The following is a 57,671-nucleotide window of genomic DNA, read 5'->3' as shown; positions in this document are numbered from 1 at the left end:
CCTGGTAGGCTTTCTGCTCATCGTGGAAATACGGCCCGAGGCGATCCAGCGCGCCGCTGCGGATCAAGCCGTCGAGGGTGCGCTTGTTGATGCGCTTGAGGTCAACCCGGGCGCAGAAATCGAACAGGTCCTTGAACGGACCGGCCAGACGCGCTTCGGTGATCGCCTCGACCGGGCCCTCACCCACGCCTTTGATGGCACCGAGGCCGTAAATGATCCGGCCTTCGTCGTTCACCGTGAACTTGAACTCGGACGTGTTCACGTCCGGCGCGTCGAGACGCAGCTTCATGGTCCGCACTTCTTCGATCAAGGTCACGACCTTGTCGGTGTTGTGCATATCCGCAGAGAGTACCGCAGCCATGAACGGTGCCGGGTAATGGGCTTTCAGCCACGCGGTCTGATACGACACCAGGCCATAAGCAGCGGAGTGGGATTTGTTGAAGCCGTAACCGGCGAATTTTTCTACCAGGTCGAAAATGTTACCGGCGAGGTCCGCATCGATGTTGTTGGTGGCACAACCTTCAATGAAGCCACCGCGCTGCTTGGCCATTTCCTCGGGTTTTTTCTTACCCATGGCTCGACGCAGCATGTCCGCACCACCGAGGGTGTAACCGGCCATGACCTGGGCAATCTGCATCACCTGTTCCTGATACAGGATGATGCCGTAAGTCGGCGCCAGTACTGGCTTGAGGCCTTCGTACTGGTAGTCCGAGTGCGGATACGCCAGCTCGGCGCGACCATGCTTACGGTTGATGAAGTCATCCACCATGCCTGACTGCAGCGGGCCTGGACGGAACAGCGCCACCAGTGCGATCAAGTCTTCCAGGCAGTCGGGCTTGAGCTTTTTGATCAGCTCCTTCATGCCCCGGGATTCAAGCTGGAACACCGCCGTGGTTTCGGCTTTTTGCAGCAAGGTGTAAGTCGGCTTGTCATCCAGCGGGATGAACGCGATATCCAGCGGCGGTTCGTTGACCTTGGCGCGGTCACGATTGATGGTTTTTAGCGCCCAGTCGATGATCGTCAGGGTCCGCAGACCGAGGAAGTCGAACTTCACCAGGCCGGCCGCCTCGACGTCATCCTTGTCGAACTGGGTTACCAGACCGTCACCGGCCTCGTCGCAATAGATCGGCGAGAAGTCAGTCAGCTTGGTTGGCGCGATAACTACACCACCGGCGTGCTTGCCGACGTTACGCACAACGCCTTCGAGCTTGCGGGCCATCTCCCAGATTTCCGCGGCTTCTTCATCGACCTTGATGAAGTCGCGCAGGATCTCTTCCTGCTCGTAGGCCTTTTCCAGGGTCATGCCGACTTCGAACGGAATCATCTTCGACAGGCGATCCGCCAGGCCGTAGGACTTGCCCTGCACCCGCGCCACGTCGCGGACCACAGCCTTGGCGGCCATGGAACCGAAGGTGATGATCTGGCTTACCGCATTGCGGCCGTACTTCTCGGCCACGTAGTCGATCACCCGGTCACGACCGTCCATGCAGAAGTCGACGTCGAAGTCGGGCATGGAAACCCGTTCCGGGTTAAGGAAACGTTCGAACAGCAGGTCGTATTCCAGCGGGTCGAGGTCGGTGATCTTCTGCACATAGGCCACCAGCGACCCGGCACCCGATCCACGGCCAGGACCCACCGGTACGCCGTTGTTCTTGGCCCACTGGATAAAGTCCATCACGATCAGGAAGTACCCGGGGAACCCCATCTGGATAATGATATCCAGCTCGAAATTCAGCCGGTCGACATAGACCTGGCGTTTGGCCTCGTAGTCTTCGGTGGTGTCCTTGGGCAGCAGAACGCTTAGCCGCTCTTCCAGGCCGTCGAAGGACACCTTGCGGAAGTACTCGTCGATGGTCATGCCATCGGGGATCGGGAAGTTGGGCAGGAAGTGCGTGCCCAGCTTCACTTCGATGTTGCAGCGCTTGGCGATCTCGACGGTGTTTTCCAGCGCCTCGGGAATGTCGCTGAACAGCTCGGCCATTTCATCGGCGCTTTTGAGGTACTGCTGATCGCTGTAATTCTTCGAACGCCGCGGATCGTCGAGGGCGCGGCCTTCACCGATGCAAACGCGGGTTTCGTGGGCGGCGAAGTCTTCCTGCTTGATGAAGCGCACGTCATTGGTCGCCACCAGCGGCGCACCGAGCTTCTCGGCCAGCGCCACCGCGCCGTGCAGCTGTTCTTCATCGTTCGGGCGGTTGGTGCGCTGGATTTCCAGGTAGAAACGATCCGGAAACACGTCCATCCATTCGCGGGCAAGGGTTTCGGCCTCGGCGGGATTGCCGCTGAGCATGGCCTGGCCGATCTCGCCTTCTTTGGCCGCCGACAGCATGATCAAGCCCGCATTGGCTTCAGCGACCCATTCGCGCTCGATGATGATCGCGCCATTGCGCTGACCATCGATAAAGCCGCGGGAAATCAGTTCGGTGAGGTTGCGATAGCCTTCGGCGTTCATCACCAGCAGGCTGATCCGGCTCAGCGGGTTGTCCGGATCCTTGTTCGACAGCCACAGGTCGGCGCCGCAGATCGGCTTGATCCCGGCACCCATGGCGTTTTTATAGAATTTGACCAGGGAACACATGTTGTTCTGGTCAGTGACCGCTACGGCAGGCATGTTCATGCCGACCAGGGTCTTGACCAGCGGCTTGATCCGCACCAGACCGTCGACCAGGGAGTATTCAGTGTGCAGGCGTAGGTGAACGAATGAAGCCGGCATAGTGATCCTGTCTATAAACATGAAGACAACAAGGCCCGGATTGTACCGGGCCTTGGTAAAAAAAATCAGCCTCGCGACTAACTCTCGATGAGACCTTCTCGCGCCTCATAGGCCAGCCGCACCGGGGCAAATGAACGCCGGTGAATCGGGGTCGGGCCGAGACGGGCGAGCGCTTCCAGATGAACGGGCGTCGGGTAGCCTTTATGCCCACCAATGCCGTAACCCGGGTAAATCAATTCGAACGCCGCCATTTCACGATCACGGCTGACCTTGGCCAAAATCGATGCGGCGGCGATGGCTGGAACCTTGCTATCGCCCTTGACCACGGCTTCGGAGCGCATCGGCAGCTTTGGGCAACGATTACCATCGATCATCGCCAGCTTCGGCTGGATGTGCAGCCCGGCAACCGCGCGCTGCATGGCCAGCATGGTGGCGTGCAGGATATTCAGTTCGTCGATTTCTTCGACTTCGGCGCGAGCGATACACCAGCTCAGGGCTTTTTCGCAGATTTCGTCGTAGAGCTTTTCGCGGCGGGCTTCGGTGAGTTTCTTCGAGTCGTTCAGGCCGAGGATCGGGCGGTTCGGATCAAGGATCACCGCCGCCGTAACCACCGCGCCACAGAGCGGGCCGCGACCGACTTCATCGACGCCGGCAACCAACTCTTCGACTTCGGCGACCAAGGTAAAATCCAGCCCCATCTGCATGTTCGTTTTACTCATTTGTCTTGGCCGATCAGGTTCAGCACTGCGTCCGCAGCCTGGTTGGAGGCATCCAGACGCAGGGTCCGGTGAATCTCATCAAAGCCACGGGTCTGCTCTTCCCCGCCCTCGATCAGCGGTGACAAGGTCTGGGCCAGCGCTTCGACCGTTGCATCGTCCTGCAACAACTCGGGCACCAACAGACGCTGAGCCAGCAAGTTCGGCAATGAAATGTAGGGGCTTTTCACCATGCGCTTGAGAATCCAGAACGTCAGCGGTGCCAGACGGTAGGCAACCACCATCGGCCGCTTGTACAGCAATGCTTCAAGTGTTGCGGTTCCGGAGGCAATCAGCACGGCGTCGCAGGCTGCCAGGGCCAGATGGGACTTGCCATCGAGCAAGGTCAGCGGCAGATCACGACCGGCCAGCAACTCCTCCAGCTGAGCCCGACGCTGCGCACTGGCGCAAGGCATGACAAACCGCACGCCCGGGCGCAACGTACGCAAGCGYTGGGCCGTATCGAGGAACAACGCGCCGAGTCGGCCAACTTCACCACCGCGGCTGCCCGGCATCAACGCCACCAGCGGCCCGTCAGGCAAACCAAGTTCGGCCCGCGCTGCGCTGCGATCGGCTTCGAGTGGAATGGCGTCGGCCAGGGTATGGCCGACGAACCGCACCGGTACGCCCTTCTCTTCGTAGAATCTGGCTTCGAACGGGAACAGCGTGAGCATCAGGTCGCAGCCTTCGCGAATCTTCAGCACCCGCTTCTGCCGCCAGGCCCAGACCGACGGGCTGACGTAATGCACGGTCTTGATCCCGGCCTGGCGCAGCTTGAGTTCGATATTGAGGTTGAAGTCTGGCGCGTCGATACCGATGAACACATCAGGTTTCGCTTCGATCAGGTCGGCGACCAGCTTCTTGCGCCGTGCCAGCAACTCGCGTAACCGGCCCAGCACTTCCACCAGGCCCATGACGGACAGACGTTCCATCGGGAAATACGGGGTCAGGCCTTCGGCCTGCATCAGCGGACCACCCACACCGATGAATTCGACAGCCGGGTGACGAGCCTTGAGCGCGCGCATGAGGCCCGCGCCCAGAATGTCGCCGGAAGCCTCGCCCGCTACCAGCGCAATACGCAGATTGGCCATGATTAGCGGGTGATGCCGCGGGTCGAAGACTGGATGGAGTCGCGGAACACCGCTACTTCCGGGAACTGCGCAGAAGGCTCGGACAGTTCGACGAGCGCCTGCTCCACGGTCAGGCCCTGGCGGTAAACTACCTTATAGGCGCGACGCAGGGCGTGAATCGCATCTTCGCTGAAACCGCGACGACGCATGCCTTCAAAGTTCATGCTGCGGGCTTCGGCAGGGTTACCGAACACCGTGACATACGCAGGAACATCCTTGCCGATGGCAGTACCCATGCCTGAAAAGCTGTGGGCGCCAATGTGGCAATACTGGTGAACCAGGGTAAAACCGGAAAGGATCGCCCAGTCTTCCACATGCACATGGCCCGCCAGTGCGGTGTTGTTCACCAGGATGCAGTGGTTGCCGATAACGCTGTCGTGGCCGATGTGGGCATACGCCATGATCAGGTTGTGATCGCCCAGGGTCGTTTCCGAACGGTCCTGGATGGTGCCACGGTGAATCGTCACGCCTTCGCGGATGACGTTGTGATCACCAATCACCAGACGGGTTTCCTCGCCCTTGTACTTCAGGTCAGGTGTGTCTTCGCCCACCGAGGAAAACTGGTAGATGCGATTGTGCTTACCGATTCGCGTCGGGCCCTTGAGGATCACGTGCGGCCCGATGACTGTCCCCTCGCCGATTTCCACACCTGCGCCGACGATCGACCACGGGCCGACCTCGACGCCGTCAGCCAGAACGGCTGTCGGATCGATGATTGCACGAGGGTCAATCAAACTCATAGCTTGCGTTCCGCGCAGATGATTTCAGCGGAGCAGACAGGCTTGCCATCGACCGAAGCCTGGCATTCGAACTTCCAGATCTGACGCTTGCAGCTGATGAACTTGGCTTCAAGGATCAACTGATCGCCTGGCAGAACCGGCTGGCGGAAGCGCAGCTTGTCGGAACCGACGAAGTAATAAAGAGTGCCGTCGGCCGGTTTCACGTCGAGCATTTTGAAACCAAGGATCCCGGCAGCCTGAGCCATTGCTTCGATGATCAATACGCCAGGCATGATTGGATGCGCAGGGAAGTGACCGTTGAAGAACGGTTCGTTGATGCTGACATTCTTGTAGGCGCGAATGCGCTTGCCTTCAACATCCAGCTCCACTACCCGGTCCACCAGCAGGAACGGGTAACGGTGAGGCAGGTATTCGCGAATCTCGTTGATGTCCATCATTTCGGGGGGAAGCCTATGTAAAGATTGGGAGCGCGCGACTGACGCACGTTCCTCTAGCAAATCAAGGAGCCAGTCCACAGACTGTGTGGAAACTACTGCGCTCGACAATACTGCGTTAAAAACAGGCTCGGAATGCTCATTTACAGCCAGTAAAGTCGAGTGCGACTCCAACCGTTCCTCGCCTGTTTTTGCCTTGTCTTGTCTTCGCTCGCTACGTTTCCACGCAGTCTGTTTTGCGGCTGTGCACACTTGATATGGAAATGGTATCAGCCATCTGATGAAGCATTACCGTCAGGGGTCACTTCCCCTACTTGCTTTTCCAGCTGGCGCAGACGCCGCGCAATGTCATCGAGCTGACGAATGCGTGCCGCGCTTTTGCGCCACTCGGCTGCCGGCTGCATGGCCGTACCGGAAGAATAGGAACCCTTTTCGGTAATCGAGTGGGTCACCATGGTCATCCCGGTGATGAAAACGTTGTCGCAAATTTCGATATGCCCTACCAGCCCCACACCACCAGCGAGCATGCAATGCTTGCCAATTTTGGTGCTGCCGGAGATCCCGACACAGGCGGCCATGGCGGTGTGATCACCGACCTGAACGTTGTGAGCGATCTGGATCTGGTTGTCGAGCTTCACACCATTACCGATGATGGTATCGGCCAGCGCACCGCGATCTATAGCCGTGTTCACGCCGATTTCAACGTCATCGCCGATCAACACGCCACCGATCTGGGCGATTTTCTGCCAGATACCTTTTTCATTGGCAAAACCGAAACCTTCGCCGCCGAGCACCGCTCCGGATTGAATGACGACCCGTTTGCCGACGCGAACGTCGTGATAAAGGGTCACACGCGGCGCGAGCCAGCCACCCTCACCCACCACGCTGCGAGCACCGATGAAGCAATGCGCGCCGACAGTCGTACCGGCTGCAATCTGCGCACCGCTTTCGATCACCACAAAAGCACCGATACTCGCCGCAGGATCGACTACCGCATCCGCAGCGATCACCGCCGTGGGATGTATGCCGGCAGCGGACTTGGGCTTGGGATCGAACAGGTGGGAAACACGTGCGTAGGCCGCATACGGATCCGGCACCACCAGCACATCCCCGCAATGACCTTCGGCGTCAGCGGCTTTCAGCAACAAGGCTGCAGCCTGACTACCTGCCAGGTACTTACGGTATTGGGGGTTTGCGAGAAAGCTCAACTGAGCTGGGCCAGCCTCCTGCAAGGTGGCTAGCCCAGTAATTGCTTTCTCGGGATCGCCATGTAGCGTGGCGCCGAGGAACTCGGCCAGCTGGCCGAGCTTAATGGTCACGGTCATGGATTACTTCAGCTGATTCATGCGCTCGATAACCTGGCGAGTGATGTCGTACTGAGGCTTGACATCAATCACTGCGCCACGCTCGAAGACCAGGTCAAAAGCACCTTTCTTGATGACTTCTTCCACAGCGCTGTCCAGTTTCGGCTTGAGCTGCTTCAGCATTTCACGGTCGGCAACGGCCTTGGCTTCGTTCAGCTCCTTGGACTGGAACTGGAAGTCACGGGCCTTTTGCTTGAATTCAAGCTCCAGACGCTCGCGCTCACCCTGCTGCATTTTGTCGCCACCGGCCATCAGGCGGTCCTGAATGCCCTTGGCGCTGCTTTCCAGGGTCTTGAGCTTGGTCAGTTGAGGACCGAACTTCTTCTCGGCATCCACGGCGTATTTCTTGGCCGCATCGGACTCCAGCAAAGCCATCTGATAGTTCAGAACAGCAATTTTCATGTCGGCGAATGCCGGACCAGCGACCAGTACGCTGGCCAGGAGAACCAATTGAGTCAACTTACGCACGATGCACTCCTACAAAATTCATTGTCGTTATCTTGGGTCAGACGCTTAGAACGTCTGGCCGAGGGAAAATTGGAACACTTGAGTCTCAGCGTTATCCGGTTTCTTGACCGGCATGGCCAATGCGAAACTCAGAGGACCCAGTGCGGTGACCCAGGTCACACCCACACCGACAGAACTGGCCAAGTTGCTCAAGCTGATGTCGTTGCACTGCGTGTTGGACTTCGACGCAGGGTTGGTATTTGTCGTCTGCTCGCACTTGGAGTCGAACACATTACCCACATCCCAGAATACCGAGGTACGCAGGGATCGTTGATCCTTGACGAAAGGCATAGGGAACAGTACTTCCACACCGCCCTGGATCAGGACGTTACCACCAAACGGCAGTGGATCATCGTCCGGATCAGCCAGCGTTCCGGTATTACCCGTTACACCCACGCCACGACTCGGCGTACTACGAGGACCCAGAGTGCTGTCCTTGAAGCCACGAACCGAATTAAAACCACCAGCATAGTAGTTTTCATAGAATGGCAAGCCATCGGTCGAGCCGTAACCGTCGCCATAACCCAATTCGGTGTGCAGGCGCATGGTGTAATTTTCGCTCAGTGGCTGGAACAACTGGCCACGGTAATCGAGTTTGTAGAACGACAGGTCGCTACCCGGTATGGTGGCTTCCGCCGTCAAGCTTTGAGAATGACCACGGGTCGCCAATACGCCTTTGTTCAAGGTAGATTCGGACCAGCCGGCCGAAGCCTTGAAGTTCAGGTACTGATCACCTTCACGGTTAACGAAGTCGAAAATCTCGTCGACGGTGAATTCACCGGTCTTGATCTTATCCTGCTGCGCATTCAGGCCAAAGGTCAGACGCGAAGTCTCGCTGATCGGGTAACCGACGCTGACACCTGCACCCAAGCTGTCTACGGCGTAGCTCGCTACGTTGACATCGAGGTCTTTGTAGTCAGTGGTGCGGTAGAAGGCGTTGTAACCCAGGCTCACGCCATCAGCCGTCCAGTAGGGGTCAACAAAACCAAAGTTGTAACGCGTCTGGTATTGGCTTTTGGTCAAGCCGATGCTGACCTTGTTACCGGTACCCAGGAAGTTGTTCTGGGTGATCGAGCCACCAAGGATCAGACCGGCACTCTGGGCGAAACCGACGCTGGCGGTAATCGAACCGGAGGCTTGCTCTTCAACGCTGTAGTTGACGTCCACCYGGTCATCGACACCCGGCACGGCCGGGGTCTCAACGTTGACTTCCTTGAAGAAGCCCAGACGTTCCAGACGGGTCTTGGACTGGTCGATCAGGTAGGTCGAAGCCCAGCCGCCTTCCATCTGGCGCATTTCACGACGCAGCACTTCGTCTTCGGACTTGGTGTTGCCGCGGAAGTTGATGCGGTTCACGTAGGCACGCTTACCCGGATCGACCGCGAACAGGATGTCTACGGTGTGATCTTCTTCGTGCGGCTGAGGCACGCCGTTGACGTTGGCGAAGGTATAACCCTCGTTACCCAGACGGCGGGTGATCAGTTCAGAGGTGGTGGTCATCAGCTTGCGCGAGAACACCTGGCCTTTTTGCACCAGCAGCAGGGACTTGACCTGGTCTTCAGGGACTTTCAGGTCACCGCTGAGCTTGACGTCACGAACGGTGTACTTGTCGCCTTCGTTGACGTTGACCGTGATGTAGACGTGCTTCTTGTCCGGTGTAATGGAGACCTGGGTCGAAGCGATATCCATGTTGATATAGCCACGGTCCAGGTAGTAGGAACGCAGACGCTCCAGGTCACCGGACAGTTTTTCACGGGCGTACTTGTCGTCGTTCTTGAAGAACGACAACCAGTTGGTGGTTTTGAGTTCGAACAGGTCGATCAGGTCTTCATCGGGGAAAACCGTGTTGCCCACCACGTTGATGTGCTGGATAGCGGCAACCGTACCTTCGTTGATGTTGACCTTCAGGCCGACGCGGTTACGCGGTTGCGGCACCACTTCGGTGTCGACGGTAGCCGAGTAGCGACCCTGGGCGACGTACTGGCGCTGCAATTCGTTACGCACACCTTCAAGGGTGGCACGCTGGAAGATCTCGCCTTCGGCCAGACCGGATTGCTTGAGGCCTTTCATCAGGTCTTCAGTAGAGATCGCCTTGTTACCTTCGATCTCGATACTGGCAACAGACGGGCGCTCGACTACCGTGATGACCAGGACGTTGCCATCGCGGCCCAGCTGGATATCTTGAAAGAAACCGGTTTTGAACAACGCACGAGTGGATTCCACCAGGCGACGATCATCCGCCTGTTCACCGACGTTCAACGGCAAAGCACCAAAGACGCTCCCCGCGGAGACCCGCTGGAGGCCATTGACGCGAATATCAGAGATAGTGAAGGACTCGGCGTGAACTTCGGCGATCATCAATACGGTGAGAACCGCAGTTAGCAGCAGACGTTTCATGAAGTCCTTTCTTATTCCAACTGGCAATAAACAAACTGCCGCAAAATGCGGCAGATTCGCAATTCAGCGAAGCGTTACAATCGACCCAGATCATTGACCAGAGCAAGCAACATCACCCCGATCACCAAACTGATACCGATCTGTACCCCCCAACCTTGCACCCGATCCGACAAGGGACGACCACGCGCCCACTCGATCAGATAAAACAACAAATGTCCCCCATCCAGTACCGGAATGGGCAACAAATTCAGAACGCCCAGGCTAATACTCAGATAAGCAAGGAAATTCAGGAAATCAGCAACACCCGACTGGGCCGAAGCGCCCGCCACTTTAGCAATGGTTATCGGTCCACTCAAGTTTTTTACCGAGAGCTCGCCGAACAACATTTTCTTCAGWGAATCAAGGGTCAGCACGCTCATGGTCCAGGTGCGTCGAGCCCCCTCGCCAATCGCTGCCAATGGCCCGTAACTGACCTCGCGGATCATTTCCGGTGGCCAATCGACCGCCTTCACCCCAGCCCCCAGGTAACCGCTGGGTGACTTGCTCTCGCCGCGAGCGGCCAGCGTCACAGGGACGTCGATTTGAGCACCGTCGCGCTCAACCCGCAGCATGATTTTGGTGTCAGGATGCATACGGACGGTATCGACGACCTGCTGCCAGTCATCCAGCGTACGACCATCAAGCGCCAGCAACCGGTCACCCGCCTTCAGGCCGGCAGCCTGAGCTGGCCCCTTTGGATCGAGCTCAGCCAGGACAGGCGGCAATGCCGGGCGCCACGGGCGAATCCCCAACGAGTGGATAGGGTCCGGCTCGTCAGCCCCTTTGAGCCATTTGTTCAGCGCAAGTTCACGAGGGGAATCAGCCGTGGAGCCCTGTTCGCGAACCATTATCTGCAACGAGCCGCTTTCACCCAGGCGACGAACCAATTGCAGATTCACCTCCGCCCAGCCTGAAGTCGCCTCACCATCAATGGCCACGATTTCCTGGCCTGGGCTCAAACCCGCCTTGGCCGCAATACTGCCGGACTCGACAGCCCCGATGACTGGACGCACCTGCTCGCTGCCGAGCATTGCCAAACCCCAGAAGAACACCAATGCCAGCAGGAAATTGGCTATCGGCCCTGCAGCTACGATGGCAATGCGCTGACGAACGGACTTGCGATTGAAGGTCTGGCCGAGCTGATCGAGGGGCACTTCACCCTCGCGCTCGTCGAGCATTTTGACGTAGCCGCCCAACGGAATCGCGGCGATGACGAATTCGGTGCCTTGCTTGTCGTGCCAGCGCAGCAATGGCATGCCGAAGCCTACGGAGAAGCGCAGCACTTTGACCCCACAACGACGCGCGACCCAAAAATGGCCGAACTCGTGGAAGGTAACCAGCACACCCAGAGCGACCAGGGTGCCGACAATCATATAGAGCGCGCTCATCTACTTTCTCCGCAATCCGATCCGCTGCTGCCTGGGTCAACTATCCGCAGCATTTACCGCCCGTGACGACTCAACCATTGTCCGGCCAGCAATCGCGCCTTCGCGTCTGCCGTGAACACTGCCTCGAGATCGCCCACTGCCACTACAGGCTCCAGATTCAATACTTCTTCGATGATACTCGCGATTTCCGGGTAACGAACCCGCTCGTCGAGAAATGCCGCCACCGCCACTTCGTTCGCCGCATTGAGCATCGCCGGCGCGCTGTTACCCGCCTCGGCTGCCTGACGGGCCAGACGCAGACAAGGGAAACGCTCTTCATCGGGCGCCTGGAAGTCCAGCCGTGCAATGGCAAACAGATCCAGCGGTGCCACACCCGAGTCAATCCGCTCCGGCCAGGCCAGGGCATTGGCGATGGGCGTGCGCATGTCCGGATTACCCAACTGCGCCAGGACAGAACCGTCGACATAGTCGACCAGCGAATGAATCACACTTTGCGGGTGAATCACCACTTCGACCTGAGATGGCTTGGCATCGAACAGCCAGCAGGCTTCGATCAACTCAAGCCCCTTGTTCATCATGCTGGCCGAGTCAACGGAGATTTTTCGCCCCATGGACCAGTTCGGGTGCGCACAAGCCTGATCGGGAGAAACATGCGCCAGTTCAGCTATTGGCGTCTGCCGGAACGGACCGCCGGAAGCTGTCAGCAGAATCCGACGCACACCGACCGCCTCAAGGCCACGGGCATAATCCAGCGGCATGCACTGAAAAATCGCGTTGTGCTCGCTATCGATCGGCAGCAACACCGAACCGCTCTTGCGCACCGCCTGCATAAACAGCGCGCCGGACATGACCAGTGCTTCTTTATTGGCCAGGAGGATCTTCTTGCCAGCCTCGACCGCCGCCAGTGTCGGGCGCAATCCCGCTGCACCGACGATGGCCGCCATGACCGTATCGACTTCCGGATCGGAAGCGACCTGACACAAACCTTCCTCACCCACCAGAACTCGAGTCGAAAGACCTGCCGCGCGCAAATCATCCTGCAGGGTGCGGGCAGCCGCGACCTCAGGCACCACAGCATATCGCGGGACATGGCGCACACAGAGCGCCAGCAATTCACTCAAGCGGGTGAAGCCACTCAAGGCAAAGACCTGATAACGGTCAGGATGGCGAGCGATGACGTCGAGCGTACTCAGGCCAATCGAGCCGGTCGCACCCAGCACGGTAATCTGTTGCGAGCGGCTCATGGGGCCGCCATCCACAGCAGCACGGCAAATACCGGAATCGCTGCAGTCAGGCTGTCGATACGATCCAGCACGCCGCCGTGCCCCGGAAGCAGATTGCTGCTGTCCTTGATCCCTGACTGGCGCTTGAACATGCTCTCAGTGAGGTCGCCCACCACCGAAATGAACACGATCAGCGCGGCACCGATCAGCCCTTTGAGCAGCTCGGCCACCGTCCAGTCGCGCACCAGGGCAACCATTGCGGTAATCACCAGGCTCAACGCCAGACCACCGTACACGCCTTCCCAGCTCTTGCCCGGACTGACCTGCGGTGCGAGCTTGCGCTTGCCGAAAGCACGACCAGAGAAGTAGGCGCCAACATCGGCCCCCCAGACCAACACCATCACCGCCATGATCAGCCAGTTACCCAGCGGGTATTGTTTGATCTGCACCAGACCTTGCCAGGCCGGCAGGAGAATCAACAGGCCGATCACCAACCTGGTCGCCGCATTGGACCAATGCTCACTCGAATGCGGATAGGTCAGCACCAGATACGTCGCCACCACCCACCACAACACCGAAGCACCCAATACCCAAGGCGCGAGGCCGGGCAGGATGTACATGAGGAACAGCATCAATGCGACCACAACGGCATAGCCGACGCGGAACACCTGACCGGCAAAACCCGCCAGGCGCGCCCACTCCCAGGCACCAAGGGTTACGACCAGACCGATGAACAGTGCAAAACCGGAACCTTCAAGCAGGAAAAACCCGCACAGGGCAATCGGCAGCAGGATCAGCGCGGTGATGATTCGTTGTTTAAGCATTAAACCCGGGCTCCAGCCTCGACCTGCTCGCTCGTTTTACCGAAGCGGCGCTGGCGGGAAGCGAAATCGGCCAGCGCATTGCGCATGGCATCGTGTTTGAAGTCCGGCCAGAACAGGTCGGAAAAATACAACTCGGCATAGGCCAGTTGCCAGAGCAGGAAGTTGCTGATGCGGTGCTCGCCACCGGTACGGATACACAGGTCCGGCAACGGCAGGTCGCCCGTGACCAGGCAGGTCTGCAGCAGATCAGGCGTGATGTCTTCGGGACGCAAGTGCCCGGCCTGAACTTCTCGCGCCAGTCGCTGCGCAGCTTGCGCGATATCCCACTGACCGCCGTAATTGGCGGCGATCTGCAGGATAAAGCGATTGGCGCCGACCGTCATGGCCTCGGCTTCACGCATGGCAGCCTGCAGCTCCGGATGAAAACGCGAGCGGTCACCAATGATGCGCAGGCTGATGTTGTTGTCGTTGAGGCGCTTGGCCTCACGACGCAGTGCCCTGAAGAACAGATCCATCAAGGCGCTGACCTCATCGGCCGGACGCTGCCAGTTCTCGCTGGAAAAGGCGAACAGGGTCAATACTTCGACCTTGGCCTCGGCACAAACCTCAATGACCGCACGTACCGCATCCACACCCGCTTTATGCCCGGCGACACCCGGCATAAAGCGCTTCTTCGCCCAGCGATTGTTACCATCCATGATAATCGCGACATGGCGCGGCACCGCGGACGGTGCAGTCTGCTTGGTCTTTTCCATGAAAACGCGACCCTTATACGGCCATCAGGTCTTTTTCTTTCTCTGCCAGCTTCGCGTCGATTTCGGCCACGAACTTCTTGGTCAGATCATCGATCTCGCCAGTGGCGCGACGCTCTTCGTCTTCGCTGATTTCTTTTTCCTTGACCAGATCCTTGAGCTGGCTGTTGGCATCACGACGGATGTTGCGCACGGCAACACGGGCATCTTCAGCAACGTCGCGAGCCTGCTTGGTGAAACCACGACGGGTTTCTTCAGTCAGTGCAGGCATGCTGATCAGCAGCAGCTCGCCGAGGTTGGTCGGGTTCAAGTTCAGACCAGCACTGCCGATCGCCTTGTCGACAGCACCCAGCATGTTGCGCTCGAAAGCGACGACTTGCAGGGTACGGGCGTCCTTGACGGTGATGTTGGCCACTTGCTTGATCGGGGTGTCGGCGCCGTAGTACGGCACCATCACGCCTTCCAGGATGCTCGGGTGCGCCTGGCCGGTACGAATACGACCAAAATTGTGCGCCAGCGATTCCACGGACTTCTGCATGCGCTCTTTAGCGTCTTTCTTGATTTCGTTGATCATTGTTGGCCTTCCTCGATCAGGGTTCCTTCAGCGCCACCATGCACGATGTTCAGCAGGGCGCCGGGCTTGTTCATGTTAAATACGCGTAGCGGCATCTTGTGGTCGCGGCACAGGCAAATGGCCGTCAGATCCATCACACCCAGCTTGCGATCCAGCACTTCATCGTAGGTCAGATGATCGAACTTCTCGGCATGCGGGTCTTTGAACGGGTCAGCGGTGTAGACGCCATCGACCTTGGTCGCCTTGAGCACGACATCGGCATCGATTTCGATTGCACGCAGGCAGGCAGCCGAATCCGTCGTAAAGAACGGGTTACCCGTACCGGCCGCGAAAATCACCACTTCCTTGGAATTCAAGTGGCGCATGGCCTTGCGGCGATCGTAGTGATCGGTCACGCCTACCATGGAAATGGCCGACATCACGATGGCCGAGATATTGGCACGTTCCAGCGCGTCGCGCATTGCCAGGGCGTTCATCACAGTGGCCAGCATGCCCATGTGGTCGCCGGTAACCCGATCCATGCCCGCCGCGCTGAGCGCCGCGCCGCGGAACAGGTTGCCACCACCGATGACCAGACCGACCTGAACACCGATGCCGACCAGTTGGCCAACTTCCAATGCCATGCGATCCAGAACTTTCGGGTCGATCCCGAACTCTTCCGAGCCCATCAGGGCCTCGCCGCTAAGCTTGAGTAGAATGCGTTTATAGCGAGCCTGATAACCACTGCCCTGCTGAGCCATTGCGAATCTCTCCTGCGGCGTATTTTAAAAATTCTTTGCGAGCTGTTTACAGCTGGCGTTCAATCTAGCTTGGCGCTGCTTCAGCGCCATCGGAACATGGCTTTGTAAGCCAGTTCCAAAAGGAAACCAAATAAAAATTGGCGCCCCATCTGAAAAGAGGCTGCGCGCGTGAGCGGGCAGCCTCTTCTGGGCGACAGTTAAAAAACCGTCTTATTGCTTGGCGGCAGCCAGCTGGGCAGCAACTTCTTCTGCGAAGTTGTCCACTGGCTTCTCGATGCCTTCGCCTACTTTGAAGTAAGTGAAGGAAACGATTTCAGCGCCGGCTTTCTTGGCCAGGTCGCCGACCTTGATTTCAGGGTTCTTGACGAAAGCCTGCTCAACCAGGCTGGCTTCGGCCAGGAACTTGCTGATACGGCCTTTGACCATGTTTTCAACGATGTTTTCCGGCTTGCCGGCGATCTTGTCAGCGTTCAGCGTCAGGAACACGCCTTTCTCGCGCTCGATCGCTTCAGCGGAAACTTCCGATGGCAGCAGGAATTCAGGATTGGTAGCCGCTACGTGCATAGCGATGTCCTTGGCCAGCTCAACACTGCCGCCTTTCAGGACAACTGCAACACCGATCTTGTTGCCGTGCAGGTAGCCACCGACAACGTCACCTTCAACGCGTGCCAGACGACGGATATTGACGTTTTCGCCAACCTTGCCGACCAGTACCAGGCGAGCAGTTTCTTGAGCTTCGATCAGCGGAGCAACATCAGTCAACTTGTCGGCGAACGCTTTTTCAACGCTTGCTGCAACAAATTCCTTGAAGTCGTCCTGCAGGGCCAGGAAGTCGGTCTGCGAGTTCACTTCCAGCAGAACGGCGGATTTACCGTCTTCCTTCAGAGCGATAGCACCTTCAGCGGCAACGTTGCCGGCTTTCTTGGCAGCCTTGATGGCGCCCGAAGCGCGCATGTCATCAATGGCTTTCTCGATGTCGCCGCCAGCCTTGGTCAAGGCCTTTTTGCAGTCCATCATGCCTTCGCCGGTACGCTCGCGCAGTTCTTTGACCAACGCTGCAGTAATCTCTGCCATTTCAAATTCCTCTTGGATAGGTTTTCAACCATTCCACCCGATCGAACGGGCGATCAATTCTTCCCGAACCACCCTTGTTAGCTGCCGCACGTTACAGATAGAGCAGTGGGCGCCGACAAATGGTTTTCGAGGTGGCAAAAAGGGGGCCAAGCCCCCTTTTTGCTTACTGAGTCAACGCCAGGGCGTCAATTACTCAGCTGCAGCCTGAGTTTCTTCAGCTGCGAACTCAACGGTGCCGCCGGCAACGTTGTTGCGACCGCGGATGACAGCGTCAGCCATCGAACCCATGTACAGCTGGATAGCGCGGATTGCGTCATCGTTGCCTGGGATGATGTAGTCAACGCCTTCCGGGCTGCTGTTGGTATCGACTACGCCGATAACCGGGATGCCCAGCTTGTTGGCTTCGGTGATCGCGATGCGCTCGTGATCAACGTCGATAACGAACAGAGCGTCTGGCAGACCGCCCATGTCCTTGATACCACCCAGGGAACGATCCAGCTTTTCCAGGTCACGGGAGCGCATCAGCGCTTCTTTCTTGGTCAGCTTGGCGAAAGTACCGTCTTCGGCTTGAACTTCAAGGTCACGCAGACGCTTGATGGAAGCACGGATGGTTTTGAAGTTGGTTAGCATGCCGCCCAACCAGCGGTGATCGACGTACGGCGAACCGCAACGTGCTGCTTCTTCAGCAACGATCTTGCCAGCGGAACGCTTGGTGCCGACGAACAGAATCTTGTTTTTGCCCTGGGCCAGACGCTCTACGAAAGTCAGAGCTTCGTTGAACATTGGCAGGGTTTTTTCAAGGTTGATGATGTGGATCTTGTTACGCGCGCCGAAAATGTACTTGCCCATTTTCGGGTTCCAGTAACGGGTCTGGTGACCGAAGTGCACACCGGCCTTCAGCATATCGCGCATGTTGACTTGGGACATGATAGTTCCTTAATAAGTCGGGTTTGGCCTCCACGTATCCCAATGACCAACCAGCAGCATCAGCTGAAGGCACCCAGGTCATCGTGTCGACACGTGTGTGGATTTAGGCTTTTCGGGACATCCCCGGAAAGCGGCGCATTTTATATCACAAGGCAGGGCAAAACGGAACCCGGATTCTGAAATCCTGGCGGGCGCTTTGCTCCGTCCCTTGGAATCCGCCAAGAATGCACCATTCTATAGAGAGAAGCGATGCACACAGGCGCAGATTTGCGCTGATCGTCTGGTAGAATCGCATTTTTCAGGGCTGCGAAGATCGATCGCGCAATGCCCTTTCCGTTTAGAAAGCGCCGGCTGGCGCAGAGAGAGCCTGTATGACCGTCACCCTCAAAACCCCCGAGGACATTGCCAAAATGCGTATCGCCGGCAAACTGGCCGCCGATGTGCTGGAAATGATTGCCGAATATGTCAAGCCGGGCGTTACCACCGACCAACTGAACCAGATCTGCCACGACTACATCGTCAATGAGCAGAAAGCCATCCCTGCCCCGCTCAACTACAAGGGCTATCCGAAGTCGATCTGCACGTCGATCAACCACGTAGTCTGCCACGGCATCCCGAACGACAAGCCGCTCAAGGATGGCGACACCCTGAACATCGACGTCACCGTCATCAAGGACGGCTACCACGGCGACACCAGCCGCATGTTCCACGTCGGCACCGTGCCGGTCTGGGCCGAGCGCCTGTCCCAGGTGACCCAGGAATGCATGTACAAAGCGATTGAAATCGTCAAACCCGGCTGCCGCCTGGGCGACATCGGCGAAATCATCCAGAAGCACGCTGAAAAGAACGGATTCTCGGTGGTTCGCGAATTCTGCGGCCACGGTATCGGCAAGGTGTTCCACGAAGAGCCGCAGATTCTGCACTACGGCCGCGCTGGCACCGGCATGGAACTCAAGGCCGGCATGACCTTCACCATCGAGCCGATGATCAACCAGGGCCGTGCCGACACCAAGGTACTGGGCGACGGCTGGACCGCGATCACCAAGGACCGCAAGCTCTCGGCACAGTGGGAGCACACCCTGCTGGTGACCGAAACCGGTTACGAGATCTTCACCCTGCGCAGCGATGACACCATCCCTCGCGTTTCGCCCTGATCCCGTTACCGTACATCGCCTATAGAAAGGAAAGCCAATCGATGCCGCAGGTGGATCCCGAACTCTTCGACCGTGGCCAGTTCCAGGCTGAACTGGCCCTGAAGGCAAGCCCGATCGCGGCCTTCAAGAAGGCGATCCGCCAGGCCCGCGAGGTGCTTGACGCGCGCTTTCGCAGCGGCCGCGACATTCGCCGGCTGATCGAGGATCGCGCCTGGTTCGTCGACAACATCCTGCAAAAGGCCTGGGAGCAGTTCAGCTGGAGCGAGGACGCCGACATCGCGCTGGTCGCGGTCGGCGGTTACGGCCGTGGTGAACTGCATCCTTACTCCGATATCGATTTGCTGATCCTGCTGGACAGCGCCGACCACGAAGTTTTCCGCGATTCCATCGAGCGTTTTCTGACGCTGTTGTGGGACATCGGCCTGGAGGTTGGTCAGAGCGTTCGCTCTATCGAGGAGTGCGCCGTCGAGGCCCGCGCCGATCTGACGGTCGTCACCAACCTGATGGAAAGCCGCACCATCGCCGGCCCCGAGCATTTGCGCCTGCGCATGCTGGACGTCACCAGCACCGCGCACATGTGGCCGAGCAAGGACTTCTTCCTGGCCAAGCGCGCCGAACAAAAGGCCCGCCACCACAAGTACAACGACACCGAATACAACCTGGAACCCAACGTCAAAGGCTCGCCCGGCGGCCTGCGGGATATCCAGACGATCCTGTGGGTGGCCCGTCGCGAGTACGGCACCCTGAACCTGCGGGCACTGGCTGGCGAAGGCTTTCTGGTCGAAAGCGAAAACGCCCTGCTCGCCTCTTCCCAGGAGTTCCTGTGGAAGGTTCGCTATGCCCTGCACATGCTCGCCGGCCGCTCCGAAGACCGCCTGCTGTTCGATCACCAGCGCACCATTGCCGGGCTGCTGGGCTTCAAAGGCGACGACGCCAAGCAAGCCATCGAAAACTTCATGCAGCAGTATTACCGGGTGGTGATGAGCATCGCCCAGCTCAGCGACCTGATCATCCAGCACTTCGAGGAAGTCATCCTCGCACCGCAAGACCAAGCGCCACCGCAGCCGATCAACTCGCGCTTCCAGCTGCATGACGGCTACATCGAAGCACGCAACGACAACGTCTTTCGCCGCACGCCGTTCGCCATGCTCGAAATCTTCGTGCTGATGGCCCAGCAGCCGGAAATCAAGGGCGTGCGCGCCGACACCATTCGCCTGCTGCGGGAGAACCGTCACCTGATCGACGACGACTTCCGCAACGATATTCGCAACACCAGCCTGTTTATCGAATTGTTCAAATGCAAGATCGGTATCCACCGCAACCTGCGGCGAATGAACCGTTACGGCATCCTTGGGCGTTATCTACCCGAATTCGGTTTTATCGTCGGGCAGATGCAGCATGACCTCTTCCACATCTATACGGTCGACGCGCACACCCTGAACCTGATCAAACACCTGCGTAAGTTGCAGTACACCCAGGTGTCGGAAAAATTCCCGCTGGCCAGCAAGCTCATGGGCAAGCTGCCCAAACCCGAGCTGATCTACATGGCCGGCCTGTACCACGACATCGGCAAAGGCCGGCATGGCGATCACTCGGACATCGGCGCCGTGGATGCCGAGGCCTTTTGCCAGCGCCACCATCTGCCAGTGTGGGACAGCCGCCTGATCGTGTGGCTGGTGCAAAACCACCTGGTGATGTCGACCACAGCCCAGCGCAAGGACCTGTCCGACCCACAGGTGATCCACGACTTCGCGCAGATCGTCGGCGACGAAACCCGCCTCAACTATCTGTATGTGCTGACCGTCGCCGACATCAACGCCACCAACCCGACCCTGTGGAACTCCTGGCGCGCCAGCCTGCTGCGTCAGCTCTATACCGAGACCAAGCGCGCCCTGCGTCGTGGCCTGGAGAACCCGGTGGACCGCGAAGAACAGATCCGCCAGACCCAGAGCGCCGCCCTGGATATCCTGGTGCGCGGCGGCACCGACCCGGACGATGTCGAACAACTGTGGGCGCAGTTGGGTGATGACTATTTCCTGCGCCACACCGCCGGCGACGTGGCCTGGCACAGCGACGCGATCCTCCAGCAACCAGCTGACGGAGGGCCACTGGTTCTCATCAAGGAAACCACCCAGCGCGAATTTGAAGGTGGCACGCAAATCTTCATCTATGCCCCCGACCAGCACGACTTCTTTGCCGTGACCGTGGCGGCGATGGACCAGCTCAACCTGAACATTCACGACGCCCGGATCATCACCTCCAGCAGCCAGTTCACCCTCGACACCTACATCGTGCTCGACGCCGACGGCGACTCGATCGGCGATAACCCGGCGCGGATCAAGCAAATCCGCGACGGCCTGACCGAAGCCCTGCGCAACCCGGACGACTACCCGACCATCATCCAGCGCCGGGTTCCCCGTCAGCTCAAGCATTTCGCCTTTGCGCCACAGGTGACGATCCACAACGACGCCCAGCGCCAGGTGACGGTACTGGAGCTCACGGCGCCCGACCGCCCGGGCCTGCTGGCGCGGATTGGCACGATTTTCCTGGAGTTCGATCTGTCGCTGCAAAACGCCAAGATCGCCACCCTCGGCGAGCGCGTGGAAGACGTGTTCTTCATCACCGACGCCAACAACCAGCCGCTGTCCGACCCACTGCTGTGCAGCCGCCTGCAGGATGCGATCGTCGAACAACTGAGCGTCAACCAGGAACCCGATATCAAACTGTCGCGCATCAGCATCTGAACCAACAACGCGAGCCAGCTCCTACAGGAAACAGGGCTTGCCCGTTCCCACACCGAACGAGATACATCGATGAACAACGCTCTGTCCCAGCTCCAGCCCTACCCGTTCGAGAAACTCCGCGCCCTGCTTGGCAGCGTGACGCCGAACCCGGACAAACGTCCGATCGCGCTGTCCATCGGCGAGCCGAAACACCGTTCGCCAAGCTTTGTCGCCGAGGCCCTGGCCAGCAACCTGGATCAGATGGCGGTGTACCCGACCACCCTCGGTATTCCGGCCCTGCGCGAAGCCATCGCGGCATGGTGCGAACGTCGCTTCGACGTCCCCAAAGGCTGGATCGACCCGGCGCGCAACGTACTGCCGGTCAACGGCACCCGCGAAGCGCTGTTCGCCTTCACCCAGACCGTGGTCAACCGTGGCGATGACGCGCTGGTGGTCAGCCCGAACCCGTTCTACCAGATCTACGAAGGCGCGGCGTTCCTCGCCGGGGCCAAGCCGCATTACCTGCCGTGCCTGGACGAGAACGGCTTCAACCCGGATTTCGACGCCGTGTCGCCGGATATCTGGCAACGCTGCCAGATCCTGTTCCTGTGCTCGCCAGGCAACCCGACTGGCGCACTGATCCCGGTCGAGACCCTGAAAAAACTGATTGCCCTGGCTGACGAACATGACTTCGTTATCGCAGCGGACGAGTGCTACAGCGAACTGTACTTCGACGAGCAAACCCCGCCACCCGGCCTGCTCAGTGCCTGCGCGGAACTGGGTCGCAAGGACTTCAAGCGTTGCGTGGTGTTCCACAGCCTGTCCAAGCGTTCGAACCTGCCGGGACTGCGTTCGGGCTTTGTCGCCGGTGACGCCGACATCCTCAAGGGCTTCCTGCTCTATCGCACCTACCACGGCTGCGCGATGCCGGTTCAAACACAACTGGCCAGTGTTGCCGCGTGGAATGACGAGGTGCATGTGCGCGCCAACCGTGCGCTGTATCGCGAAAAATATGACGCTGTGCTGGACATCCTCGGCCCGGTGATGGACGTGGAGCGCCCGGATGGCGGCTTCTATCTGTGGCCGAATGTGGAAGGCGATGATGAGGCATTCTGCCGTGATCTGTTTATCGAGGAACACGTGACCGTGGTGCCGGGTTCTTATCTGTCCCGTGAGGTGGATAGCGTCAACCCGGGCGCAGGCCGTGTGCGGATGGCGCTGGTCGCGCCGCTGGCGGAGTGCGTCGAAGCAGCGGAACGGATTCGCGCTTTCATTACCGCAAAACGATAAACAACCAAGTCCCGCCCTGTGCAATGCGGCGGCGGGACATCAATTCATTATCCAGTTACAACAACGCTGACCCTGAAACATTCAAGTGCATTATCTTAATATCCACAACCTATTGCTCTGAGGGATCAATATAACGTTACAAACAACATGGAAGTTACTTATGCACACTCCTCACTTTGTCCGAATGAAAAAGCCGCTAAATGAGCAAGACTCTCGCGCCGCGGCTGTCAAGGAAAACGCCAGGAACGTCGCCAGCACCTTGCCCGGACGGCACCAAAAACGCTCGGTTGGTTACCACAGCACGTTCTGGGAAAATGGAAAAAACATTACTATTTCGTTCATGCCAGGATTGCGCGACGAGATGAAGTATGACGCTGAACGAATCATTCGCGAGTGGGAACCTTATGTCGRCCTGGCTTTCGAAGTCGTTGAATCTGGCGGTGAAATACGGATTGACATGAAGGGCGAAGACAGCTGGTCCACACTCGGGACAGATGCATTGCTGCAGCCACCAGACGAACCCACGCTCCTCATTGGGATAGATGCCCCATACATGGTCTTTCGCCGTACAGTACTTCACGAGTTCGGCCACGCATTAGGTTTGCATCACGCCCACTTGCATCCCCAGGCAAATATCCCCTGGAACCGGGAAAAAGTATATGAGTACTACACCAACGTTATTGGGTGGAGCAGAGAAGTCATTGATCACAATATATTTGATTTAGAAACCGGTGCCGACACCTTCCTGGGAAACTATGACAAATATTCCATCATGCACTACAGCGTAGAAAATTCCCTCACCGATGGAGACTGGCACGTTGGCCGCTATACAGAGTTAAGTGAGCAAGACAAGATCAACATAAACAACATCTATCCACTGCTGTAAGCCCGGCCTATATCGCTTATTTCAGGTTTCCCGGCGTGGCCTCATTTGAACTTCAGATTTCCCGAAATTTTCCGAACACGTCATCTCCTATTAGGTGATGACGTGCTGCGAGAGGTGTTGGGGAACTGGATCCAAGTGAAGCCAAGCTGGGAGCAATGAAGTAATGATGCACACTCTTTTGATCGTTTTCATTGCTGTGTTGCAGCGAGTATCGAAGAGTCATCGATATGGCTAGAGCTAAAAATCGTGCTTTAAAAACATTTAGTTGTTAATGAGTTCTGCCAAAAAGTGGTGATTTCAGTTTGTCGTATAGCTCAGAGAGTGTGTCGAGTATAGTTTTGTGAGGGTAGATTTTGCGAATCATCTCCATGTCGCTTTCACTTAGCTTGGAATTTTCAGGGTGTGACCAGTTGTTCAGGGTAAGGTTGCTATCGATGTCGTAATGCATGACTGACAAGGGGTCGTAATCGCCATAGATGTAATATGTGGAGCGAGGTAACGGCAGGACCTGTGAATCAACTCGATCACGCTCCCAGTCGAAATTTTCTTTATACCACGCGTAGACTTTTTCCAGATCCCAAGGGATATCTGCATCGGGATGTTGATGTTCATGATGGAGGCCGAGTGCGTGACCAAATTCATGTAATACAGTGGTTTCGAAATCATCATTCTCTAAAGCTGTTCCTATTTTCATAGTGGGTTTGTCTGGGGGGCAGGTCAGTGCATCTGTACCTAAAAGGGAGTAAGAGCCAATGGTTTGGTTTGGCTCGATTTTTATGCGAATGTCACCCACTGCTCCGGCAATAAATTCGAATTTTAAATTGACATGCGCCAACCATTTGTTTGCAATGTTTTTTACTGTATCTATGGTTTTCTGGTTCTCGTCGTACATGGCTATTTTCAGGGTGCGCCCAGGCTTCCAGAAAGTAGTATGCACGGCGACGCTTCTCTTGGTGCGTCCGGAAGTATTGGATTTGACATTATCACTTCGTTCATTGATCGCGGCCTCGTAAGAGGCGACTGGATCAATGCTTCTAACAATGCTGCAAGCTCCATTTTTCATTGGGGTGGCGTCCATGTCTTTGTCGGTTGTAGTTTTTTGAAAAGGGGGTGTTGGTTTTATTTGCTTGCAAATTATTGGAGCAGTAAGGATTTTGGATATATTTTTCGCATCAGTCGCCGATCATTCTGGCTGAGGCTGGTGTTCTTCTCTACGCTCCAATTGCCCGTGGTCAGTTCATTCGGGATTTGATAGTGCATTATTGATTTTTTGTCATAGGGCGTTGTGCGGGTAGTGAAGGTTTCCAGTATTTTGAATAAGTTGTGATCGACTTCTTCTTTCGACCAGTTATATCTTGTGAGGTAATAGTGGTAGACGAACGGCCTGTTCCAGGGAATGTCGGCTTTGGGGTGCTGGTGTTCATGTTCCATTCCCAGTGCATGGCCAAACTCATGCAAAACGGTGCTTTCGAACGCAGGGTGTGTTAGCTCCGTGCCGATGTTCATTGTGTTCTCGCCTGGACCTCGCAGTGTTGCATCGGTACCGATTGCTGAATAGTTCAAGGGGGCTTCCATGCTGATTCTGATATCCCCCACCGCATCGTCTGCGAACTCCAGCGTCAAATTGATAGAGGGTTGCCATTGTTTGATGGCTGCTATGGCCGCCTGACGGTGTGCGTTGGAGGGTGGGGCAAGAAAAGCAATCTTGAGCGTTCGATGACTTGCCCAGAATTTACTGTGAGATGCGACGCCGCGTTTTTTTCTGCTTCCTATAGAGTCGGTATTGTCGTTGCCAGGGTTTTCACTGATGGCCGCTTCGTAAGAGGCGTGTATATCAAAACTATTGATAACTTTGCATGGCTCTGAATATGGCATTATCGCTCTCCTTCTCGATGTTTTAACCTGGTCAATAGATTGCTTTCGAACTGGAGATTATTTAAATTAAAGTTGCACTGTAAAGTTGCTGCTTGTTAGATGTTGTTGCCGGTGGCGGCCGGTACTGCGTTGCACGGTACAGGCCTTGTCAGTGTCAGTTGCGGCGAGTTATGAAGTTGCGAATACGTTCTGCCGCTTCAAGACATTCGGATAGCGGGGCAACGAGTGCCATGCGTACTCGACCCGCGCCTGGATTTAAACCATCAACATCGCGGGACAAATAAGAACCCGGCACCACGGTCACGTGCTCCTGCTCGAACAGGTCGGGGCAGAAGGCGGCGGCGCCTGCGCGGCAAGGGTGAAGTGACCCGGGTGCCGACAGCGCGATCCTGTTGGTTGCTGACCGTGGGCGGTGTGCGCGGGGCCGTGACTGGGCCCACCGCCTTCGTCGGATCGCCGCCCGGTACCGACACCCTCCCACAGGGTTTTGCGTTTTAACTCAAGGGTCATGGCATAATCCATCACCTTTTAAATCCAGCACCTGCAAAGGGGGCAATTCCTTGACCGTTTCAAGCAAAACGTTGCACCTTTTCGGCATCAAAGCCTGCGACACCATGAAAAAGGCGCGCACCTGGCTCGATGAACACGCTGTCAGCTATGACTTTCATGATTACAAGGCGGTCGGTATCGACCGTGAACACCTGACCCAATGGTGCAGCGAGCACGGCTGGGAAGTGGTGTTGAACCGTGCAGGCACGACCTTTCGCAAGCTCGACGACGAACGCAAAGCCGATCTCGACCAGACGAAAGCCATCGAACTGATGCTCGCACAACCCTCGATGATCAAGCGCCCGGTGCTCGATCTCGGTGACCGAACCCTGATTGGCTTCAAGCCAGATATCTACGCGGCCGCGCTCAAGTAAGCAGCCCGTTCAATTTTGTTAGAGGTAAACACATGTCCACTACCCTGTTCAGCCTGGCCTTCGGCGTCGGCACTCAAAACCGTCAAGGCGCATGGCTGGAAGTGTTCTACGCCGCCCCGGTACTCAAGCCATCGGCTGAAGTCCTCGCCGCTATCGCACCGATCCTGGGCTACACCGAAGGCAATCAGGCCATCGCGTTCAGCACCGCCCAGGCCTCGCAATTGGCTGAAGCGCTGAAAAGCGTCGACGCTGCCCAGGCTGCCCTGCTGACCCGCCTGGCCGAGAGCCACAAGCCGCTGGTTGCCACCTTGCTGGCTGAAGACGCCCAACTGTCGTCCACCCCTGAGGCCTACCTCAAGCTGCACCTGCTGAGCCATCGCCTGGTCAAGCCACACGGCCTTAACCTGGCCGGGATCTTCCCGTTGCTGCCAAACGTGGCCTGGACCAGCCAGGGCGCGGTCGACCTGAGCGAACTGGCCGAACTGCAACTCGAAGCCCGCCTGCGCGGCGAGCTGCTGGAAGTGTTCTCGGTGGACAAGTTCCCGAAAATGACCGACTACGTGGTTCCGGCCGGCGTGCGTATCGCTGACGCTGCGCGTCTGCGCCTGGGCGCTTACGTGGGCGAAGGCACCACCGTGATGCACGAAGGCTTCATCAACTTCAACGCCGGCACCGAAGGCCCGGGCATGATCGAAGGCCGCGTATCCGCTGGCGTATTCGTCGGCAAGGGTTCGGACCTGGGCGGCGGTTGCTCGACCATGGGCACCCTGTCGGGCGGCGGCAACATCGTGATCAAGGTCGGCGAAGGCTGCCTGATCGGCGCCAACGCCGGTATCGGCATTCCGTTGGGCGACCGCAACACCGTCGAGTCGGGCCTGTACGTGACTGCCGGCACCAAGGTCGCACTGCTGGACGAAAACAATCAACTGGTCAAAGTGGTCAAGGCCCGTGAACTGGCTGGCCAGCCGGACCTGCTGTTCCGTCGCAATTCGGAAACCGGTGCCGTGGAATGCAAAACCCACAAATCGGCCATCGAACTGAACGAAGCGCTGCACGCTCATAACTAAGTGCCGCACATCCACCTGTAGGAGCGAGCCTGCTCGCGAAAAACGTAAGGGCAACGCGGTTATTCAGACAATGCGCGTTATCGTTCACGTCCATCGCGAGCAAGCTCGCGCCTACAGGGGTCAGGCGTAAACCCTCCAGGGCCCGATAGCATGATGATCCTCTCTCCCTGGCGCGCCGATTTTCCGGCCATCGCCGCCCTGCAACGGCAAGGCCAGACCTATCTGGACAACGCCGCCACCACGCAAAAACCTCAAGCCCTGCTGGATGCCCTGGCGCATTACTACGCCAACGGCGCGGCCAACGTGCATCGGGCGCAGCATTTGCCCGGCGCCCACGCCACCCAGGCGTTCGAGGACAGCCGCCGCAAAATCGCGCAATGGCTCAATACTGGCGATTGCGGGCAGATCATCTTTACCCACGGCGCGACGTCCGCGCTGAATCTCCTGGCCTACGGCCTGGAACATCTTTTCAATCCGGGCGACGAGATTGTCATCAGCGCCCTGGAGCATCACGCCAACCTGCTGCCGTGGCAGCAACTGGCGCACCGTCGCGAGCTGAAACTGGTGATCCTGCCGCTGGATGCCGACGGTGTGATCGACCTTGAAGCCGCGACCGGTTTGATAGGCTCGCGCACACGTCTGTTGGCGGTCAGCCAATTGTCCAATGTGATTGGCGCGTGGCAGCCGCTGCCTGAATTACTGGCACTGGCCAAGGCGCACAACGCCATGACGGTGATCGACGGCGCCCAGGGCGTGGTCCATGGCCGCCACGACGTGCAAGCGCTGGGCTGCGATTTTTATGTGTTCTCCAGCCATAAACTCTACGGCCCCGATGGCCTGGGCGTGCTGTTCGGGCGCAATACAGCGCTGCAACAACTGCGTCCCTGGCAGTTCGGCGGCGAAATGGTGCTGGATGCCAATTATCACGACGCACGCTTTCGCCCGGCACCGCTGGGTTTCGAGGCCGGGACGCCGCCGATTGCCGGTGTGATCGGCCTGGGAGCGACCCTGGATTACCTCGCCGGGCTCGATCAGAACGCCCTGTCCGCCCATGAAGCAGCGCTGCATGCCTGTCTGCTCAAGGGCCTGGAGGCGCGCAATGGCATTCGCCTGTTAGGCAAACCGCAAGTGGCGCTGGCCAGTTTCACCGTCGACGGTGTGCATAACTCCGATCTCGCGCATTTGCTGACCGAACAAGGGATAGCGGTGCGGGCCGGCCATCACTGCGCCATGCCGCTGCTTAAACGCTTTGAACTGGCCGGGGCGATTCGGGTGTCGTTGGCGCTGTACAACGATTCCGAAGACCTGGAGCGGTTCTTTGAAGCCCTGGATCAGGCGCTGGAGCTATTGCGATGAACCTGCCCGCCGATGCCGTAACGGCACTCGAGACCTTTCAGAAAACGGCCGGCTGGGAACAACGCGCACGCCTGCTGATGCAATGGGGCGAGCGTCTGCCGGCCTTGAGTGATGCGCAGATGTGCGATGCCAACCGGGTGCACGGCTGTGAAAGCCAGGTGTGGCTGGTGGGCGAATTGCGCGATGATCATTGGCTGTTCAGCGCCAACAGCGACGCGCGTTTGATTCGCGGGTTGGTGGCGTTGCTGCTGGCGCGGGTCAATGGATTATCGGCGGCCGAGTTGCAGCAGGTGGATTTGCCGGACTGGTTCAATCAGTTGGGGTTGGGGCGGCAGTTGTCCGAGTCGCGCAGTAATGGTTTGAATGCGGTGCTTCAGCGGATGCGGGAGTTGGCACAGTAAAGGACTGCTGCGCAGTCCATCGCGGGCAAGCCCGCTCCCACAGGGATTGGCGGTGAATCCGGATTTTGCATCCGACACTCACTCCTGTGGGAGCGGGCTTGCTCCGGGCGGCGTTCCGACGAAGAGGCCATCAGCCTTACAGATCAGGCTTCAGGCTTGACCCGATCCGCCGGCCGCCGCACACCCGCCACGATCTTGTCCACAGCCTTGGTCGCCGCGACCATGCCGAATGTCGCCGTCACCATCATCACTGCGCCAAACCCACCGGCACAGTCGAGCTTCACCCCATCACCGACAAAACTTTTCTGCAGGCAAATACTGCCATCCGGTTTCGGGTAACGCAGTTGTTCGGTGGAAAACACGCACGGCACGCTGTAATGGCGGGTCACGGTACGTGAGAAGCCGTAGTCGCGGCGCAGTGTGGAGCGCACTTTCGACGCCAACGGATCGTTGAACGTGCGATTCAGGTCGCAGACCTGGATCAACGTCGGGTCAATCTGTCCGCCCGCGCCGCCGGTGGTGATGATCTGGATCTTGCGGCGCTTGCACCAGGCGATCAGCGCAGCCTTGGCGTTGACGCTGTCGATGCAGTCGATCACGCAGTCGATGTTCGGCGTGATGTACTCGGCCATGGTGTCGCGGGTAACGAAGTCAGGCACCGCGTGCACCGTGCAGTCCGGGTTGATCCCGCGCAGACGCTCGGCCATCACCTCGACCTTGGGCTTGCCCACCGTGCTGTCCAGCGCATGCAGCTGGCGGTTGGCGTTGCTGACGCAGACGTCGTCCAGGTCGAACAGCGATATCTCGCCGACACCACAACGGGCCATGGCTTCCGCCGCCCAGGAACCGACGCCGCCGACGCCGACGATCGCCACATGGGCCGCGCGCAGGCGCTCAAGGCCTTCGATGCCATACAAACGGGCGATGCCGGCAAACCGCGGATCTTCTGTACTCATGACCATTACCCCAAAAACCGGCGCGCATTATAGGGCTGTCGGCGCCCAAGATCATCATTGCGCTATGAACTGGCAACATCCATGAAAACCACATCGAACAAAGATTTGCCCTACAGGCTCTAACGAAAGAACTTAAACCGACTTGGATTGCCCAATGTCCGGCAATTCCCTGTCCGCTGTACGACCAGAGAATGCCCGGTGTAGGATGCGCGCCCCTTGGCGACCGCCAACCGTTCCTTCGTTCCACAGTCTTTGGAACCCGAAATAGCTATGTCATCGCGTAAATTTGGACTCAACCTGGTCGTGGTGCTCGCCATCGCAGCCTTGTTTACCGGCTTCTGGGCGCTGATCAACCGCCCGGTCACCGCCCCCAACTGGCCAGAACAGATCTCCGGCTTCTCCTACTCGCCATTCCAGCAGGGCCAATTCCCGCAGAAAGACCAGTACCCGACCGACGATCAAATGCGTCGCGACCTGGAGATCATGAGCAAGCTGACGGACAACATCCGCATCTACTCGGTCGATGGCACCCTGCAAAACATCCCGAAACTGGCGGAAGAGTTCGGCTTGCGGGTGACCCTGGGGATCTGGATCAGCCCGGACCAGGAGCGCAACGAACGGGAAATTACCCGCGCCATCGAAATCGCCAACGCCTCGCGCAGCGTGGTTCGTGTGGTAGTCGGCAACGAAGCGATTTTCCGCAAGGAAATCACCGCCCAGGAACTCGGCGTCATGCTCGATCGCGTGCGTGCCGCCGTGAAGGTGCCGGTAACCACGTCCGAGCAGTGGCACGTGTGGGAGGAACACCCGGAACTGGCCAAACACGTCGACCTGATTGCCGCGCACATCCTGCCTTACTGGGAATTCATCCCGATGGACAAGGCCGGGCAGTTCGTCCTCGACCGCGCCCGCGACCTGAAGAAGATGTTCCCGAAAAAGCCGCTGCTGCTGTCCGAAGTGGGCTGGCCGAGCAACGGCCGCATGCGCGGTGGCGCCGATGCCTCCCCGGCGGACCAGGCGATCTACCTGCGAACCCTGGTCAACAAACTCAACCGTCAGGGCTTCAACTACTTCGTGATCGAAGCGTTTGACCAGCCGTGGAAAGCCAGCGACGAAGGTTCCGTCGGCGCCTACTGGGGCGTGTTCAACGCCGCGCGCCAGCAGAAGTTCAACTTCGAAGGCCCGGTGGTGGCGATTCCGCAATGGCGCGTGTTGGCCATTGGTTCGGTGGTATTGGCACTGTTGTCGCTGACCCTGCTGATGATCGACGGCTCGGCCCTGCGCCAGCGTGGCCGTACCTTCCTGACCTTCATTGCGTTCCTGTGTGGTTCGGTGCTGGTGTGGATCGGTTACGACTACAGCCAGCAATACAGCACCTGGTTCAGCCTGACAGTGGGCTTCTTGCTCGCCCTCGGCGCGCTCGGGGTGTTTATCGTACTGCTGACCGAAGCCCATGAACTGGCCGAAGCGGTGTGGGTGCACAAGCGCCGGCGCGAGTTCCTGCCGGTGGAAGGCGATTCCAGCTACCGCCCGAAAGTGTCGATTCACGTGCCCTGCTACAACGAGCCGCCGGAGATGGTCAAACAGACCCTCAACGCCCTGGCCAACCTCGACTATCCGGACTTCGAAGTCCTGATCATCGACAACAACACCAAGGACCCGGCGGTCTGGGAACCGGTGCGTGACTACTGCACAACCCTCGGCCCGCGCTTCAAATTCTTCCACGTGGCACCGCTGGCCGGCTTCAAGGGCGGCGCGCTGAACTACCTGATCCCGCACACCGCCAAGGATGCCGAAGTCATTGCCGTGATCGACTCGGACTACTGCGTCGACCGCAACTGGCTCAAGCACATGGTGCCGCACTTCGCCGATCCGAAAATCGCCGTGGTGCAGTCGCCGCAGGATTACCGCGACCAGAACGAAAGCACCTTCAAGAAGCTCTGCTACGCGGAATACAAAGGTTTCTTCCACATCGGCATGGTCACCCGCAACGACCGTGACGCGATCATCCAGCACGGCACCATGACCATGACCCGTCGCTCGGTGCTCGAAGAACTGGGCTGGGCCGACTGGTGCATCTGTGAAGACGCCGAACTGGGCCTGCGCGTGTTCGAAAAAGGCCTGTCGGCGGCGTATTACCACACCAGCTACGGTAAAGGCCTGATGCCCGATACCTTCATCGACTTCAAGAAACAGCGTTTCCGCTGGGCTTACGGAGCGATACAGATCATCAAGCGTCACACCGCCAGCCTGCTGCGCGGCAAGGACACCGAGCTGACCCGTGGCCAGCGTTATCACTTCCTCGCGGGCTGGTTGCCGTGGGTGGCGGACGGCATGAACATCTTCTTCACCGTCGGCGCGCTGTTGTGGTCGGCGGCAATGATCATCGTGCCGCAACGGGTCGATCCGCCGCTGCTGATCTTCGCAATCCCGCCATTGGCGCTGTTCGTGTTCAAGGTCGCCAAGATCATCTTCCTCTACCGCCGAGCGGTCGGGGTCAACTTGAAGGATGCCTTCTGCGCGGCGCTGGCCGGCCTGGCGTTGTCCCACACCATCGCCAAAGCGGTGCTGTACGGTTTCTTCACCAGCAGCATTCCGTTCTTCCGTACGCCGAAAAACGCCGATAACCACGGCTTCTGGGTGGCGATTTCGGAAGCCCGGGAAGAGATGTTCATCATGCTGCTGCTGTGGGGTGCTGCCTTGGGGATCTTCCTGGTGAACGGCATGCCGAGCAACGATATGCGCTTCTGGGTGACCATGCTGCTGGTGCAGTCGCTGCCGTACCTGGCGGCGTTGATCATGGCATTCCTGTCGTCGCTGCCGAAACCGACCGCCGAACCTGAAACGGCACCTGTCGTCTAAATCTGCGCAGATGCACTAAACGGCGGCCAATGGTCGCCGTTTTGCTTTAAGATAAGCGCCATTTTGCGGGGCTTGGCCCTTGATGGCCTACCCCATACCTGTGGGAGCGAGCTTGCTCGCGATGAGGCCGTCACATTCAACCTTTATGTTGGCTGTGATTGCGCTATCGCGAGCAAGCTCGCTCCCACATTAAGATCTTCCGGAGTTTTCCATGACGGCCCACGCCGACCTTTCGCCGACCCTCCAACTCGCCATCGACCTGATCCGCCGTCCGTCCGTGACGCCGATCGACGCCGATTGCCAGAAGCAGATGATGCAGCGCCTGGGCGATGCCGGTTTCACCCTGGAACCGATGCGCATCGAAGATGTGGATAACTTCTGGGCCACCCACGGCCAGGACGACGGTCCGGTGCTGTGCTTCGCCGGCCACACCGACGTGGTCCCGACCGGTCCGGTGTCGGCCTGGCAGATCGAGCCGTTCAACGCGCTGATCGACGAACACGGCATGCTCTGCGGCCGTGGCGCCGCCGACATGAAAGGCAGCCTCGCCGCCATGACCGTCGCGTCCGAGCGTTTTGTCGCCGACTACCCGAATCACAAGGGCAAAGTCGCGTTTCTGATCACCAGCGACGAAGAAGGCCCGGCGCACCACGGCACCAAGGCCGTGGTTGAACGCCTGGCCGCGCGCAAGGAGCGTCTGGACTGGTGCATCGTCGGCGAACCGTCGAGCACCACCCTGGTGGGTGACGTGGTCAAGAACGGCCGTCGCGGCTCCCTCGGCGCCAAGCTGACCGTGCGCGGTGTACAAGGCCACGTGGCTTACCCGCACCTGGCGAAGAACCCGATCCACCTCGCCGCCCCGGCCCTGGCGGAACTTGCCGCCGAGCACTGGGACCACGGTAACGATTTCTTCCCGCCGACCAGTTTCCAGATTTCCAACGTCAACTCCGGCACCGGTGCGACCAACGTGATCCCGGGTGATCTGGTGGCGGTGTTCAACTTCCGTTTCTCCACCGAGTCCACCGTCGAAGGCCTGCAAAAGCGCGTCGCCGACATCCTCGACAAGCATGGCCTGGACTGGCACATCGACTGGGCGCTGTCCGGCCTGCCATTCCTCACCGAACCGGGCGCGCTGCTCGACGCGGTATCGGCGAGCATCAAGGACATCACCGGTCGCGAAACCAAGGCGTCCACCAGCGGTGGCACCTCAGACGGGCGCTTCATCGCAACCATGGGCACCCAAGTGGTTGAGCTGGGCCCGGTCAACGCGACCATCCACCAGGTCAACGAGCGCGTGCTGGCCGCCGATCTCGACGTGCTTACCGAAATCTACTACCAGACCCTGATCAAGTTGCTCGCCTGATGCTGGCGTGTCCGATCTGCAGTGAACCGCTGAACGCGGTGGAAAACGGCGTGGCCTGCCCAGCCGGGCATCGTTTCGACCGTGCGCGCCAGGGTTATTTGAACTTGCTACCGGTGCAACACAAGAACAGTCGCGACCCTGGGGATAACCAGGCGATGGTCGAAGCCCGCCGCGACTTTTTGAACGCCGGGCACTACGCCCCGGTGGCCAAGCGTCTGGCGGAGCTGGCTGCCAGTTATGCACCGCAGCACTGGCTGGACATCGGTTGTGGCGAGGGTTACTACACCGCGCAAATCGCCGAGGCTTTGCCAGATGCCGAAGGTTATGCCTTGGACATCTCCCGCGAAGCGGTCAAACGCGCCTGCAAACGCAACCCGAAGCTCACCTGGTTGATCGCCAGCATGGCGCGGGTGCCGTTGGCTTCCGGCAGTTGCCAGTTCCTGGCCAGTGTCTTCAGCCCGCTGGATTGGGAAGAAGCCAAGCGCCTGCTCAGTGTTGGCGGCGGCCTGATGAAAGTCGGGCCAACCAGCGGCCACCTGATGGAACTGCGTGAACGGCTGTATGACGAAGTCCGCGAGTACATTGACGACAAGCATCTGGACCTGGTGCCGGAAGGCATGGCATTGGCGCACAGCGAGACGCTGACGTTCAAGCTGACGCTGGACAAGCCGCAGGACCGTGCCAACCTGCTAGCGATGACGCCCCACGGCTGGCGTGCCAGTGCCGAGCGCCGGACAGCGGTTATCGAACAGGCCGAGCCGTTCGAGACCACCGTATCAATGCGCTACGATTATTTCGTTCTTCAATAACTTTTGGTTCCGGGCGAGTGCCCGAGACCGGCTAAATCCGCGAATGGATTTTTCAGACCCGCAGTGAGGACATCCATGCGCCAACCCGATATCGAGATTTACCTGAAAGACGCCGACGTCGACCACAAAGCCATTTCCGCTTGGCTCGGTGCGGCATTGGGCCCGTGCACGGATTGGGTCCAGAAGGGCCAGACCTACAAGTGCAAGGCTGGCAACGTGCCGGTGACCTGGTTGCCAAAAGCCGTCGGTAAATGGAACAGCCTGTATCTGGAAAGTGACCAGACCCCATGGGACGACGACATCGCCTGCGCCCGCGCCGCGTTTGCCGCGCTGAACGTCGAAGTGCGTTGCGCGCCGGGCACCTGGGTCGAGGAGGAAGGTGAGGAGACGGCGGATCGCTGGATTCGCATCAGCGCCGATGGTGAAGAAGAAATCACCTGGAAAACCGCGTAATAGCCTACACACCAAACCTGTGGGAGCGAGCTTGCTCGCGATAGCGGACTTACATTCAACATCTACGTTGGCTGAAAGGACCTCATCGCGAGCAAGCTCGCTCCCACAGTGTTTTTGGGTGTTCTGAAGATTTTGGTTACAGACCTACAACATCCTCAGCCTGCAACCCCTTCTGCCCTTCCACCACCGCGTATTCAACCTGCTGGCCTTCGGTCAGCGAACGGTGCCCTTCGCCGCGAATCGCGCGGTAGTGCACGAACACGTCCACCCCGTCCTCGCGCTGAATGAAGCCGTAGCCCTTGGCGTCGTTGAACCACTTCACATTGCCGGTTTCGCGTGTTGCCATTTGTTCATACTCCCTTTTTATTATTGATCGGGCTTTTCGCAGGAAAGCCTCGGGAACGTCAGCCTGCGCATACCGGTCCCATGAGGGCAACGGCGACAGAGCGCCGAGTATATGACAGACGTTAAAACTCTCAACAGGAGTTTACTTCGCCGCTTTTTTGCCGATTTTAAGCGAATCCGGCACACTATCGCCCTCCCGAGCAAACGCTTGGTTTTATTCACTCACGCAGAAGCCGTATGACCCGCTCCCCGTTCCGCCGTCTTGTGTTTGGCACCCTGCGCCGACTGTTGTACCTCTGGGTTCGCTCGGAGACGATCAACCAGTCGTCGCTCACCCTCAACCTCGACCGCAGTCGTCCGGTGTTCTACGTCCTGCAAAACCCTTCGCTGACCGACCTCGCCGTGGTCGACACCGAGTGCAGCAAGGCTGGCCTGCCACGTCCGGTGCTGCCGGTGTCGGTGGATAACCTGCTGGAGCCTGCCGCGTTCTTCTACCTGACACCGGAACCGGACTGGCTCGGCCGCCAGGACAAGCGCGGCGCGCCGCCGACCCTGACCCGCCTGGTCAGCGCCCTGAGCCAGAACGCCGCCGAAGATGCGCAGATCATCCCGGTCAGCGTGTTCTGGGGCCAGTCGCCAGACAGCGAAAACAGCCCATGGAAACTCCTGTTCGCCGATAGCTGGGCGGTCACCGGGCGCTTGCGCCGATTGCTGAGCGTCATCGTGCTGGGACGCAAGACCCGCGTGCAGTTCTCCGCGCCGATCCACCTGCGCGAACTGATCGAGCACAACAAGGGCCACGAGCGCACCGTGCGCATGGCTCAGCGGATCCTGCGGGTGCACTTCCGCAACCTGAAGGCGGCGGTGATCGGCCCGGACATTTCCCACCGCCGTAATCTGGTCAAAGGCCTGCTCAACGAGCCACAGGTCAAACAAGCGATCCTCGACGAAACCGAACGCGAGAACATTTCACCGGAGAAGGCCAAAGCTCAAGCGCTACGCTACGGCAACGAAATCGCCTCGGACTACACCTACACTGCGATCCGTTTTATGGAAGTGGTGCTGAGCTGGTTCTGGAACAAGATCTACGACGGTATCAAGGTCAACCACATCGAGGGCGTGCAGAAGGTCGCCCAGGGTCACGAAGTGATCTACGTGCCGTGCCACCGCAGCCACATCGACTACCTGCTGCTGTCATACCTGCTGTTCCGCAACGGCCTGACCCCGCCGCACATTGCCGCCGGCATCAACCTGAACATGCCGGTGATTGGCGGCCTGCTGCGTCGCGGCGGTGCGTTTTTCATGCGCCGCACCTTCAAGGGCAACCCGCTGTACACCTCGGTGTTCAACGAATACCTGCACACCCTGTTCACCAAGGGCTTCCCGGTGGAGTACTTCGTCGAGGGCGGCCGTTCGCGCACCGGGCGCATGCTGCAACCGAAGACCGGGATGCTGGCGATCACCCTGCGCAGCTTCCTGCGTTCGTCGCGCATGCCCATCGTCTTCGTGCCGGTCTACATCGGCTACGAGCGCGTGCTGGAAGGCCGGACCTACCTCGGCGAGTTGCGCGGTGCGGCCAAGAAAAAAGAATCGATCTTCGATATTTTCAAAGTCATCGGCGCACTCAAGCAGCGCTTCGGCCAGGTGGCGGTGAACTTCGGCGAGCCGATCAAGCTGGCGGAATTCCTCGACGGCGAACAGCCGGACTGGCGCCAACAGGAACTCGGCCCGCAGTTCAGACCCGCCTGGCTCAACGAAACCACCAATCGTCTCGGCGAGAAAGTCGCCCGGCATCTGAACGAAGCGGCAGCGATCAACCCGGTCAACCTGGTGGCACTGGCGCTGCTGTCGACCACCCGACTGGCGCTGGATGATCGGGCCATGGCGCGGGTGCTGGACCTGTACCTGGCGCTGCTGCGCAAGGTCCCGTATTCGCCGCACACCACCTTGCCGGAAGGCGATGGCCGGGCGCTGATCGAGCATGTGAAGGACATGGACCTGCTCTCGGAGCAGAGCGATGCGCTGGGCAAGATCCTGTATCTGGACGAGCAGAACGCCGTCCTGATGACCTACTACCGCAACAACGTGCTGCACATCTTCGCCCTGCCGGCGCTGCTGGCGAGCTTCTTCCAGAGCGCCTCGCGCATGAGCCGCGAACAGATCCTGCGCTATACCCGCGCGTTGTATCCCTACCTGCAAGCGGAACTGTTCATTCGCTGGTCGCTGGACGAACTGGATGCGGTGATCGATCAATGGCTGGAAGCCTTCGTCGAACAAGGCCTGCTGCGTTTCGAGAACAACGTGTTCCTGCGTCCGGCTCCAAGCTCGCGGCATTTCGTGCTGCTGACCTTACTGTCGAAAAGCATCGCCCAGACGTTGCAGCGCTTCTACATGACCGTGTCCCTGCTGCTCAACAGCGGCCAGAACAGCATCAGCGCCGAAGAACTGGAGGACCTGTGCACGGTCATGGCCCAGCGCCTGTCGATCCTGCATGGCCTGAACGCCCCGGAATTCTTCGACAAGAGCCTGTTTCGCCACTTCATCCAGACCATGCTCGACCTCGATGTGCTCAAGCGCGATGAAGCGGGCAAGCTGAGCTACCACGAACTGCTCGGTGAACTGGCCGAAGGCGCGGCCAAGCGGGTGTTGCCGGCGGAGATTCGTTTGTCGATCCGTCAGGTGGCGTTGCATCGCAGTGAAGATGCGGCGGATCAACCCGCACCACCGGTCGAAACCGTCTAGATTGATCAGGGCGCCAGTCAGTTCTGGTGCCCTCGATACGGAGATCTTTCAATGAAAAAACTGCCCCTGATCGCAGCCGCCTTGCTGTTGACTGCCTGCCAGCATCCGACACCGGCGCCCAAGGCATCCCTCGATGGTGAAGTCTTCTACCTGCAACGCAGCGCACTGCCACCGAACGCGGTCCTCAGCGTCAGCCTGCAAGACATCTCACTGGCCGACGCCCCGGCAAAGGTCATCGACGAGCAACGCGGCCCGGTCAAAGGCCAGGTGCCGCTGCCCTTCCATCTCAGCTACGACCCGCTGACGGTAGAGTCCAATCACCGTTACTCGGTGAATGCACGCATTGAAGTCGACGGCAAACTGCTGTTCATCACCACCGAAAATCACGCCGTGCGCCTGGACGGCTCCGATCCCAAACCCGTGAAGGTCCGTGTCGACGCGGCCCGCTGAGTGTTTTTTTGAAAAAGGAAGTTGCCATGCTCCGCCCTACCCTCCGTTTTGCCGGCCTGTGCGCAGGTTTAATGTTCTGCGCCAGCGCGATGGCGCTGTCCCTCACCGACCTGTCGCAAAAAGACGCCACCGGCGGGCTCAAGGACGCACTGACCCAAGGCGCGCAACTGGCCGTCAAACAACTCGGCACCCCGGGGGGCTTCAGCAACAACCCCGACGTGAAAATCGAACTGCCGGGCAAGCTGGGCAAAGTCGCCAGCAAAATGAAACAGTTCGGCATGGGTGATCAGGTCGATGAGCTGGAAGCCAGCATGAACAAAGCGGCCGAAACCGCCGTCACCCAGGCCCAGCCCATCCTCGTCGATGCCGTGAAGAAAATGACCGTGGAAGATGCCAAGGGTATCCTCAGCGGTGGCAACGACTCGGCTACCCAATACCTGAACAAGACCAGTCGCGAACAGATTCGCGCCAAGTTCCTGCCCATCGTCAAGCAAGCCACCGACAAGGTTGGCCTGGCCCAGCAGTACAATTCCTTCGCCGGACAAGCGGCGACAATGGGTGTAGTGGATGCGAAGAATGCCAACGTCGAAAACTACGTCACCGAGCAAGCGTTGAATGGCTTGTTCGAGATGATTGGCAAACAGGAAGAAACCATCCGCCAGAACCCGGCGGCTGCGGCGACCAGTTTGGCGAAGAAGGTGTTTGGAACCTTGTAATTTTTAGCTGGCGACAACACCAGAAAAGCCCGCTGAACCTTGTGAAGGTCAGCGGGCTTTTTCGTTCTCTATTGCTGCGGGTCAAGGTGATCCAGCACCTCGCTCACCGATAGCTGTGCAAGTACAATCATCTGCTGAATACCGAGCACCAGATTGCACGTCGGGCCAATCAGGTTGGATGACAACTCGGTCGCCATCACGTTGGCTGAGGCGAGGGTTTCGTAGGCGTGGACCAGCAGGGTTTCGGAATTAATGCCTGGGCGGATAGTGAAAATTGGACAGGGGCGACTTGAAGTGCCGATATGTTCTTCGGGCTCTGAAGCCGGGGGGTTGGGACTGTGTTTGACCATTGTGAAACTCCTAACGAAAATTGGAGCAGCCAGCATCACTTGCAGATGATGGGTGGCAGCTGTGTGCAGGTCTGCAAGACCGAGTCGTTAGGCAACCTCGGCAGACCCGAAGATCTCCCGCACACAGCCACCATAAATCGGTGGTCGCTAAAAAGCGCCACGATTATAGGTGCGCTTATGGGCGCCTAACAAACTATTGGCGGGCTTGCAGTCCCGGTCGCTGAATTGGCAGCGACGGTCAAAGGCTAAAGACCGTGCTTCCGACGGGCAACCTGAAAGTCTTGTGGGAATGGTCTGAATGTTTGATCAGGCGATAAACACTTTTGACTGATAAGCCGTCATCGCGAGCAGGCTCGCTCCTACAATTGGATCGGGTACATCTGTGAGGGATTGGTCGGCTGGCAGGCCGCCATCGCAGGCAAGCCAGCTCCCACAATTTGACCGAGTACATCCGAGAGAGACAGATCGGCTGGCAGGCCGCCATGCTCAAACCCTCAAACCGACTCTTTGCGAACCCGAAACCAGGCAGCATAAAGGGCAGGCAAAAACAGCAGCGTCAACGCCGTCGCCACAATCAACCCCCCCATGATCGCCACCGCCATCGGCCCGAAAAACACACTGCGCGACAACGGAATCATCGCCAAAACGGCGGCAAGTGCCGTCAACACAATCGGCCGAAACCGCCGCACCGTAGCCTCGATAATCGCCTGCCAAGGCTTAAGCCCCGCAGCAATATCCTGCTCGATCTGGTCCACCAGAATCACCGAGTTACGCATGATCATCCCGGACAACGCGATGGTCCCCAGCATGGCCACGAAACCGAACGGCTGGCGGAACACCAACAGAAACAGCGTCACCCCGATCAACCCCAGCGGCGCCGTCAGAAACACCATCGCCGTACGCGAAAAACTTCGCAGTTGCAGCATCAGCAAGGTCAACACCACCACGATGAACAACGGCACCCCGGCCTTCACCGAATTTTGTCCGCGCGCGGAGTCTTCCACCGTGCCGCCGACATCCAGCAAGTAGCCGTCCGGCAATTCAGCGCGAATCGGATCGAGGGTCGGCATGATTTGCTGCACCAGCGTCGCCGGTTGCTCCTTGTCATAGATGTCGGCGCGTACCGTCACATTGGGCAGGCGATTGCGGTGCCAGATGACGCCCTCTTCGAAGCCGTACTCCAGGGTCGCGATCTGCGACAGCGCGACGCTGCGACCGTTATCGGTCGGTACCGCCAGGCTCGGCAGCAATGACAACTCGGTGCGCTCATGCAAGGTGCCGCGCAACAGGATCTCGATCAACTCGTTGTCTTCGCGGTACTGGCTGACACTGGAACCGGTCAGGGAGCTTTGCAGGAACCTCGACAGGTTCGCCGTGCTCACGCCCAGCGCCCGCGCACGGTCCTGATCGATGTTCAGGTACACCACCTTGCTCGGTTCTTCCCAGTCCAGGTGGACGTTGACCACATGCGGGTTCTCGCGAACCTTGGCCGCGACTTTACGTGCCAGCGCCCGCACCTCCTCGATGTGCTCCCCGGTCACGCGGAACTGTACCGGATAGCCAACTGGCGGACCGTTTTCCAGACGCGTGACCCGCGAGCGCAGGGCCGGGAATTGCTCGTTGAGGGTTGAGATCAACCAGGTGCGCAGGGTTTCCCGCTCTTCAATGGTTTTCGCCAGGACAACAAACTGGGCGAAGCTCGCCGCCGGCAGTTGCTGATCCAGCGGCAGGTAGAAACGTGGCGAACCGGTGCCGACGTAGGCCACGTAATTGTCGATCCCGGTATTGTCCTTGAGCAGCGCTTCGAGGCGTTTGACCTCGTCGGCGGTGTTGCTCAGCGAAGCGCCTTCGGCCAGTTTCAGGTCGATCATCAACTCCAGGCGACCCGATGCCGGGAAGAACTGCTGCGGCACAAACTTGAACAATACGATGGAGGCGATGAACAACACCACGGTCGCCGTGATCACGGTTTTACGCCAGCGCACGCACCACTCCACCAGACGCCGGACGCGCTGATAGAACGGTGTGCCATACGGATCGGGTTGGCCGGCGCCATGCTTGGCTGCATGGATTTTCGCCAGGTCTGGCAGGAGTTTTTCCCCCAGATACGGCACGAAGACCACCGCGGCCACCCACGACGCCAACAGCGCGATGGTGACCACCTCGAAGATCGATCGGGTGTATTCGCCCGTGCCCGATTGCGCCGTGGCGATCGGCAGGAAGCCGGCCGCGGTGATCAGCGTACCGGTGAGCATCGGGAACGCGGTGCTGGTCCAGGCATAACTCGCCGCTTTGACCCGGTCGAAGCCCTGCTCCATTTTGATCGCCATCATTTCCACGGCGATGATCGCGTCGTCCACCAGCAAACCCAGGGCCAGTACCAAAGCGCCGAGAGAAATCTTGTGCAGGCCGATGCCGAGGTAATACATGCAGGCAAAAGTCATCGCCAGCACCAGCGGAATCGCCAGGGCCACCACCATGCCGGTGCGTACGCCCAGGGAGAAGAAGCTCACCAGCAACACAATGGCCAGCGCCTCGACCAGCACTTGCACGAACTCGCCAACACCGGTTTTCACCGCAGCCGGTTGGTCGGAGACTTTGCGCAGTTCCATACCGGTCGGGAGGTTTTTCTGGATGCGGGCGAACTCGACTTCCAGCGCCTTGCCCAGCACCAGAATGTCACCGCCGTCCTTCATCGCCACCGCCAGGCCGATGGCGTCTTGCGCCATGAAGCGCATGCGCGGCGCCGGTGGATCGTTGAAACCACGGCGCACGTCGGCCACGTCGGAGATGCGGAAGGTGCGATCACCGACGCGGATCGGAAAGCTCTTGATCTCGTCGACCGTCTGAAAATTCCCCGTTACCCGTAGCTGCAATCGCTCGCTGCTGGTCTCGAAGAAACCTGCCGTGGACACCGCGTTCTGTTCTTCAAGGGCTTGCTGGACAGCCGCCAGCGGCAAGCCGAGGGTGGCGAGTTTGACGTTGGAGAGTTCGATCCAGATTTTCTCGTCCTGCAAGCCCAGCAGTTCGACCTTGCCCACATCCTTGACCCGTTGCAGCTGGATCTGGATGCGGTCGGCGTAATCCTTGAGCACGGCGTAGTCGAAACCGTCACCGGTCAGGGCGTAGATATTGCCGAAAGTGGTGCCGAACTCATCGTTGAAAAACGGCCCCTGAATCCCCGGCGGCAGGGTATGACGGATGTCGCTGACTTTCTTGCGCACCTGATACCAGAGCTCCGGGATCTCCACCGAGTGCATGGAGTCGCGGGCGATGAAGGTCACCTGGGATTCACCGGGGCGGGAGAACGACACGATGCGCTCATACTCGCCGGTTTCCATCAGTTTCTTTTCGATACGTTCGGTGACCTGGCGCGAGACTTCCTCGGCGGTCGCTCCCGGCCAGTTGGTGCGAATCACCATGGCCTTGAAGGTGAACGGCGGGTCCTCACTCTGGCCGAGCTTGGTGTAGGAAAGTGCGCCGACAATGGCCAGTAACAGCATCAGGAACAGTACGATCTGGCGATTACGCAGCGCCCATTCGGAAACGTTGAAGCGCATCGGGGCTTACTCCTTGTCCGCCAGATTGACCACGCGATTGGAGCGGTCCACCGGGCGCACCTGCTGCCCTTCGAGAAGCACATGGACACCGGCGGCCACCACCCAGTCGCTGGCGTTGAGCCCTTCAAGTACCGGTACGGTTTTTTCGCCAAAGGCACCGATTCGCACCGGGGTTCTCTTCAAGGTGTTGTTGGCGCTGACGACCCAGACATAGGTCACGCCGTTTTCCGCCGTCAGCGCAGACAGCGGAACGGACAGTGGGACCACGTCGGCGGCCTGCACGAACACTCGGGCGCTCTGGCCCAGCTCGACAGGAACCTTGCCGGAACTGAAGGCAATGCGGGCCGCGAAGGTGCGGGATTTTGGATCAGCCGACGGCGACAGCTCACGGATACGCCCTTCAAATCGCTGATCGGGTTGAGTCCAGAGTTCCACCGACACCGGCTCACCGACCTTGAAGCGACCGAAATTCTGCTCTGGCAGGCTGATCAAGACTTCACGCTCGCCATCGGTAGCCAGTGTGAACACCGTTTGCCCGGCGGCCACGACTTGCCCGACTTCCACCAGACGCTTGGCCACGACACCGTCCTGCGGCGCACGCAACACGGCATAACTGGCCTGGTTATTGGAAACGTTGAATTCGGCTTTGATTTGCTTGAGGCGCGCTTCGCCGGAGCGGTAGAGGTTTTCGGCGTTGTCGTACTGCGAGCGGCTGACCAGCTGGCGTTCCATCAGGGTCTTGTAGCGATCACGCTCGGAACGCACCAGATTCAGATTGGCTTCGGCGGCGGCGACCTGGGCGCGAGTGGCCTCCAGTTGCAGGCGCACATCCTGGGGGTCGAGCTCCGCCAAGGGTTGATCGGCCTTGACCCGCTGCCCCTCCTCGACCAGTCGTCGGCTGACTTTGCCGCCGATACGGAACGCCAGGTCCGGCTCATAACGCGCGCGAACTTCACCGGGATAGCTTTCCATCGACTGCGCCGAAGGCTCTGGCTGGACCACCATGGCCGGACGCACACTAACCTGCGGCGCCTCTTCGTGACCGCACGCAGACAATAAAAAAGCCAGGGTGATTGGCAACGCGAGGGGCAAGGCATAGCGGAACATGGTGAAGGACCTTTCGCTAATGGTGCTTTGAATAATTATACTGAGCAGTATGTTATTAATAGCAAACTCACCAGTCCAGTAATAAAAACGAATATGCCAAACAATCTTTCAGCACCCAGTGGCCCAGGCAGACCCAAGGATTTGGTCAAGCGCCAGGCGATTCTCGATGCGGCCAAAGCGCTGTTTCTGAGTAAGGGTTATGCCAATACCAGCATGGATGCCGTCGCAGCCGAGGCCGGTGTGTCAAAGCTGACGGTCTACAGCCACTTCAACGACAAGGAGACGCTGTTCTCCGCCGCCGTGATGGCCAAGTGCGAGGAGCAGTTACCACCGCTGTTTTTCGAATTGCCGGAAGGCGCGGCGGTGGAAACCGTGCTGCTGAACATCGCGCGCGGTTTTCATCAACTGATCAACAGTGATGAATCAGTGAACCTGCACCGCTTGATGATGACCCTGGGCAGCCAGGACCCAAAGCTGTCGCAGATATTCTTCGAAGCCGGGCCGGAGCGCATGCTGCATGGCATGGAACGCCTGCTGAGCAAGATCGATGAAAGCGGTGTGCTGCGCATCGACAAGCCGCACAACGCGGCCGAGCACTTCTTCTGCCTGCTCAAGGGCGCCGGGAATTTCCGCTTGCTGTATGGCTGCGGCGAGCCGCCGGTTGGCGAGGCGGCGGAGAGCCATGTGCGGGAAGTGGTGGGGTTGTTTATGCGGGCTTATCGGCCTGAGCATGCCTGATGGATTTGCAGTGTCCGGGCTAAAGCTATCGCGAGCAGGCTCGCTCCTACACTGGCTCTATGCAACACCATAGATCCCTGTAGGAGCGAGCCTGCTCGCGATTGGGGCGACTCGGTCCTACGGCTTGAGCKCCTTCTTCGGATAAATGTCATACCGACTGGACTTGCCATCCAGCGCATGGCTCGGCTTCGGCCCGTCGATGCACGGTGCCTTGCGCGGGCGCTTGACCACCACCCGGTGGCTGGCCAGGGCCAAGGCGGCTTCGAGCAATGCCGGCGCATCCGGGTCATCGCCCACCAGCGGCCGGAACAGGCGCATTTCCTTCTTCACCAGCGCAGTTTTCTCACGATGCGGGAACATCGGGTCGAGATAGATCACCTGCGGCGGCTCGCCTTCCCAGTTACGCATCACCTCGATCGAATTGCCCTTGAGCAAGTGCATGCGCGCCACGATCGGCGCCACGTCGAAATCTTCCGCGCCACGGGCCAGACCGTCTTCCAGCAAGGCACCAATCAGCGGCTGACGCTCGATCAGGCTCATCTCGCAACCGAGGCTGGCCAGCACGAACGCGTCTTTACCCAGCCCCGCCGTGGCATCCAGCACCCGCGGACGCACGCCTTGAGCGATGCCAACAGCCTTGGCGATCATCTGCCCGCTGCCGCCGCCGTACAACCGGCGATGGGCCGCACCGCCCTCGACGAAGTCCACCCGCACCGGGCCTGGCGCATCCGGCCCCAGCTGTTGCAACTGCAAACCCTGATCGCCCACCTGCAAGGCGAATTCGCCGTCCACCACTTGCATCGGCAAGCCCAGGCGCTCGGCCCATTGCTCGGCTTGTGGCTCAAAAGCCGCGTCCAGGGCCTGGACATGGATGCGGCAGGCCGCAGGTTGATCAATCATCGGAAAACACGCTCAAAAAATTAATGATCGGCAAAAACGGCCGATAACAAAACTATCGAGCATTTTGCCAGAGCTGAGCGTCGACCGAGAGAAATGTCAGACATTCAACCCACATTCACAGGTTTTATCTCGCCCTACGGCGACTACAACCTGCGAAACACCCAGGCACTGAGCGGCGTCAGCCACATCTGGCAGGATTTCTTTGCCCGGGCGCTGGCTGAACAGTCGGGTGAAGTGCTGCCGCAATCGCTGAACTTTCCACCGGTCGATCTCGAAAGCCCTGTCGAGCCGACCGTCGGCAGCGAGCTGCTGGAGCACATCCTGTCCCAGCGCGAATGCGAGGTGAAAGACAATGTAATCCGCCCGCCCGAGCCACTGTTCCTGCCGATTGCCGAATTCGAAATGGACCTGGCAGACAAACCACGTCCACCGTTCCCGACGGATGAAATCGTCGCCCAGCAAAAACAGCAGGACTTCGAAAGCGGCTGGGTTCGCCCGATCGTGCTGAAAGCCGGTCAGCCGGTATACGAAGCAGGCCCTGCCCCGCAACCGCGTCCGCTGCACTTGCCTATTGCCAAATTCGAACTCGACCTGCTCGACAAGCCGTTCCCGCCGTTCTCGCCGCAAGAACTGATGGAGCAGCAGAAACAACTCGATTTCGATAATGGCTGGGCCCGCCCGATCATCTTGCAGAACCTGCGTATCGCCGCCTGACCTTCAGCCTTTGAAGAATTGATTGGCCTTCTGGTACGGCATCGACCGGGAGGTGAAACCGAACGTGCCTGACGTCTGGATTTCTTCGGCGGCGCGAAAGAATTCGCCATAGGCCGCCAGTGCCAGCGCCGAACCGACGCTGATGCGCTTGACGCCCATCTCACCCAACTGCGCGACCGTCAGCTTCAAGCCCCCCGACATCAACACATTCACCGGTTTGGGCGCCATGGCGCGCACCACCGCCAACACATCCTCGGCGCTGCGCAGGCCCGGCGCGTAGAGCACGTCGGCACCGGCCTCGGCGAATGCCTGCAAGCGGCGGATGGTGTCGGCCAGATCGGGATTGCCGTGCAGGAAGTTTTCCGCCCGGGCAGTCAACGTAAAGTGGAACGGCAAACTGCGAGCGGCAGCCACAGCGGCCTCGATTCGCGCCACGGCGTGTTCGAAACAGTAGATCGGGCCTTCTTCGCGGCCGGTGGCATCTTCGATCGAACCACCGACGGCACCGGCCCCTGCTGCGCGCAAGATGCTTTTCGCGCAGTCGGCCGGGTTGTCGGCAAAGCCGTTTTCCAGGTCCACGGCAACCGGCAAATCGGTGGCGGCGACAATCGCCTGAACGTTCAGCAGGGTATCGTCGAGGGTCAATCCGCCATCGGCACGGCCCTGGGAAAAGGCATAACCGGCACTGGTGGTCGCCAGCGCCTCGAAGCCGAGGCTGGCAAGCATTTTCGCCGAGCCGGCGTCCCACGGATTGGGAATCACAAAAGCCCCGGGGCGTTCGTGAAGGGCTTTGAACGCTTGGGCTCGAAGGGTTTGCGCATCCATTGGGCAGGCTCCTGAAGAGGGGAAAGAATCCGCCTCAGAGCAGGCCAAGTTGCTCGATGGCGGGTTCTCTGTATAGCTCAGGCAGCGCCGGCAAGCCAGGCAAACGCAGCATCAGCCGGGCATGAAAACGCTGCGCCAGCTTCGCGGCCAGCAGGTTGTCGGCGGTGTGCAGGAAAATATACGGCGTGCGGCCTTCTTCGATCCACACCGCGATTTTTTCGACCCACGGTTCCAGGAACGTGTCGTTGGCCTCAAGCGTCGGATGGCCGATAAAACGCACCTGCGGGCATTGCGTGAATGCCGCCGGACGCGGTGGCACACGGGGTTTCTTCGATTGAGCGTGGAGCACCGAAGGTTCGGTCGAGGTGCAACTGAACAGCGCACGGGGATCGAGACAGATGCGTTCGACTCCACGATCCAGCAGCAGACGGTTGAGCATTCGCTCGCTGTCACCCTTGGCGAAAAACTCGTCATGCCGCACTTCCACGGCCAGCGGCCGCTGCATGGCATCAATAAATCCGGCCAGTTCGGGCAAACGTTGGGGCGTGAAGCTTTTCGACAGCTGTAACCACAGTGGCGAGACCCGCTCGCCGAGAGGGCTGAGCAATTGCACGAAGGTTTCGGCGGCGGTCAGCTGCTCGCGCAGGTCTCCACCGTGGCTGATCTCGCCGGGAAACTTGGCGGTGAAACGAAAATGTTCGGGCATGGTATCGGCCCAACGCTGCACGGTGCTGGCAGCCGGGCTCGCATAGAAGGTCGTGTTGCCTTCCACGGCATTGAAAACCTGGGAATAGAGATCAAGAAAATCGGCGGGTTTGGCGTCCGGCGGATACAGGTAGTCGCGCCAGGCGTTCTCGCTCCAGGACGGACAACCGAGGTAATACGGCAGCAACATCAGATGTACAGGTCGAGACCCAGCACATCCGCTTCCCAATCGACAAAACCGGCGGTGCTCAGGTAGCTGGCCAGGGCTGTCGCCACGCTTTTGCTCATGGCACGGTGGTAAATCATGTCTTGCTGACGGGCGGGAAGATTGCTCAGTTTTTGCGCAGAGGCTCTGGCGGCGCGGGCAGCCAGTTGCTCTTCAGTCGGGAATTCCAGCTCGCCGTCGATATCAATGACGTCGTCTTCCACCACGCGGCCTTGGCGAGGTTTGCGCTTGATGGGGTAGGACTGAGAAGAGGCGCCGTCTATACGCATGCGTGCATACTCGGAATCAGTGATGGCAGTTTAGTGGCGCATTTTCCACTTCGCAAACCGCCGAGTGATAACTAGAACACATAAAAGGCAAAAGGTTTAAAAGCTGGGGTTAGAAACTGATGATTGGCTATAACTGGTAGATCGCATCGCGAGCAAGCTCGCTCCCACAGGGGACAGATGTGTTCACAAATCCTGTGGACAACCCCAATCACTGTGGGAGCGAGCTTGCTCGCGATAGGTACAACTCGGTATAGGATCTATCGCGCTTTAGGCGTCGCCACCTTGTCACGCAGATAAACCGGCTGCGCCTCATCGGCCACGATCCCCTCACCACGTTCCCAGGCAAACCGCGCCAGGGTCAGCAAGTCTTGAGCGTGGGGCAACATGCCCGCATCCTGCCCGCTCAGGCTGACGGCGATACGCTCGCCATAACCCCAACCGGTGCCTGCGCCGAACCACTCGCCGTCGGCATCGGCCGGCAATGCAGCGGACTCCGGCGGCAGTACCGCTTCAGCACCCACAAGGCGCATCTCCCCGGCCGTTTCGCGGTAGCAACCCCAATACACTTCATCCATGCGCGCATCGATGGCAGCGGCCACCTGAGTGGCGCCGTGTTCGCGCAACGCACGTTGCGCCAGCACGGCCAGGTTCGACACCGGCAACACCGGGCGATCCAGGGCAAACGCCAGGCCTTGCACCACGCCGATGGCGATGCGTACGCCGGTGAAGGCGCCCGGGCCACGGCCAAACGCGATGGCATCGACCGCTTGCAGGGTGGTCCCGGCATCGGCCAGCAATTGCTTGATCATCGGCAACAGCTTCTGCGCATGCAGGCGCGGGATCACCTCGTAATGGCTCGTGACCTTGCCGTCATGCAGCAAGGCAACGGAGCAAGCTTCAGTCGCGGTGTCCAGGGCCAGCAAGGTGCTCATCAATGTTTCCACAAGAGAGGTCAGAAAAAGTGCGTCAGTATAAACAACTACGGCCCGCAAGCGGGCCGTGGATGATGCTGCGGATCAGACTTTTCAGCTCAGGGCCGCAAGTACCTTGGTGGTGATTGCTTCAACCGAACCGACGCCTTCGATATGGCTGTACTGCGGCTTGCCATTGGCAGCCGCCAGCTTCTGGTAGAAATCCACCAGCGGCTTGGTCTGGGAGTGGTAGACCGACAGGCGATGACGCACGGTTTCTTCGGTGTCGTCCTTGCGCTGCACCAGATCTTCACCGGTGACGTCGTCTTTACCGGCCACTTTCGGCGGATTGTAGACGATGTGGTACACGCGGCCGCTGGCCTCGTGAACGCGGCGACCGGCGATACGCTGGACGATTTCTTCGTCTTCGACGGCGATTTCAACCACTGCATCCAGCTCGACGCCGGCCGTCACCAGGGCTTCAGCCTGGGGAATGGTGCGCGGGAAGCCGTCGAACAGGAAACCGTTGGCGCAGTCGGACTGGGCGATGCGGTCCTTGACCAGTGCGATGATCAGGTCATCGGACACCAGGCCACCGGCATCCATGATGCCCTTGGCCTTGATGCCCAGCTCGGTGCCGGCCTTGACCGCTGCACGCAGCATGTCGCCGGTGGAGATTTGCGGAATGCCGAATTTTTCGGTGATGAACTTAGCCTGAGTACCTTTACCGGCCCCGGGAGCTCCCAGCAGAATGACGCGCATCGATGTGCTCCTCAATTTTTTATATGGATAACGTCAGATTCGCCTCATTGGGCCAATCTCAAAAATAGGGTCGTGACCGCCCAAACGGCCAAAGGCTGATCAAGATACACAGCAGGCTGCGCCCACACAAGACGCCAAAAGTCGGAGAAACCGCTGCCTCTTGCGACCATTGCGCGCGGTTTGCCAAGTCGCAACCCCATCATTAACTGTCGCCTGACAGCACTTTTCAACCCGTCATACGGCGGCACCCGGCTCACCTGCCGGATGCCTGACCCACGGCAAAAATCTTAGCCGGTGTTTCGCAAACCGGCGGCAATCCCTGCCACAGACACCAGCAAGGCCTGTTCTACCGGGCTGCCCTGCGCTACGTCCTGTTGTCGCGAACGGGCCAGCAACTCGGCCTGCAATAGATGAAGCGGGTCAAGGTAGGTGTTGCGCAAGCGGATGAACTCAAGGGTCGCCGGGCTATGTGCCAGCAGCTGCGACTGCCCGGTCAGGCCGAGAACGATGGCGCACGCCTGCGACAATAGGTCGCGTAAGTGCGCACCCAATGGCAACAGATTCGGCTCCACCAGACGCTCATCGTAGGACCGCGCAATGTCGGCATCGGCCTTGGCCAGGACCATTTCCAGCATGTCGATGCGGGTGCGGAAGAACGGCCACTGCTCACGCATCTGCCCCAGCAGTTCGCCTTCGCCACGCTCCAGGGCCTTGCTCAGGGCCGCTTCCCAACCCAGCCAGGCCGGCAGCATCAGGCGCGTTTGGGTCCAGCCGAAAATCCACGGAATCGCCCGCAGGCTTTCGATCCCCCCGGCCCGGCGCTTGGCCGGACGACTGCCCAGTGGCAAACGACCGAGCTCCTGTTCCGGCGTGGACTGGCGGAAATACTCAACGAACTGTGGATTTTCCCGCACCACGGCGCGGTAAGCACTGACACCGTCTGCGGCCAGTTCGTCCATCAAATGGCGCCACTCGGGCGTAGGTGGCGGCGGAGGCAGCAAGGTCGCCTCCAGCACGGCGGCCAGGTACAGGTTGAGGTTCTGTTCGGCGATGTCCGGCAAGCCAAATTTGAATCGAATCATTTCGCCCTGTTCGGTGGTGCGGAAACGCCCCGCCACCGAACCCGGTGGCTGCGACAGGATCGCCGCATGGGCCGGGCCGCCGCCTCGCCCCACGGTGCCACCGCGACCGTGGAACAACAGCAGTTCCACTTGCTGCGCACGACAGATGTCCACCAAACGTTCCTGTGCCCGGTACTGCGCCCAGGCCGCCGCCGTGGTGCCGGCGTCCTTGGCCGAGTCGGAGTAGCCGATCATCACTTCCTGCGGCCCTTGCAGGCGCGCGCGATAGCCGGGCAACAGCAGCAGCTTTTCGATCACCGGGCCGGCATTGTCGAGGTCGGCCAGGGTTTCAAACAGCGGCACCACGCGCATCGGCCGCAACACGCCGGACTCTTTGAGCAATAACTGCACGGCCAGTACATCGGAAGCCGCACCGGCCATGGAAATCACGTAGGACCCGAGGGATGCCTCAGGCGCAGCGGCGACTTCCCGGCAGGTCGCCAAGACCTCGGCGGTGTCGGCGCCAGGTTTGAAGTACGCCGGCAACAAGGGACGACGATTGCTCAATTCGCGCATCAGAAAGGCGATGCGCTCTTCCTCGCTCCAGTCCTCGTAGCTTCCCAGGCCAAGGTAGTCGGTGATTTCGGTCATCGCCGCGGTGTGCCGCGACGAGTCCTGGCGCACATCCAGACGAACCAGGAACAGTCCGAACGTCACTGCCCGGCGCAGGCAATCGAGCAACGGCCCGTCGGCGATCACGCCCATGCCGCACTCGTGCAAAGAGTGGTAGCAAAGCTCCAGCGGATCGAGCAGTTCGCGGTTGTTTTGCAGCACGTCGACCGGTGCCGGCGTTGGCGTCGACAAGGCGGCGTGTGCCCAGTTGCGCGTCGCCCGCAGGCGTTCGCGCAGCTGTTTGAGCACTGCCCGGTAAGGTTCGGCGCTGTCTCCCGCCTTGGCCTTCAATTCCTCGCTGGCCTGCTGCATCGACAGCTCAGCGGCCAGGCGATCGACATCGCGCAGGTACAAATCGGCTGCCATCCAGCGCGCCAACAGTAAAACCTCTCGGGTCACCGCTGCCGTCACGTTCGGGTTGCCGTCGCGGTCGCCGCCCATCCACGAGGCAAAGCGAATCGGCGCGGCCTCCAATGGCAAGCGCAGGCCGGTGGCGGCGTGCAGGGCCTGATCGGCCTTGCGCAGATAATTGGGAATGGCCTGCCACAGCGAATGCTCGATCACCGCGAAACCCCACTTGGCTTCGTCCACCGGCGTGGGGCGCGTGCGGCGGATTTCCTCGGTGTGCCAGGCTTCGGCGATCAGGCGTTGCAAGGTGGTCTTGATCTGCTCGCGCTCGGCACCGGTCAGATCGCGGTGATCCTGAGCCGCCAGTTGCGCGGCGATGGCGTCGTACTTCTGGATCAGCGTGCGGCGTGCAACTTCGGTGGGATGCGCCGTAAGTACCAGTTCGATCTCCAGCCGACCCAGTTGCCGGGCCAGCGCGTCGGCGCCATGCCCCTCGGCGCGCAGACGCGCGAGCAACTCCGGCAGTACCCGGGCTTCGAACGGCGCCTCTTGGGATTCCTCGCGGCGGTGAATCAACTGATATTGCTCGGCGATATTGGCCAGGTTGAGAAACTGGTTGAACGCCCGCGCCACCGGCAGCAATTCGTCTTCGGTCAACTGGTTGAGGCTGGCGCTGAGCTCGGCGTCCATGGAGCCGCGCCGGTCAGCCTTGGCGCCCTTGCGGATCTGCTCGATCTTGTCGAGAAAACCGTCGCCATATTGCTCACGAATGGTATTGCCCAACAGCTCACCCAGCAGGTGAACATCCTCGCGCAAGCGTGCATCAATATCGGTCATCAGCAGGTCTCCAGCAAAAATCCGGGCGGCTAAGAACCTAGAGAGTGCCGCCCCAGACGGGTTCTTACAAGCAAGACGACGAAGGGACTTTAAACCTTGCCTGTTGAAGCTAGTCTGAAGATAAGCCGCACAATGGCTGTCGCCGGCCAATGCCGGACACTCACCCTGCCTGCCACGAGCGGGAGCGCAATGAGGTCAATATGAAAATCCGCGAGCTTGCCCACCACTGGGAAGAAAACGCCAAAGGTCGCCTGACCGACACCGGCTACTCGATTCATCTGGACGTGGAGTCTGCCGCACGGCTGGCCGCGCTCGTCGAGATGTACCCCAAGCGGCATCCCGAAGAACTGCTCGGCGACCTGATCGGCGCCGCGCTGGAAGAGCTGGAAAGAAGCTTCCCGTACGTCAAAGGCTCGACCGTGGTCGCCACCGATGAAGAAGGCGATCCACTGTACGAAGACATTGGACCGACCCCGCGCTTTCTGGCGCTGTCACGTCGGCATTTGCACGATTTGTCGATGCCTGACGACAAACAGAAGCACTGATTTTCAGCTGTACCTGTGGGAGCGAGCTCGCTCCCACATTGGCCTGTATTTCACTTCGAAAATTGCGCTTCTACGGACCTGTAAAAGGTCCTGCATAGCGCTTCGCGTCATGTAAATCCCCGCCTTAGAGCCCTGTCCATTCGATCACGGCTTTTTCAATGGCTGACTAATTTCTCTGAACTTTCAAAAAAAGCCTCGGGTCAACCCAAGTAACCACGCCTGGGACGAGCGTTTCAAAATACCCCGCAATCGATGGTTTCAGTACCTTGCCCAGGGTGGACTTCGACGTTTTTCAGGAATTGGCCCAATGGAGTTGAAGACCATGAAAACCCGAACCGGAACCCCCTCATTTACCTGTTCGCAAAGCCTGAAACTGGCGGCATTGGCCCTGGGCAGCTGCCTGGTCCTGGCCGGCTGCGCCGGTAACCCGCCGACCGAGCAGTACGCGGTCACCCAATCGGCCGTCAACGACGCCGTCAGCGCCGGCGGCACCGAGTTCGCCGCCGTGGAAATGAAATCTGCCCAGGACAAGCTCAAGCAAGCCGAAATCGCCATGCACGACAAGAAATATGACCAGGCCCGGATGCTCGCCGAACAGGCCGAGTGGGACGCTCGCGTGGCCGAGCGTAAGGCCCAGGCGATGAAGGCCGAACAATCAGTGAAGGACGCGCAGAAAGGCGTTCAGGAATTGCGTCAGGAAAGCCAGCGCACCGTTCAGTAAGCGGCGCGGCACCCCCGCATTCCCACTCGACTAAAAGGACGAAATCATGAAACCCAATCAATTGATGATCCCTGCCCTGCTGGCTGTCACCGTAGCCCTGGCGGCCTGCTCCACACCACCGAACGCCAACCTCGAACAGGCCCGCAGCAACTACACCGGCCTGCAAGCCGATCCGCAGGCCAGCAAAGTCGCGGCGCTGGAAACCAAGGAAGCCAGCGACTATCTGGACAAGGCCGATAAGGCCTACATGGACAAGGAGGACGCCGCCAAGGTCGACCAGCTTGCCTATTTGTCCAACCAGCGCGTCGAAGTGGCCAAGCAGACCATCGCCCTGCGCACCGCAGAGGCCAGTCTGAAAGATGCCTCGGCGCAACGGGCTCAGGCCCGCCTCGACGCCCGGGACCAGCAGATAAAACAGTTGAAGGACAGCCTCAACGCCAGGCAAACCGATCGCGGGACGCTGGTGACCTTCGGGGATGTACTGTTCGCCACCGACAAGGCCGAGCTGAAAGCCAACGGCCTGGCGAACATCAACAAACTGGCGCAGTACCTACAGGAAAACCCCGAGCGCAAAGTGATTGTCGAGGGCTATACCGACAGCACCGGTACGGCGTCGCACAACCAGTCGCTGTCGGAACGTCGCGCAGGCTCCGTACGTGCTGCGCTGGTGAAGATGGGCGTTGATCCGGCGCGGATCGTCGCCCAGGGTTACGGCAAAGAGTACCCAGTGGCGGATAACAGCAGTACCTCGGGTCGGGCGATGAACCGTCGGGTGGAGGTGACCATTTCCAATGACAGTCAGCCAGTGATGCCGCGTTCGGCGGTGAGTTCTTACACCCAATAATCAGCCACAACACAATACCTGTGGGAGCGAGCTTGCTCGCGATGGCGGAGTGTCAGACAACACATGTGTTGAATGTCAGGCCATCATCGCGAGCAAGCTCGCTCCCACAAAGGGATTTTGATAGCCACAGATTTAGCTTACGGCTCCAGCTTCTGCGGCGTTTCCTGCCCCATGCAGCGCACGGCTTTTTTCTTGCCATCGACCAGCACGCCGGTCAGGCCTTTCTGTTCCATGTCGAACAGCACCAGCACCCCATCAATGCACTGCGCCACTTGGGCGGCCGGTTCCAGGGAGACTTTGTAGTCTTCGCCCGGAATGGTCTTGAGCATGGTGAATTCGTTGAGCAGCAACGCATCCTCAGGCTTGGCAAAGTGCAGGTAGCCGTACCACCACAGGGCGCCGACGGTGCCGAGGATGCTGCAGATACCGGTGATGATCAGCGGGATGGCGTTACGTTCTTCACTCATTGCGGACTCTCTGGTGGTTCGGTTTCTGAATTCGGGGGTGCCGGGTAGTTGGGGATTTCACCCAACCGGCGCAGGCCGTTGAAATGCTGCGGGTCATCGAGATAACGCAGCATGACCTTGCGCCAGACCGGGTTGGCGAACGTCTGCACATGACCACCACGGGTCAGTTGCAGCACCCGCGGCGGCGGCGCAGCTTGATACAGTCGGATGCCGTTGGAAAGAGGCACGATCGGATCATCGATGCTGTGGTAGAGCAGTTTCGGCACATCCTTGAGTTGCGCCATGGAGTTGATCGCGCTGTCGCCGTCGGGCACCAGCCACGACAACGGCACCTGGAATGGCCAGGTCAACCACGAGGTGCTCAGGGCAAACCGGCCCACGCTGCGGTAACTGGCGGGGACACCATCGAGGACGATGGCCTTGAGTTGTTTCTGCCGTTCCGGGTGCTGGACCAGGTAATGCACGGCCATCGAGCCACCAAGGCTCTGGCCGAGCAGGATCAACGGCTTGCCCTTGACCTGCGGCGCCTTGTCCAGCCAGGCGAATGCGGCGTCGATGTCCTGATAGATCGCCGGCAAGCTCGGTTCGCCTTCGGACAAGCCGTAACCGCGATAGTCCACAAGCAACACCTGGTAACCATTTTTCGGCAACCAGAAACTGCCGCCGAGGTGCATGGGCAGGTTGCCGCCGTTGCCGTGCAGGTGCAGCACCGTGCCTTTGACCTCGACACCCTTCTTCGCCGGCAGCCACCACGCATTCAGCTTGAGGCTATCGGCGGTGGTCAGGGTGATGGTGCGGTATTCGAGCCCGGCCTTTTCCGGAGTGAACAACTGGCCGGGTTCGGGGTAGAACAACAGCGAGCTGCAACCGTTCAAGACCAGGAGAAGGCAGAGGATGCCGAGGGTTCTCATCCGGTGAAACCTCGCAAAAAATGGATTGGAACACAATCCCCTGTGGGAGCGAGCTTGCTCGCGATAGCGATCTGTCAGCTTGCACCCATGTTGAATGTTATGCCGCCATCGCGAGCAAGCTCGCTCCCACAGGGGATTGTGTTCCAATCCATTTTTTGCGAGGTTTCACCGGATGAGAACCCTCGGCATCCTCTGCCTTCTCCTGGTCTTGAACGGTTGCAGCTCGCTGTTGTTCTACCCCGAACC

General features: G+C 59.3%; 52 protein-coding genes and 1 pseudogene (1 of these 53 running past the window's edge). 20 read left to right on the top strand and 33 right to left on the bottom strand.

Going from position 1 to position 57,671, the window contains the following annotated elements; all coding sequences use genetic code 11:
* From dnaE to rpsB, 16 genes are all read right to left on the bottom strand, one after another.
* Positions 1-2,713 carry the 5' portion of a DNA polymerase III subunit alpha gene (gene dnaE / locus AC1DRN_RS14525; protein ID WP_223458398.1) on the bottom strand. The gene continues 809 nt to the left of window position 1, outside the view, so the window shows 2,713 of its 3,522 coding nt (coding positions 1-2,713); its start codon is at positions 2,711-2,713; its stop codon lies beyond the left edge, outside the window.
* Between the two features lie 77 nt (positions 2,714-2,790).
* Complete coding sequence (gene rnhB, locus AC1DRN_RS14520; RefSeq protein WP_008019543.1) at positions 2,791-3,417, bottom strand: ribonuclease HII; 627 nt, start codon at positions 3,415-3,417, stop codon at positions 2,791-2,793.
* 11 nt (positions 3,418-3,428) lie between these two features.
* Entirely contained in the window at positions 3,429-4,559 is a 1,131-nt protein-coding gene (lpxB, locus tag AC1DRN_RS14515; protein ID WP_223458396.1) for a lipid-A-disaccharide synthase, read from the bottom strand.
* Between the two features lie 2 nt (positions 4,560-4,561).
* Positions 4,562-5,338 (bottom strand): acyl-ACP--UDP-N-acetylglucosamine O-acyltransferase, encoded by a 777-nt coding sequence (lpxA, locus tag AC1DRN_RS14510; protein WP_223458394.1) that lies wholly within the window; start codon positions 5,336-5,338, stop codon positions 4,562-4,564.
* A complete protein-coding gene (gene fabZ / locus AC1DRN_RS14505; RefSeq protein WP_007978374.1) occupies positions 5,335-5,775 on the bottom strand; it encodes a 3-hydroxyacyl-ACP dehydratase FabZ in 441 nt (146 codons plus the stop codon). The genes lpxA and fabZ overlap by 4 nt, the downstream gene beginning before the upstream one ends.
* Before the next feature lie 266 nt (positions 5,776-6,041).
* Entirely contained in the window at positions 6,042-7,097 is a 1,056-nt protein-coding gene (gene lpxD, locus AC1DRN_RS14500) for a UDP-3-O-(3-hydroxymyristoyl)glucosamine N-acyltransferase (RefSeq protein WP_223458391.1), read from the bottom strand.
* Between the two features lie 3 nt (positions 7,098-7,100).
* The gene (locus AC1DRN_RS14495; RefSeq protein WP_007990260.1) at positions 7,101-7,604 is read right to left on the bottom strand and encodes an OmpH/Skp family outer membrane protein; all 504 of its coding nucleotides are present in this window, start codon (positions 7,602-7,604) and stop codon (positions 7,101-7,103) included.
* A 45-nt stretch (positions 7,605-7,649) separates the two neighbouring features.
* Complete coding sequence (gene bamA / locus AC1DRN_RS14490; RefSeq protein ID WP_477786735.1) at positions 7,650-10,040, bottom strand: outer membrane protein assembly factor BamA; 2,391 nt, start codon at positions 10,038-10,040, stop codon at positions 7,650-7,652.
* A 74-nt stretch (positions 10,041-10,114) separates the two neighbouring features.
* Entirely contained in the window at positions 10,115-11,467 is a 1,353-nt protein-coding gene (rseP, locus tag AC1DRN_RS14485) for a sigma E protease regulator RseP (protein WP_223458388.1), read from the bottom strand.
* Between the two features lie 53 nt (positions 11,468-11,520).
* Complete coding sequence (gene ispC, locus AC1DRN_RS14480; protein WP_223458385.1) at positions 11,521-12,711, bottom strand: 1-deoxy-D-xylulose-5-phosphate reductoisomerase; 1,191 nt, start codon at positions 12,709-12,711, stop codon at positions 11,521-11,523.
* Positions 12,708-13,514, bottom strand: coding sequence for a phosphatidate cytidylyltransferase (locus tag AC1DRN_RS14475; protein ID WP_223458383.1), 807 nt, complete (start codon positions 13,512-13,514; stop codon positions 12,708-12,710). Before AC1DRN_RS14475 ends, ispC begins: the two co-directional genes overlap by 4 nt.
* Positions 13,514-14,269 carry a polyprenyl diphosphate synthase gene (gene uppS, locus AC1DRN_RS14470; protein ID WP_223458380.1) on the bottom strand — a complete coding sequence of 252 codons (756 nt, stop codon included), beginning with the start codon at positions 14,267-14,269 and terminating at the stop codon, positions 13,514-13,516. Before uppS ends, AC1DRN_RS14475 begins: the two co-directional genes overlap by 1 nt.
* 13 nt (positions 14,270-14,282) lie before the next feature.
* The gene (frr, locus tag AC1DRN_RS14465; protein WP_108216657.1) at positions 14,283-14,840 is read right to left on the bottom strand and encodes a ribosome recycling factor; all 558 of its coding nucleotides are present in this window, start codon (positions 14,838-14,840) and stop codon (positions 14,283-14,285) included.
* Complete coding sequence (gene pyrH / locus AC1DRN_RS14460) at positions 14,837-15,580, bottom strand: UMP kinase (RefSeq protein ID WP_003189161.1); 744 nt, start codon at positions 15,578-15,580, stop codon at positions 14,837-14,839. The genes frr and pyrH overlap by 4 nt, the downstream gene beginning before the upstream one ends.
* 210 nt (positions 15,581-15,790) lie before the next feature.
* On the bottom strand, positions 15,791-16,654 hold the full coding sequence (gene tsf / locus AC1DRN_RS14455; protein WP_223458378.1) for a translation elongation factor Ts: 864 nt from the start codon (positions 16,652-16,654) through the stop codon (positions 15,791-15,793).
* 189 nt (positions 16,655-16,843) lie between these two features.
* Entirely contained in the window at positions 16,844-17,581 is a 738-nt protein-coding gene (gene rpsB, locus AC1DRN_RS14450; protein ID WP_003222119.1) for a 30S ribosomal protein S2, read from the bottom strand.
* 371 nt (positions 17,582-17,952) lie between these two features.
* On the opposite strand from rpsB, the gene map reads away from it, so the two are divergent.
* The 4 genes from map (at position 17,953) to AC1DRN_RS14430 (ending at position 23,634) form a co-directional block, all read left to right on the top strand.
* The gene (map, locus tag AC1DRN_RS14445; protein WP_223458376.1) at positions 17,953-18,735 is read left to right on the top strand and encodes a type I methionyl aminopeptidase; all 783 of its coding nucleotides are present in this window, start codon (positions 17,953-17,955) and stop codon (positions 18,733-18,735) included.
* 41 nt (positions 18,736-18,776) lie between these two features.
* Positions 18,777-21,479, top strand: coding sequence for a [protein-PII] uridylyltransferase (locus AC1DRN_RS14440; protein WP_223458374.1), 2,703 nt, complete (start codon positions 18,777-18,779; stop codon positions 21,477-21,479).
* Between the two features lie 69 nt (positions 21,480-21,548).
* Positions 21,549-22,748 (top strand): succinyldiaminopimelate transaminase, encoded by a 1,200-nt coding sequence (gene dapC / locus AC1DRN_RS14435; RefSeq protein WP_223458372.1) that lies wholly within the window; start codon positions 21,549-21,551, stop codon positions 22,746-22,748.
* Between the two features lie 160 nt (positions 22,749-22,908).
* Positions 22,909-23,634: a M12 family metallopeptidase gene (locus AC1DRN_RS14430; protein ID WP_477786734.1), complete on the top strand. Its 726-nt coding sequence runs from the start codon at positions 22,909-22,911 to the stop codon at positions 23,632-23,634.
* Between the two features lie 268 nt (positions 23,635-23,902).
* Here the strand turns inward: AC1DRN_RS14430 and AC1DRN_RS14425 are convergent, their stop codons facing one another.
* The 3 genes and pseudogenes from AC1DRN_RS14425 to AC1DRN_RS14415 form a co-directional block, all read right to left on the bottom strand.
* Positions 23,903-24,712 carry a M12 family metallopeptidase gene (locus tag AC1DRN_RS14425; protein ID WP_223458368.1) on the bottom strand — a complete coding sequence of 270 codons (810 nt, stop codon included), beginning with the start codon at positions 24,710-24,712 and terminating at the stop codon, positions 23,903-23,905.
* Positions 24,713-24,768: 56 nt separating this feature from the next.
* Positions 24,769-25,509, bottom strand: coding sequence for a M12 family metallopeptidase (locus AC1DRN_RS14420; RefSeq protein WP_223458366.1), 741 nt, complete (start codon positions 25,507-25,509; stop codon positions 24,769-24,771).
* Positions 25,510-25,663: 154 nt separating this feature from the next.
* Positions 25,664-25,843 (bottom strand): annotated as a pseudogene (locus AC1DRN_RS14415) (succinyldiaminopimelate transaminase); the annotation flags it as partial.
* A gap of 226 nt (positions 25,844-26,069) precedes the next feature.
* Here AC1DRN_RS14415 and AC1DRN_RS14410 point away from each other — a divergent pair.
* From AC1DRN_RS14410 to AC1DRN_RS14395, 4 genes are all read left to right on the top strand, one after another.
* Complete coding sequence (locus AC1DRN_RS14410; RefSeq protein ID WP_007978403.1) at positions 26,070-26,432, top strand: ArsC family reductase; 363 nt, start codon at positions 26,070-26,072, stop codon at positions 26,430-26,432.
* 32 nt (positions 26,433-26,464) lie between these two features.
* Entirely contained in the window at positions 26,465-27,499 is a 1,035-nt protein-coding gene (gene dapD, locus AC1DRN_RS14405) for a 2,3,4,5-tetrahydropyridine-2,6-dicarboxylate N-succinyltransferase (RefSeq protein ID WP_223458364.1), read from the top strand.
* Between the two features lie 150 nt (positions 27,500-27,649).
* The gene (locus AC1DRN_RS14400; protein ID WP_223458361.1) at positions 27,650-28,855 is read left to right on the top strand and encodes an aminotransferase class V-fold PLP-dependent enzyme; all 1,206 of its coding nucleotides are present in this window, start codon (positions 27,650-27,652) and stop codon (positions 28,853-28,855) included.
* Positions 28,852-29,256 (top strand): SufE family protein, encoded by a 405-nt coding sequence (locus AC1DRN_RS14395; RefSeq protein ID WP_223458359.1) that lies wholly within the window; start codon positions 28,852-28,854, stop codon positions 29,254-29,256. The genes AC1DRN_RS14400 and AC1DRN_RS14395 overlap by 4 nt, the downstream gene beginning before the upstream one ends.
* 143 nt (positions 29,257-29,399) lie before the next feature.
* On the opposite strand, the gene tcdA is transcribed toward AC1DRN_RS14395, so the two are convergent.
* Positions 29,400-30,218, bottom strand: a complete 819-nt coding sequence (gene tcdA / locus AC1DRN_RS14390) for a tRNA cyclic N6-threonylcarbamoyladenosine(37) synthase TcdA (RefSeq protein WP_008019563.1) — start codon at positions 30,216-30,218, stop codon at positions 29,400-29,402.
* 264 nt (positions 30,219-30,482) lie between these two features.
* Between tcdA and AC1DRN_RS14385 the strand changes: the two genes are divergently transcribed.
* The 4 genes from AC1DRN_RS14385 (at position 30,483) to AC1DRN_RS14370 (ending at position 35,699) form a co-directional block, all read left to right on the top strand.
* Positions 30,483-33,074: a glycosyltransferase gene (locus AC1DRN_RS14385; protein ID WP_223458358.1), complete on the top strand. Its 2,592-nt coding sequence runs from the start codon at positions 30,483-30,485 to the stop codon at positions 33,072-33,074.
* A 211-nt stretch (positions 33,075-33,285) separates the two neighbouring features.
* On the top strand, positions 33,286-34,437 hold the full coding sequence (gene dapE, locus AC1DRN_RS14380) for a succinyl-diaminopimelate desuccinylase (protein ID WP_223458356.1): 1,152 nt from the start codon (positions 33,286-33,288) through the stop codon (positions 34,435-34,437).
* Entirely contained in the window at positions 34,437-35,246 is an 810-nt protein-coding gene (locus tag AC1DRN_RS14375) for a putative RNA methyltransferase (protein ID WP_223458354.1), read from the top strand. Before dapE ends, AC1DRN_RS14375 begins: the two co-directional genes overlap by 1 nt.
* Before the next feature lie 75 nt (positions 35,247-35,321).
* A complete protein-coding gene (locus AC1DRN_RS14370; protein ID WP_046041100.1) occupies positions 35,322-35,699 on the top strand; it encodes a hypothetical protein in 378 nt (125 codons plus the stop codon).
* Positions 35,700-35,835: 136 nt separating this feature from the next.
* Here the strand turns inward: AC1DRN_RS14370 and AC1DRN_RS14365 are convergent, their stop codons facing one another.
* Positions 35,836-36,045 carry a cold shock domain-containing protein gene (locus AC1DRN_RS14365; RefSeq protein ID WP_007954750.1) on the bottom strand — a complete coding sequence of 70 codons (210 nt, stop codon included), beginning with the start codon at positions 36,043-36,045 and terminating at the stop codon, positions 35,836-35,838.
* 236 nt (positions 36,046-36,281) lie between these two features.
* On the opposite strand from AC1DRN_RS14365, the gene plsB reads away from it, so the two are divergent.
* From plsB to AC1DRN_RS14350, 3 genes are read left to right on the top strand one after another with little or no spacing between them, the layout of a single operon-like run.
* Positions 36,282-38,786, top strand: coding sequence for a glycerol-3-phosphate 1-O-acyltransferase PlsB (gene plsB / locus AC1DRN_RS14360; RefSeq protein ID WP_223458352.1), 2,505 nt, complete (start codon positions 36,282-36,284; stop codon positions 38,784-38,786).
* A 51-nt stretch (positions 38,787-38,837) separates the two neighbouring features.
* Positions 38,838-39,236 carry a YbaY family lipoprotein gene (locus tag AC1DRN_RS14355; protein ID WP_223458350.1) on the top strand — a complete coding sequence of 133 codons (399 nt, stop codon included), beginning with the start codon at positions 38,838-38,840 and terminating at the stop codon, positions 39,234-39,236.
* A 26-nt stretch (positions 39,237-39,262) separates the two neighbouring features.
* Complete coding sequence (locus AC1DRN_RS14350; protein WP_223458348.1) at positions 39,263-39,952, top strand: DUF4197 domain-containing protein; 690 nt, start codon at positions 39,263-39,265, stop codon at positions 39,950-39,952.
* Positions 39,953-40,020: 68 nt separating this feature from the next.
* On the opposite strand, the gene AC1DRN_RS14345 is transcribed toward AC1DRN_RS14350, so the two are convergent.
* The 3 genes from AC1DRN_RS14345 to AC1DRN_RS14335 form a co-directional block, all read right to left on the bottom strand.
* On the bottom strand, positions 40,021-40,302 hold the full coding sequence (locus AC1DRN_RS14345) for a DUF6124 family protein (RefSeq protein ID WP_223458345.1): 282 nt from the start codon (positions 40,300-40,302) through the stop codon (positions 40,021-40,023).
* 494 nt (positions 40,303-40,796) lie between these two features.
* Positions 40,797-43,862: an efflux RND transporter permease subunit gene (locus AC1DRN_RS14340; RefSeq protein WP_223458343.1), complete on the bottom strand. Its 3,066-nt coding sequence runs from the start codon at positions 43,860-43,862 to the stop codon at positions 40,797-40,799.
* 6 nt (positions 43,863-43,868) lie between these two features.
* The gene (locus AC1DRN_RS14335; RefSeq protein WP_223458341.1) at positions 43,869-44,969 is read right to left on the bottom strand and encodes an efflux RND transporter periplasmic adaptor subunit; all 1,101 of its coding nucleotides are present in this window, start codon (positions 44,967-44,969) and stop codon (positions 43,869-43,871) included.
* 93 nt (positions 44,970-45,062) lie between these two features.
* Here AC1DRN_RS14335 and AC1DRN_RS14330 point away from each other — a divergent pair, with 93 nt between their 5' ends.
* Positions 45,063-45,707, top strand: a complete 645-nt coding sequence (locus tag AC1DRN_RS14330) for a TetR/AcrR family transcriptional regulator (RefSeq protein ID WP_223458338.1) — start codon at positions 45,063-45,065, stop codon at positions 45,705-45,707.
* A gap of 117 nt (positions 45,708-45,824) precedes the next feature.
* On the opposite strand, the gene AC1DRN_RS14325 is transcribed toward AC1DRN_RS14330, so the two are convergent.
* Positions 45,825-46,607: a class I SAM-dependent methyltransferase gene (locus AC1DRN_RS14325; protein WP_477786733.1), complete on the bottom strand. Its 783-nt coding sequence runs from the start codon at positions 46,605-46,607 to the stop codon at positions 45,825-45,827.
* A 93-nt stretch (positions 46,608-46,700) separates the two neighbouring features.
* Between AC1DRN_RS14325 and AC1DRN_RS14320 the strand changes: the two genes are divergently transcribed.
* Positions 46,701-47,321: an energy transducer TonB gene (locus AC1DRN_RS14320; RefSeq protein WP_223458337.1), complete on the top strand. Its 621-nt coding sequence runs from the start codon at positions 46,701-46,703 to the stop codon at positions 47,319-47,321.
* 3 nt (positions 47,322-47,324) lie between these two features.
* On the opposite strand, the gene AC1DRN_RS14315 is transcribed toward AC1DRN_RS14320, so the two are convergent.
* The 6 genes from AC1DRN_RS14315 to ppc all read right to left on the bottom strand — a co-directional run bounded on the left by AC1DRN_RS14315 (position 47,325) and on the right by ppc (position 53,937).
* Positions 47,325-48,146 carry an isocitrate lyase/PEP mutase family protein gene (locus AC1DRN_RS14315; protein WP_223458335.1) on the bottom strand — a complete coding sequence of 274 codons (822 nt, stop codon included), beginning with the start codon at positions 48,144-48,146 and terminating at the stop codon, positions 47,325-47,327.
* A gap of 34 nt (positions 48,147-48,180) precedes the next feature.
* Positions 48,181-49,041 (bottom strand): DUF72 domain-containing protein, encoded by an 861-nt coding sequence (locus tag AC1DRN_RS14310; protein WP_223458333.1) that lies wholly within the window; start codon positions 49,039-49,041, stop codon positions 48,181-48,183.
* A complete protein-coding gene (locus AC1DRN_RS14305; protein WP_223458331.1) occupies positions 49,041-49,346 on the bottom strand; it encodes a hypothetical protein in 306 nt (101 codons plus the stop codon). The genes AC1DRN_RS14310 and AC1DRN_RS14305 overlap by 1 nt, the downstream gene beginning before the upstream one ends.
* 257 nt (positions 49,347-49,603) lie before the next feature.
* Positions 49,604-50,278, bottom strand: coding sequence for a tRNA (adenosine(37)-N6)-threonylcarbamoyltransferase complex dimerization subunit type 1 TsaB (gene tsaB / locus AC1DRN_RS14300; RefSeq protein WP_223458329.1), 675 nt, complete (start codon positions 50,276-50,278; stop codon positions 49,604-49,606).
* A 93-nt stretch (positions 50,279-50,371) separates the two neighbouring features.
* A complete protein-coding gene (adk, locus tag AC1DRN_RS14295; protein WP_223458327.1) occupies positions 50,372-51,019 on the bottom strand; it encodes an adenylate kinase in 648 nt (215 codons plus the stop codon).
* Positions 51,020-51,306: 287 nt separating this feature from the next.
* Positions 51,307-53,937, bottom strand: a complete 2,631-nt coding sequence (gene ppc, locus AC1DRN_RS14290) for a phosphoenolpyruvate carboxylase (RefSeq protein ID WP_223458325.1) — start codon at positions 53,935-53,937, stop codon at positions 51,307-51,309.
* Between the two features lie 200 nt (positions 53,938-54,137).
* Between ppc and AC1DRN_RS14285 the strand changes: the two genes are divergently transcribed.
* From AC1DRN_RS14285 to lptF, 3 genes are all read left to right on the top strand, one after another.
* The gene (locus AC1DRN_RS14285; RefSeq protein ID WP_104450704.1) at positions 54,138-54,482 is read left to right on the top strand and encodes a pilin assembly protein; all 345 of its coding nucleotides are present in this window, start codon (positions 54,138-54,140) and stop codon (positions 54,480-54,482) included.
* Positions 54,483-54,789: 307 nt separating this feature from the next.
* On the top strand, positions 54,790-55,203 hold the full coding sequence (locus AC1DRN_RS14280; RefSeq protein WP_223458323.1) for a DUF4398 domain-containing protein: 414 nt from the start codon (positions 54,790-54,792) through the stop codon (positions 55,201-55,203).
* 46 nt (positions 55,204-55,249) lie between these two features.
* Entirely contained in the window at positions 55,250-56,047 is a 798-nt protein-coding gene (gene lptF, locus AC1DRN_RS14275; RefSeq protein ID WP_223458320.1) for a lipotoxin F family OmpA-related lipoprotein LptF, read from the top strand.
* Between the two features lie 137 nt (positions 56,048-56,184).
* Here lptF and AC1DRN_RS14270 read toward each other — a convergent pair whose 3' ends face one another.
* Positions 56,185-56,514, bottom strand: a complete 330-nt coding sequence (locus AC1DRN_RS14270) for a PA3694 family proteiin (RefSeq protein WP_223458318.1) — start codon at positions 56,512-56,514, stop codon at positions 56,185-56,187.
* A complete protein-coding gene (locus AC1DRN_RS14265) occupies positions 56,511-57,425 on the bottom strand; it encodes an alpha/beta hydrolase (protein ID WP_223458316.1) in 915 nt (304 codons plus the stop codon). Before AC1DRN_RS14265 ends, AC1DRN_RS14270 begins: the two co-directional genes overlap by 4 nt.
* Positions 57,426-57,671: the final 246 nt, after the last annotated feature.

This window comes from Pseudomonas sp. P5_B3, assembly GCF_056400405.1.
The sequence above is the reverse complement of the archived record's forward strand: the minus strand, read 5'-3'. Positions and strand labels throughout refer to the sequence as shown.

What these genes read in the sequence shown, in the direction of transcription:
- lpxD (WP_223458391.1), bottom strand. Translation starts at nt 7,097, where the DNA reads ATGACCGTGACCATTAAGCTCGGCCAGCTGGCCGAGTTCCTCGGCGCC.
- AC1DRN_RS14365 (WP_007954750.1), bottom strand. Translation starts at nt 36,045, where the DNA reads ATGGCAACACGCGAAACCGGCAATGTGAAGTGGTTCAACGACGCCAAG.
- tsf (WP_223458378.1), bottom strand. Translation starts at nt 16,654, where the DNA reads ATGGCAGAGATTACTGCAGCGTTGGTCAAAGAACTGCGCGAGCGTACC.
- uppS (WP_223458380.1), bottom strand. Translation starts at nt 14,269, where the DNA reads ATGGAAAAGACCAAGCAGACTGCACCGTCCGCGGTGCCGCGCCATGTC.
- AC1DRN_RS14475 (WP_223458383.1), bottom strand. Translation starts at nt 13,514, where the DNA reads ATGCTTAAACAACGAATCATCACCGCGCTGATCCTGCTGCCGATTGCC.
- AC1DRN_RS14375 (WP_223458354.1), top strand. Translation starts at nt 34,437, where the DNA reads ATGCTGGCGTGTCCGATCTGCAGTGAACCGCTGAACGCGGTGGAAAAC.
- AC1DRN_RS14270 (WP_223458318.1), bottom strand. Translation starts at nt 56,514, where the DNA reads ATGAGTGAAGAACGTAACGCCATCCCGCTGATCATCACCGGTATCTGC.
- AC1DRN_RS14320 (WP_223458337.1), top strand. Translation starts at nt 46,701, where the DNA reads ATGTCAGACATTCAACCCACATTCACAGGTTTTATCTCGCCCTACGGC.
- ispC (WP_223458385.1), bottom strand. Translation starts at nt 12,711, where the DNA reads ATGAGCCGCTCGCAACAGATTACCGTGCTGGGTGCGACCGGCTCGATT.
- AC1DRN_RS14315 (WP_223458335.1), bottom strand. Translation starts at nt 48,146, where the DNA reads ATGGATGCGCAAACCCTTCGAGCCCAAGCGTTCAAAGCCCTTCACGAA.
- AC1DRN_RS14335 (WP_223458341.1), bottom strand. Translation starts at nt 44,969, where the DNA reads ATGTTCCGCTATGCCTTGCCCCTCGCGTTGCCAATCACCCTGGCTTTT.
- AC1DRN_RS14370 (WP_046041100.1), top strand. Translation starts at nt 35,322, where the DNA reads ATGCGCCAACCCGATATCGAGATTTACCTGAAAGACGCCGACGTCGAC.
- AC1DRN_RS14280 (WP_223458323.1), top strand. Translation starts at nt 54,790, where the DNA reads ATGGAGTTGAAGACCATGAAAACCCGAACCGGAACCCCCTCATTTACC.
- AC1DRN_RS14330 (WP_223458338.1), top strand. Translation starts at nt 45,063, where the DNA reads ATGCCAAACAATCTTTCAGCACCCAGTGGCCCAGGCAGACCCAAGGAT.
- dapC (WP_223458372.1), top strand. Translation starts at nt 21,549, where the DNA reads ATGAACAACGCTCTGTCCCAGCTCCAGCCCTACCCGTTCGAGAAACTC.
- lpxA (WP_223458394.1), bottom strand. Translation starts at nt 5,338, where the DNA reads ATGAGTTTGATTGACCCTCGTGCAATCATCGATCCGACAGCCGTTCTG.
- AC1DRN_RS14440 (WP_223458374.1), top strand. Translation starts at nt 18,777, where the DNA reads ATGCCGCAGGTGGATCCCGAACTCTTCGACCGTGGCCAGTTCCAGGCT.
- pyrH (WP_003189161.1), bottom strand. Translation starts at nt 15,580, where the DNA reads ATGGCTCAGCAGGGCAGTGGTTATCAGGCTCGCTATAAACGCATTCTA.
- adk (WP_223458327.1), bottom strand. Translation starts at nt 51,019, where the DNA reads ATGCGCGTCATTCTGCTGGGAGCTCCCGGGGCCGGTAAAGGTACTCAG.
- map (WP_223458376.1), top strand. Translation starts at nt 17,953, where the DNA reads ATGACCGTCACCCTCAAAACCCCCGAGGACATTGCCAAAATGCGTATC.
- AC1DRN_RS14285 (WP_104450704.1), top strand. Translation starts at nt 54,138, where the DNA reads ATGAAAATCCGCGAGCTTGCCCACCACTGGGAAGAAAACGCCAAAGGT.
- tsaB (WP_223458329.1), bottom strand. Translation starts at nt 50,278, where the DNA reads ATGAGCACCTTGCTGGCCCTGGACACCGCGACTGAAGCTTGCTCCGTT.
- frr (WP_108216657.1), bottom strand. Translation starts at nt 14,840, where the DNA reads ATGATCAACGAAATCAAGAAAGACGCTAAAGAGCGCATGCAGAAGTCC.
- dapE (WP_223458356.1), top strand. Translation starts at nt 33,286, where the DNA reads ATGACGGCCCACGCCGACCTTTCGCCGACCCTCCAACTCGCCATCGAC.
- lptF (WP_223458320.1), top strand. Translation starts at nt 55,250, where the DNA reads ATGAAACCCAATCAATTGATGATCCCTGCCCTGCTGGCTGTCACCGTA.
- AC1DRN_RS14305 (WP_223458331.1), bottom strand. Translation starts at nt 49,346, where the DNA reads ATGCGTATAGACGGCGCCTCTTCTCAGTCCTACCCCATCAAGCGCAAA.
- AC1DRN_RS14340 (WP_223458343.1), bottom strand. Translation starts at nt 43,862, where the DNA reads ATGCGCTTCAACGTTTCCGAATGGGCGCTGCGTAATCGCCAGATCGTA.
- AC1DRN_RS14350 (WP_223458348.1), top strand. Translation starts at nt 39,263, where the DNA reads ATGCTCCGCCCTACCCTCCGTTTTGCCGGCCTGTGCGCAGGTTTAATG.
- rpsB (WP_003222119.1), bottom strand. Translation starts at nt 17,581, where the DNA reads ATGTCCCAAGTCAACATGCGCGATATGCTGAAGGCCGGTGTGCACTTC.
- AC1DRN_RS14395 (WP_223458359.1), top strand. Translation starts at nt 28,852, where the DNA reads ATGAACCTGCCCGCCGATGCCGTAACGGCACTCGAGACCTTTCAGAAA.
- ppc (WP_223458325.1), bottom strand. Translation starts at nt 53,937, where the DNA reads ATGACCGATATTGATGCACGCTTGCGCGAGGATGTTCACCTGCTGGGT.
- rnhB (WP_008019543.1), bottom strand. Translation starts at nt 3,417, where the DNA reads ATGCAGATGGGGCTGGATTTTACCTTGGTCGCCGAAGTCGAAGAGTTG.
- AC1DRN_RS14425 (WP_223458368.1), bottom strand. Translation starts at nt 24,712, where the DNA reads ATGGACGCCACCCCAATGAAAAATGGAGCTTGCAGCATTGTTAGAAGC.
- fabZ (WP_007978374.1), bottom strand. Translation starts at nt 5,775, where the DNA reads ATGATGGACATCAACGAGATTCGCGAATACCTGCCTCACCGTTACCCG.
- AC1DRN_RS14355 (WP_223458350.1), top strand. Translation starts at nt 38,838, where the DNA reads ATGAAAAAACTGCCCCTGATCGCAGCCGCCTTGCTGTTGACTGCCTGC.
- AC1DRN_RS14265 (WP_223458316.1), bottom strand. Translation starts at nt 57,425, where the DNA reads ATGAGAACCCTCGGCATCCTCTGCCTTCTCCTGGTCTTGAACGGTTGC.
- tcdA (WP_008019563.1), bottom strand. Translation starts at nt 30,218, where the DNA reads ATGGTCATGAGTACAGAAGATCCGCGGTTTGCCGGCATCGCCCGTTTG.
- AC1DRN_RS14400 (WP_223458361.1), top strand. Translation starts at nt 27,650, where the DNA reads ATGATGATCCTCTCTCCCTGGCGCGCCGATTTTCCGGCCATCGCCGCC.
- AC1DRN_RS14420 (WP_223458366.1), bottom strand. Translation starts at nt 25,509, where the DNA reads ATGCCATATTCAGAGCCATGCAAAGTTATCAATAGTTTTGATATACAC.
- AC1DRN_RS14385 (WP_223458358.1), top strand. Translation starts at nt 30,483, where the DNA reads ATGTCATCGCGTAAATTTGGACTCAACCTGGTCGTGGTGCTCGCCATC.
- AC1DRN_RS14310 (WP_223458333.1), bottom strand. Translation starts at nt 49,041, where the DNA reads ATGTTGCTGCCGTATTACCTCGGTTGTCCGTCCTGGAGCGAGAACGCC.
- AC1DRN_RS14345 (WP_223458345.1), bottom strand. Translation starts at nt 40,302, where the DNA reads ATGGTCAAACACAGTCCCAACCCCCCGGCTTCAGAGCCCGAAGAACAT.
- plsB (WP_223458352.1), top strand. Translation starts at nt 36,282, where the DNA reads ATGACCCGCTCCCCGTTCCGCCGTCTTGTGTTTGGCACCCTGCGCCGA.
- dapD (WP_223458364.1), top strand. Translation starts at nt 26,465, where the DNA reads ATGTCCACTACCCTGTTCAGCCTGGCCTTCGGCGTCGGCACTCAAAAC.